Consider the following 55,409-nt stretch of genomic DNA (forward strand, 5'->3'; position numbering starts at 1 on the left):
GTTTTTCAGCGCGAGCATTTTGGTGGTCGGCTGTTCAGCTTTTGCGATGTAAAACAGCAGGCTGGTGAGCACGTCGTCGGGAGCAGGCTGATTAACGCCGTCGATGCCTTGCTCCAGCAGGCGCTTGAGTTCTTTGTCCGACTCACCCAGCAGGCTGCGCAAGGCCGGACTATTGGCTACGCGCCCCCGCAGCATGCCGTCGACCAGCGCTGAGGCGACTTTCCACAAGGCATTGAGCGGTGCGCCCTGACACAGGTTTTCAAGCTGGCCAAACACTTCAGCCAACCGCTCCAGGTTGGCACGCATGTCTTCTTCGCGCAGCAAGCCCTGGAGAGCGTCATGCAAGGCGTGACGCAAAGCCAGTATCTGGTGCGGCCACTCGCTCGGGCGCAAGTGAGCCAGTGCGGCCTGATCCAGCTCAGGCAGCGTGTGCAAGTCGGGGCTGAACAAGCTGGTTTCAGAGAGCAGGGCCTCGCCACGGGCGGTGCGCAGATCGTTGAGCAATGGCAACACCACCAACGGCCAATCGCGTCGGGCGCTGTGCACACGATCAAGGTACAGCGGCAATTGGCTGAACGCTTGCTGCAACAACCGCAGGGCCTCGTCGAGCTGGTTGACCCGACCCTGTTGCAGGGCGACCACCAATTGTTCCATCTCTTCGGCCAGCAAGGCAGCCCCGTAAAACTCCACCATCAGCAAACTGCCATGCACCTGATGAATGCATTCCAGGCACTGCGCCAGCGCTTGAGCGGCGGGTTGTCGAGCGTAGCCTTCCAGCGCCACGCGAGCCTGTTTCAAGGTGTCGGCAATCTCGTCTTTAACCCACTCAAGGGCTACATAGTCGTGCCGGTCAACCATAACGACTCCAGTCTGAATTGCGCCGCACTACTGTGGCTCATGGGGTTTGGGCGAAGCTGGCAACGTGAAACCGGACACCGAGCGCCGCAGCTGCCTGGCCATTTTTGCCAGGTTGCCAATGCTGTCAGCGGTCGCGGTCGAGCCGGACGAGGTCTGGTTGGTGATTTGCTGAATCACGTTCATGGTCAGGGAAATTTGTGACGCGGAGGTGGCTTGTTCTTGCGCAGCATTGGAAATGCTCTGGATCAAGTCAGCAAGGTTTTGCGACACACCTTCGATTTCCTCCAGTGCCACGCCGGCATCGTGCGCCAAACGCGCTCCGCGCACCACTTCGGTGGTGGTTTGTTCCATGGAGATCACGGCTTCGTTGGTGTCGGCCTGAATCGCCCGCACCAGGGTCTCGATTTGCCGCGTCGCCGCTGACGAACGCTCGGCCAGGCGCTGCACCTCGTCTGCCACCACGGCAAAGCCGCGCCCGGCGTCCCCTGCCATCGAAGCCTGAATGGCTGCGTTCAGAGCCAAAATGTTAGTTTGATCAGCAATGTCGTCAATCAGGCTGACAATGTCGCCGATTTCCTGAGAAGACTCACCCAAACGCTTGATCCGCTTGGCGGTGTCCTGAATCTGGTCACGAATGTTGTCCATGCCGTGGATGGTGTTGTGCACCACTTCATTGCCTTTGTTGGCAATCGCCACTGAACGCTCCGCCACCGCCGACGACTCGGAAGCATTGGCCGAGACCTGATCAATCGACTGGGCCATTTGCCGAACCGCCCCCGACGCCTCGGCGATCTGCTGGGCCTGATGCTCTGATGCATCGGCCAGTTGCATGGCAGTGGCCTGGGTTTCCTGCACGGCGGCTGCCACCTGGCCCGCTGTCAGGTTGATGGTGGCCACCAATTCGCGCAGCTGGTCGATGGAGTAGTTAATGGAGTCGGCAATCGCTCCAGTGAAGTCTTCGGTGACCGACGCGGTCACGGTCAGATCACCGTCTGCCAAGTCTTCGATTTCGTCCAGCAAGCGCATGATCGCGTTTTGATTTCGTTCGTTCTTTTCAGCGGTTTCGCGCAGTTGACGATTGGTCTCGCGCACCATCACCAGCCCGATGAGGATGATCGACATCAGCGCCAGCAGACCCAGAACATAGCCGCCAATAATGTCCAGCGAACGCCCGCTGGCCAGATTTTCGAACCCGTTGGCCAGCGTTGACGCTTCGTCGAGCATGGTTTGCGACAGGCTGAAAATGGTATTGGCAGCCTTTCGCACGTGAAACAACTGAGGCGAAGTTTCGAGGATTTCGTCCACCGAGCCCGACACAAACTGGAACAGCTCCGAGATTTCCAGCAACCGGGCGCGGGCGTCCTTGTCTTCAACCCGGGTAATTCTGAGCCCGTCATTGCCTTCGAGCATGCCGTTGAGCACTTGCCCAAAACGGTTGGCATCACGGCCAAAGGCATCAGCCGCCTGGGCAGCGCTCTCGTCACCGGTCAGCACCGTGTTGACTGCGCCTAAAATGCGCTCAGCGAGCAAGGACTGACGCTGGGCCAGGGCGACCTGGCCGGCCGGGGCTGCGCGCTGCAACAGAATTTCGACGACCTTTTCGTACTCGACCTGCAACTGCGGCACGGTCTCGGCCAGAGTGGCTGCCACCTGATGCAACGACAATACCGTCTGCTCACTGGCCAGAATCGCGTTGGTGCTTTGCAGCAACGGCTCCCAGTCGCGCTGGACGGCCTGCATTTCCTTGTGCACTGTCGGTGGCGCAGGCGGCAGGCCGGTGGACGGATCACCCTTTTGCAAGTAATCCCAACGTTGGCTGAAGTCATTGCGCGCATCGCTGAGCAACTTGAACGCGGCGGCTTTACCGGCGGCGGCTTCAGTGGCGTTTTTGGCGATACGCTGCGACAACACGCGCAACTCACCAGCGTGGCTGATGTATTGCTTGTCGTAGTTGGACTGAGTGTTGAGATAAGCAAAGTTGGCGAACAACAGCATGATGAACACGATCAGGGCAATAAAAAGCGCGATGATCTGCGAACGACTGCGCGACCCTTCCATTGGTTTAGCGGTATTGGCTGTGCTCATCGATCAGGCCCTGGCATCCCGTGTTAAAGCTGAAGGTAAAACGCGCGCCCTACTCACACCGCCACAGCCCAAAACTGCGGTGCCTTGGCCAGCGCGAACGGGCTGAAAATCCACCATGCGGGCTGGCCGGCGAAATGTCCCTGAATATAGGGGGCAAACGAAAGGCCGGGTAAGGCCTGTACATCGGTGTCTAGCTCAGCCTGGGAAAAGTGCTGCATGCCCAGCACTTCATCCACTTGCAAGCCGACAAATACGTCTTTGTATGCCAGCACCAGCACTCGGCGCTGTTTGCGCAGGGGCGACAACTCAATCGCGAAAAAGCCGCACAGGTCCATAATCGGCAACAGTTGCCCCCGCAGATTAGCCACCCCTTTAACCCAAGGTTTTACACCAGGCAGCAAGGTAAAACGCGGCTCGTGGAGGATCTCGGCGATTTCACCCAGGGGCGCCACAAAGCGGTGCTCCCCCATGCGAAAGCCAATGCCACTCCAGCCCTGGGCCTCGGCCTGCGCTTGCACAGGCACCACACCCGCTGCCAGCGAGCGACAGCGCTGGTCTATCTCAAGCAGCAGTTCGAAGGCTGTCAGAGAGTCAGGCATCAGAAGGCCGTCACTTGTTCTGGTTTCCGCCCAACACCGAGTTCACCGTCTTGATCAGCATCTCCTCATCGAGCGGCTTGGTGATGTAGTCTCTGGCCCCTTGGCGCGTCCCCCAAACCTTATCGGTTTCCTGATCTTTGGTGGTGACGATAATCACCGGGATATGGGTGGTTTCAGCGTCTTTGGTCAACTGGCGCGTGGCCTGAAAACCATTGAGGCCCGGCATCACGATGTCCATCATGACCAGGTCGGGCTTTTCCTGCCGCGCCAGCGCCACGCCATCTGCGCCGTTTTCAGCCTTGAGCACTTCATGACCGTGCTTTTCGAGCATGCTGGTCAGTTTGTACATTTCAGTCGGCGAGTCATCGACGATCAGAATGCGAGCCATGGTGTTCCCCATTTATAAGGTAATCGGCCGACTGGCCGGCGTCATTGAGCGTTCGGGACGACGTTGAAACCCGGCACATGGGCTTTGATTGCACTCAGCAGTTCATCTCGACTGAAAGGCTTGGTCAAAAATTGATCAGATCCGACAATCCGCCCTTTGGCCTTGTCAAACAACCCATCCTTGGACGACAACATAATCACCGGCGTGTTTTTAAACGCCCGGTTGTTCTTGATCAGTGCGCACGTCTGATAGCCATCCAGGCGCGGCATCATGATATCGACAAAGATGATATGCGGATGATGGTCGACAATCTTGGCCAGGGCATCAAAACCGTCGATCGCCGTAATGACCTCACAGCCCACGTTTTTCAGCAACGTTTCAGCGGTGCGGCGAATGGTCTTTGAATCGTCGATCACCATCACCTTTAAGGCGCTGGAATGCTTATCCATATGTGCTCTACCATCGCCACGGCGACCCGTTTTGTTACAACTGTGCGGCTAATAGCCTTTACTCCTTGAGGGGCAAGGGCTGCAAGCGCTGTGCGAGTCTTTTTAGCACAGACACGACCTGCAATACACACCTCTGCGTGTTGGCTTAAAACCAACATGGGAGCTGCCGCAAGCGGCAATCTTTTGATTTACCAACGTCAAAAGATCGCAGCCTGCGGCAGCTCCCACGGGGTTGCTGGCCTGTTATCAACGCTATGTCACTTGACCAAGACCACACTCAGCGCCACTCTGGCGCCACTTTTATACGCCTTTTGCCCACCATTTTATTTAAGGAATTTGCCATGAGCGTTCGAGTCGGGATTGTCATGGACCCCATTGCGGGCATCTCCTATAAAAAGGACAGCTCGCTGGCCATGCTGCTGGCCGCACAAGACCGCGGTTGGACGCTGTTCTATATGGAGCAGCAAGACCTTTACCTGAGCGAAGGCAAGGCCCGTGCACGGATGAAGCCGCTCAAAGTGTTCGCCAACCCCGAGAAGTGGTTTGAGCTGGACGCCGAGACCGACACCGCCCTGAGCGATCTGGATGTGATCCTGATGCGCAAGGATCCGCCCTTCGACATGGAGTTTGTGTACTCCACCTATTTGCTGGAGCAAGCCGAGCGCGACGGCGTTCTGATTGTCAACAAACCGCAGAGCCTGCGTGACTGCAACGAAAAACTGTTCGCGACCCAATTCACCCAGTGCACGCCGCCGACCGTGGTCAGCCGCCGCGCCGACGTACTGCGTGAGTTCGCCGCCCTGCACGGCGACGTGATCCTCAAGCCGCTGGACGGCATGGGAGGCACGTCGATTTTCCGCCATCGGGTGGGCGATCCAAACCTGTCGGTGATCCTCGAGACCCTGACCGCCAACGGCACTCAGCAAATCATGGCCCAAGGCTACCTGCCAGCGATCAAGGACGGCGACAAACGCATCCTGATGATCGACGGCGAGCCGGTGCCTTACTGCCTGGCGCGTATTCCGGCCCACGGCGAAACCCGTGGCAACCTGGCCGCCGGTGGCCGTGGCGAAGCCCGCCCGCTGAGCGAAAAGGATCGTTGGATTGCAGCCCAAGTAGGCCCAACCCTGCGTGAAAAAGGCCTGTTGTTCGTAGGCTTGGACGTAATCGGCGAGCACCTGACTGAAATCAACGTCACCAGCCCGACCTGCATCCGCGAAATAGACAACGCCTTCGGCACCCACATCGGTGCCCTTTTGATGGACGCGATTGAACGCAAGCTAAAGGACAGCAGCCGCAAGCTTTAAGCCACACCCGGCAAGCGGACCGCCTTTAACTTGCCCCCTTGCAGTTAAAAACCAACATTGCGGTATCATGCCGAACCGTAAAACCTGCGATGTTGGTTTTTTATGCCCCTCCCCAGCGACCTGCCCCCCGAACTCAGCCACACAGGCGCGCGTGCGGCTGATCGCCTGGGGTTTACCCTGTTTGTTGCAGCGCTGATCCACATTGCGGTGATTTTGGGCGTGGGTTTCAGCGTCAGCGAGCCCAAGCAAATCAGCAAAACCCTGGAAATCACGCTTTCCACCTTCAAGAGCGAGAAAGCGCCGGAGAAAGCCGACTTTCTCGCCCAAGACAACCAGCAGGGGAGCGGCACCCTGGATAAAAAAGCCGTGCCCAAGACCACCGAAATTGCCCCGTTTCAGGACAACACCGTTAATAAAGTCACGCCTCCTCCGGCGGCCAAGCCAGAGCAGCCTCAAGCGGCGCCCAAAGCGGCGGTGACTACGGTGGCGCCCAAGCCCAAAAAAGCGCCGCGCGAACCGCAAAAAGTCAAAACCGAAGCGGCGCCCAAAGCCAGCGTGCCGACATTCGACAGCTCGCAGCTGTCCGGCGAGATTTCCAGCCTCGAAGCCGAACTGGCCAACGAACAACAACTGTATGCCAAGCGCCCAAAGATCTACCGCATGAGTGCGGCGTCAACCATGCGCGATAAAGGGGCTTGGTATAAAGAAGACTGGCGCAAGAAAATCGAACGGGTGGGCAACCTGAACTACCCCGAGCAAGCGCGCCGAGAAAAGATCTACGGCAAGCTGCGGCTGCTGGTGTCTATCAACCGCGATGGCTCATTGCATGAAGTGCTGGTGCTGGAATCGTCCGGGCAACCGTTGCTGGATCAAGCCGCGCAGCGCATCGTGCGTCTTGCAGCGCCTTTTGCACCGTTTACCGGCGACCTGGCCGATATCGACCGTCTAGAGATCATCCGCACCTGGCGCTTCGGCCCGGGCGACCAATTGTCGAGTAATTAGTGGGAGCTGGCGCAGGCTACAAAGGCTTTTATCATTCGCCAACTTGTCAGTTCCCCTTGTCAGCGCCACACTTAGGCTCATGAAAAAGCACACGCCAACGTACCTCAAGCATCAATTTCTGATCGCCATGCCGCACATGGCTGACCCTAACTTTGCCCACACCTTGACCTACATCGTCGAGCACACGGCCAATGGGGCCATGGGGTTGGTGATCAATCGGCCGATGGAACTGAGCCTGACGGATATTCTTGAGCAGTTGCGCCCCGACGTTCTGTCCTCACCCTTGTGCCAACACATTCCCATTTACGGCGGCGGCCCGGTGATGGTGGACCGCGGTTTTGTCCTGCACCCCGCCACCATGAACTTTGACGCCACAGTCGAGCTGCAGGAAGGGCTGGCACTGACCACCTCAGTCGACATCCTGTCCAGCATTGCTGACGGACATGGCCCACAACGCAGCCTTATTTGCCTGGGTTACGCCGGGTGGGACGCTGGCCAGTTGGAGGCCGAACTGGCCGACAACGCCTGGTTGACCTGTGTGTACTCAAACGAAATCCTGTTTGAAACTTCCAGCGAGCTGCGCCTCGAAGCGGCCGCCAAACACCTCGGAGTGAACCTTAATTTGCTACCCCGTCAAGCAGGACACTCCTGATGCCCGGCCTTCGCTTACTGCTGGGTTTCGACTACGGCACCCGTTCCATCGGGGTGGCGGTCGGCCAGATGATCACCGGGCAAGCCCGTGAGTTGTGCAACCTGAAAGCCGTAAACGGTATTCCCAATTGGGATGAAATCCAAAAGCTGATCAAGGAATGGCAACCGGACGCCCTGGTGGTGGGCATGCCCCTGAACATGGACGGCACCCCGAGTGAGTTCTGTGCTCGCGCGCAAAAATTTGCCAATCGCCTGAATGGTCGCTTCAATCTGCCCGTGTTTACTCACGATGAGCGCCTGACCACCTTCGAAGCCAAGGGCGAACGCCGCGCCCAAGGTGGCCAGCGAGGCAGTTATCGCGACAACCCCGTTGATGCCATCGCCGCCAAACTGGTGCTTCAAGGCTGGCTCGACGAACACCCGCAACCCTCTCTAGCCTGACGCTGCGTTTGCACCACTGACGCGCCCCATTGTTTGCGCCCGCCGCCGCACGCTTTGCCACGCGGGCCTTTTAAGGAGCCACCATGATCTTGCCTGTTCCCGCCGAACTGATCTCTCAGATGGCCATTGATCTCAAGGCCCATCTGGCCCGTCGCGGCATCACCGAACCCCGTTTCATCGGCATTCGCACCGGCGGCATCTGGGTTGCTCAGGCGCTGCTGCGTGCACTGGACAGCGACTCCCCGCTGGGCACGCTGGATGTGTCCTTCTACCGCGATGACTTCAGCCAAAACGGCCTGCACCCGCAAGTACGCCCCTCCGACCTGCCGTTCGAGATTGAAGGCCAGCACTTGGTGCTGATTGACGACGTGCTGATGAGCGGCCGTACCATCCGCGCCGCCCTGAACGAATTGTTCGACTATGGTCGTCCTGCCAGCGTGACGCTGGTCAGCCTGTTGGACCTGGACGCTGCCGAGCTGCCAATCCGTCCAAACGTGGTGGGCGCAACCTTGTCACTCAAGCCAACCGAGCGAGTGAAACTGTCTGGCCCTGCGCCGCTGACCCTCGAGATTCAAAATTCATCTCTAGACCCAGCCCTTTAAGAGACCATTGCGATGACGCCTATAGACGCCAAGCGCCCGCTACAGCTCAATGATCAGGGCCAGTTGCGCCACTTCCTGTCGCTCGACGGGTTGAGCCGTGAGCTGCTGACCGAAATCCTCGACACCGCTGACTCCTTCCTTGAAGTCGGCGCCCGGGCGGTAAAGAAAGTCCCGTTGCTGCGCGGCAAGACCGTGTGCAACGTGTTCTTCGAGAACTCCACACGCACTCGCACCACCTTTGAAATGGCGGCTCAACGCCTGTCTGCCGACGTGATCACACTGAACGTGTCGACCTCGTCCGCGAGCAAGGGCGAAACCCTGCTCGACACGCTGCGCAACCTTGAAGCCATGGCCGCCGACATGTTCGTGGTGCGTCACGGCGATTCCGGCGCCGCGCACTTTATTGCCGAGCACGTGTGCCCGCAGGTGGCGATCATCAACGGCGGCGACGGCCGTCACGCACACCCTACCCAGGGCATGCTCGACATGCTGACCATCCGTCGACACAAAGGGAGCTTTGAAAACCTCTCGGTGGCCATCGTCGGCGACATCCTGCACTCGCGGGTCGCACGGTCGAACATGATCGCGCTGAAAACCCTGGGCTGTAAGGACATCCGCGTCATCGCACCGAAGACCCTGCTGCCGATCGGTATCGAGCAATACGGGGTGAAGGTGTACACCGACATGAACGAAGGCCTTAAAGACGTCGACGTGGTGATCATGTTGCGCCTGCAGCGCGAGCGCATGTCCGGTGGCCTGTTGCCGAGCGAGGGCGAGTTCTACCGCCTGTTCGGCCTGACCACCGCCCGCCTGGCAGGTGCCAAGCCGGACGCGATCGTGATGCACCCTGGCCCGATCAACCGCGGCGTGGAAATTGAGTCGGCAGTGGCTGACGGCCCACACTCGGTGATCCTCAACCAGGTGACTTATGGCATCGCCGTGCGCATGGCCGTGCTGTCCATGACCATGAGCGGGCAAACGGCCCAGCGCCAATTCGAACAGGAGAAGGCCCAGTGAAGCTCAGCATTCTCGGCGCACGCGTAATCGACCCAGCGAGCCAGCTGGATCAAGTGACAGACCTGCACATTGAAGCCTGCAAAATCATCGCCATTGGCGCAGCGCCTGCCGGCTTTACCCCAAACCAGACCCTCGATGCCAATGGCCTGGTGGCCGCGCCGGGGCTGGTTGACCTTAACGTGGCCCTGCGTGAGCCGGGTTACAGCCGCAAAGGCACCATCGCCAGCGAAACCCGCGCTGCGGCGGCCGGTGGCGTGACCAGCCTGTGCTGCCCGCCGCACACCAGGCCGGTACTCGACACCTCGGCGGTGGCCGAGTTGATCCTGGACCGTGCCCGCGAAGCGGGTAACTGCAAAGTGTTCCCGATTGGCGCACTGAGCAAAGGCCTTGAAGGTGAGCAACTGGCCGAACTGATTGCCCTGCGTGACGCCGGTTGCGTAGCGTTCGGCAACGGCCTCAGCAGCTTCACCAACACCCGAACCCTGTGCCGGGCGCTGGAATACGCGGCGACATTCGACCTGACGGTGATTTTTAACTCGCAAGACCGCGACCTGGCCGAAGGTGGCATCGCCCACGACGGCCCGATGGCGGCTTTCCGGGGTTTGCCGGGCATTCCGGAAACCGCAGAAACCGTGGCCCTGGCGCGCGACCTGCTGCTGGTTGAGCAAAGTGGCGTGCGCGCGCACTTCAGCCAACTGACCAGTGCGCGCGGCGTGGCCCTGATTGCTCAGGCACAGGCACGCGGCCTGAAGGTAACCGCCGATGTGGCGCTGTATCAGCTAATTTTGACCGATGAAGCGCTGGTGGACTTCTCCAGCGTGTACCACGTGCAACCCCCACTGCGCACCCGCGCTGACCGCGACGGTCTGCGTGCTGCTGTGAAGTCGGGTGTGGTGCAGGCTATTTCCAGCCATCACCAGCCTCACGAGCGCGACGCCAAGCTGGCACCGTTCGGCGCGACCGAACCGGGCATGAGCAGTGTTGAACTGCTGTTGCCATTGGCGATGACGCTGGTAGAAGACGGCCTGTTGGACTTGCCGACCTTGCTCGCCCGCCTAAGCGCAGGCCCGGCCCAGGCGTTACGCCTGCCGGCAGGTAGCTTGGCGGTGGGTGCGCCTGCCGACCTGGTGCTGTTCGACCCGGCGGCCTCGACGGTTGCCGGTGAGAAATGGCTCTCCAAAGGTGACAACTGCGCGTTCCTCGGCCATTGCCTGCCGAGTGCCGTGCGTTACACGCTGGTGGATGGCCGGATTAGTTACGAAGGCTGAGAACCGCCCTCACCCCTAACCCTCTCCCTGTATGGAGAAGGTTAGGGGCTTTTGATCTTTAACGGCGCTCAGCGTTCTTGATCGAGATCTGATCGTTCAAGGTCCAGAAGTCATACAACACGCCGATCAGGAAAAAACCGCCGGTAAAGAGGTAGATGATCCCGGTGATCCATTTGCCCATATACATGCGGTGTACGCCAAACACGCCCAGAAACGTCAGCAGAATCCAGGACACGTTGTAGTCGGTATCACCTGCCGTAAAACGCAGGTCCGCCTCACGGTCCATGCTCGGGATCAGGAACAAGTCGACCAGCCAACCCAAGCCCAACAATCCAAAGGTGAAAAACCAGATCGTCCCGGTCACCGGCTTGCCGTAATAGAAGCGGTGAGCCCCCAGAAAACCAAAAATCCAGAGCAAATAACCCAGCACTTTGCTGTGGGTATCGCGCTGTACATCGTCTCGATAGCCGCTCATAAATGCCCTCTTTGCTGCTGATAGAAAAATATTGTGGTTTTTTTGTGACTTTTTTACTGTCACGTAAACGGTAAAAGTGTCTTACAAAAAATGGCGCAAAGCCTTGTACTACCTGACTTGCGCACTCCTCATGTGACATTTTGTCACCGTGTTTAGCCTTTTTGACCCCCGAGCCCAATCGACAAACGGCCTGAGAAAGGACAAAAAAGCTGTTATAAAGTTTCGCGCTAACCACCCATCGAGCCCTGCCGAATGCGTCCTATATTCAAGACATGGCTAACTATTTGCCTATTAATGCCACTGGCCGCCCACGCCACCAATCGTGAGCAACATCTTCCGTCCGGCTTCACTGGCTACACCGCAAAGTCATCTGCGAGTACTGTTCAGGTCGCCACTAACAGCAAAACCACGACCAAAACCGTGGTGCGCCCGACGTCCAGTAAAGCCCACCGCAAGGCCCCCGGCAAAATTGCCACCGCCTCACTGGCCGCTGCCAACAAGCAAAGCAGCGCAGTATTGAGCCGTGCAGTTAACGTGCTGGGCACCCCTTATCGTTGGGGCGGCAGTAGCCCAAGTAAAGGGTTCGACTGCAGCGGATTGGTCAAATACGCCTTTAATGACGTAAAAGCTGTGAACCTGCCCCGCAGTTCCAGCGAAATGGCCAGCGGCCATGGCCAAAAGATCGAACGCAAGGATTTGAAACCAGGTGATTTGCTGTTTTTTAACATCAAGAGCCGCAAGGTTAACCACGTTGCCATTTACCTGGGCAATGACCGGTTCATCCACGCGCCACGTCGCGGCAAGTCGGTGACCATCGACACCCTGAAAAAGCCTTACTGGCAGAGCCACTACGTGGTCGCCAAGCGTGTACTGCCTAAAGAGCAAACCAATTTGCAGGTTGTTCAGCGCTAAAAAACACCACACTCCTGTGGGAGCGGGCTTGCTCGCGATCGGATCAACGCGGTTTATCAGACAAATCGCGCTGCCTGAATCGCGAGCAAGCTCACTCCTACACGGCGTCTATCAAGCCTCTGTCTTTCAGCCGTTTCAGGCTCATCTCCAACGTCTGCATGCCCACCGCCCCGCCGGTCTGGATAGCAGAAACCATCTGCGCCACCTTGTTTTCCCGGATCAAATGACGAATCGCCGGCGTCGCCCGCATGATTTCGTGGGCCGCTATCCGACCGCCTCCCACGCGCTTGACCAGTGTTTGAGCAATCACCGCCTGCAGTGACTCAGACAGCATGGTCCGCACCATCGCTTTTTCCTCGGCTGGAAATACATCCACAATCCGGTCGACGGTTTTGGCAGCCGAAGCGGTGTGCAGCGTTGCCAGCACCAAATGCCCTGTTTCTGCGGCTGTCAGCGCCAGGCGTATGGTGTCCAGGTCGCGCATTTCGCCCAGCATGATCACGTCCGGGTCTTCGCGCAGTGCCGCATGCAAGGCTGCCGCCACGCTGTGGGTATCGCGCGACACCTCACGCTGGTTGATCAGGCAGTGGCGCGGCGCGTGGATAAACTCAATCGGGTCTTCAATGGTCAGGATGTGCTGCTGACGGGTGGTGTTGATGTGGTCAATCATTGCCGCCAGGGTGGTGGTCTTGCCCGAGCCGGTCGCGCCCGTCACCAGTACCAGCCCTTGCGAGAGGCTACAAAGCTCGGCAAACACCTCTCCCAGGCCGAGGGACTCCATGCTTGGGACTTGCGCAGCAATGCTGCGAAACACCGCCCCAGCGCCACGGTGCTGCTCGAAGGCGTTGACCCGAAACCGCCCCAAGCCCGGCACCGTGTACGAAAAATCAGCTTCGTGGTCTGTTTCAAACGCGCTGCGCTGCGCGTCACTCATCACGCTGTGGATAAGTTCGCGCACCTGATCCGGCACCAGCACCGGCAATTGGCAACGCTGCATCTGCCCATCCACTCGCAGCATAGGCTCCACGCCTGCTGACACGTGCATGTCTGAAGCCCCATGTTTGACGCTAAACGCCAACAGGTCGGCGATGTCCATACCCCCTCCCAATTCCAGTAGAATGCCGCAGACTTTCACAACGGCGGGCTTAAATGAATGTCCACGATAGCAGGCAACATTGCTCAGGTTGAGGCTCGGATCCGTGCAGCGGCAGAGGCTGTGCAACGTGATGTAACGAGCATTCACTTACTCGCGGTCAGCAAGACCAAACCCGCAGCCGCCTTGCGCGAAGCGTACGCCGCCGGGATTCGCGACTTTGGCGAAAATTATCTGCAAGAGGCCCGAGCCAAGCAGGTTGAATTAGCTGATCTACCCTTGTGTTGGCACTTCATCGGCCCCATTCAATCGAACAAGACCCGTGATATTGCCGAGCATTTCGCGTGGGTGCACTCCGTAGACCGCCTGAAAATTGCCCAGCGCTTGTCAGAACAGCGCCCGGCCGACTTGCCGCCGTTGAACATCTGCATTCAGGTCAACGTCAGCGGTGAGGCCAGCAAATCGGGCTGCACACCACAAGATCTGCCCGCTCTGGCGGTTGCAATCAATGCGCTTCCACGCTTGAAGCTGCGCGGCTTGATGGCCATTCCCGAGCCCACCGAGGTTCGCGCCGAGCAAGACGCCGCATTTGCAGCGGTACGCACACTGCAAGAAAGCCTGAACCTGGGGCTCGATACACTTTCCATGGGCATGAGCCACGACCTGGAGTCGGCCATTTCCAAAGGCGCCACGTGGGTGCGTATTGGCACCGCGTTGTTTGGTGCGCGCAATTACGGCCAGGCTTGAGAAACTCGCCTCACTTTTCAGAAGGATCGGTTATGAGCAAAACGCATATTGCCTTTATCGGGGCTGGCAACATGGCTTCCAGCCTGATCGGCGGCCTGCTGGCCAAAGGTCTGGACGCTGCACAGATTCGCGCCAGCGATCCCGGCGCAGAGACGCGGGCCAAGGTAGCGGCAGCGCATGGCATTGAAGTGTTCGCCGACAACGCACAGGCCGTGCAAGACGCTGACGTGATTGTGATCGCGGTCAAGCCACAGGCCATGAAGGCTGTGTGCCAGGACCTGCGCCCGCACCTCAAGCCGCATCAACTGCTGGTTTCGATTGCCGCCGGTATCACCTGCGCCAGCCTGCTGAACTGGCTGGGCAGCCAGCCGCTGGTGCGCTGCATGCCTAACACCCCGGCGCTGCTGGGCAAAGGCGTAAGCGGTCTGTTTGCCACCGCCGATGTCACCGCCGAACAGCGTCAGCAAGCTGAAGAACTGCTGTCGGCCGTGGGTATCGTGTTGTGGGTAGACACCGAAGCGCAGATCGACGCCGTGACCGCTGTTTCTGGCAGCGGCCCGGCGTATTTCTTCTTGCTGATCGAGGCCATGACCGCCGCAGGCGTCAAACTCGGCCTGGCGCAAGAAGTGGCTGAGCAACTGGCTCAACACACCGCGCTGGGCGCCGCCCACATGGCCGTGACCAGCGATGTCGACGCCGCAGAACTGCGCCGTCGCGTTACCTCGCCCGCGGGCACCACAGAAGCTGCAATCAAGTCATTCCAGGCGGATGGCTTTGAAGCCATCGTCGAAAAAGCATTGCGTGCCGCCGCGCACCGCTCGGCCGAAATGGCCGAACAACTGGGTCAATAAAGGAGCACATGATGTCTGGACTTAATGGCGCGGCCATTTTCGTGATTCAAACCCTGGGTAGCCTCTACCTGCTGATCGTGCTGCTGCGTTTCATCCTGCAATTGGTACGGGCCAACTTCTACAACCCGTTGTGCCAATTCACAGTCAAAGCCACCCAACCGCTGCTCAAGCCTCTGCGCCGGGTGATCCCGAGCCTGTTCGGGCTGGACATGTCTTCGCTGGTATTGGCCATCATCGTGCAGATGGTGATCTTCGCCGTGGTGCTGACCCTCAGCTACATGTCGTTCAACGTGCTGGGCCTGCTGCTCTGGGCAATCATTGGCGTGACCGCGCTGTTCTTGAAGGTGTTCTTCTTCGCCATGATCATCAGCGTGATCCTGTCGTGGGTGGCACCCGGCAGCACCAGCCCTGGCGCTGAACTGGTCAATCAGATCACTGAGCCCGCACTGGCACCGTTCCGCCGCTTCCTGCCAAGCATGGGCGGCCTGGATATTTCGCCGATCCTGGCGTTTATGGTGATCCAGTTGATCCAAAGCTACGTGATCCCGCCTTTGGCGATGTACGTCGGCATGCCGGTCGTGCTGTTCGGCCTGATCTAACGAAAAACCCCGTGGGAGCAAGCCTGCTCGCGATCTTTTGATCTTTTAAAAGCTCGTGAGCACGCTCGCTCCTGTCTAGGTTGCATTTCACAGACCATTGCTTGCTGCCCTGCCCCCCGCTCATTAGACTTACGCCTCATTTAAATGAGAGCAGGGTCGATGCCAGCTGCCTTTCCCCCCGATTCCGTTGGTCTGGTTGTGCCGCAAATGGCGCACTTCAGCGAACCGCTGGCTTTAGCCTGCGGCCGCTCACTGCCTGCCTATGATCTGATTTACGAAACCTACGGCCAGCTCAATGCCACAGCCAGCAACGCTGTGCTGATCTGTCATGCGCTTTCCGGACACCATCATGCTGCCGGTTTCCACAGTGCCGACGAGCGCAAGCCCGGCTGGTGGGACAGTTGCATTGGCCCCGGCAAGCCGATTGATACCAACAAGTTCTTCGTGGTCAGCCTCAACAACCTCGGTGGCTGCAACGGCTCTACGGGCCCGAGCAGTCTCAACCCCGAGACCGGCCGTCCGTTTGGCGCCGATTTCCCGGTGCTGACGGTCGAAGACTGGGTACACAGTCAGGCCCGCCTGGCTGACCGTCTGGGGATCAACCAATGGGCTGCCGTCATCGGTGGCAGCCTGGGCGGCATGCAAGCGTTGCAGTGGAGCATCAGCTATCCGGATCGCCTGCGCCATTGCCTGGCCATTGCCTCGGCGCCCAAGTTGTCAGCGCAAAACATCGCGTTCAACGAAGTCGCGCGTCAGGCCATCCTCACTGACCCGGAGTTCCACGGCGGCTCGTTCCAGGAAAAGGGCGTCATCCCCAAGCGCGGCCTGATGCTGGCGCGTATGGTCGGGCACATCACCTACCTGTCCGATGACTCCATGGGCGAAAAATTCGGCCGCGGCCTGAAGAACGAAAACCTCAACTACGACTTCCACAGCGTGGAGTTCCAGGTTGAAAGCTACCTGCGTTATCAGGGTGAAGAGTTCTCCGGGCGTTTCGACGCCAATACCTACCTGCTGATGACCAAGGCGCTCGACTACTTCGACCCGGCAGCCAACTTCGACGATGACCTGGCCAAAACCTTTGCCGGGGCCAAGGCGCGCTTTTGCGTGATGTCGTTTACCACCGACTGGCGCTTCTCGCCAGCGCGCTCGCGTGAACTGGTGGACGCGTTGATGGCCGCCAAAAAAGACGTCTGCTACCTGGAGATCGACGCTGCGCAAGGCCATGACGCCTTCCTGATCCCGATCCCGCGCTACCTGCAAGCCTTCAGCAACTACATGAACCGCATAGAACTGTGAGAACGCCATGAGAGCCGACCTGGAAATCATCCAAGACTGGATCCCCGCCGGCAGCCGCGTGCTCGACCTCGGTTGTGGTGATGGCGAACTGCTGAGCTGGCTGCGCGACAACAAGCAAGTCACCGGCTACGGCCTGGAAAACGACCCGGACAACATCGCCGAGTGCGTCGCCAAAGGCATCAACGTTATCGAGCAAGACCTGGACAAGGGGCTGGGCAACTTCGCCAGCAACAGTTTCGACATCGTGGTCATGACTCAGGCACTGCAAGCTGTGCACTACCCCGACCGGATTCTCGACGAAATGCTGCGCGTCGGTCGCCAGTGCATCATCACCTTCCCGAACTTCGGTCACTGGCGTTGCCGCTGGTATTTGGCCAGCAAGGGCCGGATGCCAGTGTCCGAGTTTCTGCCATACACCTGGTACAACACGCCAAACATTCACTTCTGCACGTTCGAAGACTTCGAGGCGCTGTGCAGAGAGCGCGAAGCCCGCGTGATCAATCGCCTTGCCGTGGATCAACAACACCGGCACGGGTGGGCGAGTAAGTTATGGCCTAACCTGTTAGGCGAGATAGGCATTTACCGTGTCAGCAGTCCTGGCCTGCAGGATCACCAAATCGCGGTTTAAATCAGTGTGCTCAAGGAGAAAGATCATGGGACGGATTGGATTACTGTTGCTCTCGATGGGCTTTGCCGTTCAGGCCATGGCCGCAGGGGCAACCCAGGTGGGCGGCATCGTCGTCAACTACAACGCCTTTATGACCAACTTCCTGAGCCCTGAGATCACGGCGAAGTACGGCCTGCAGCGCAGCGACCAACTGGGCGCCTTGAACGTCAACCTGGCCAAGGCTGATCAAAAGATCGCCAGCACCATCCAGGGCACATACCATCAAACCGGCGAACAGAAAGCCAAACCGCTCACCTTCAAGCAGGTGATCAATGACCAGGGCTCGATTGATTACTTCGCCCAGTTCCCGGTCAAACCCGCTCAAGTCTATGTGTTTGATGTTGAACTCAAGGTCAACGGCGAAACCAAAGACATCGAATTTTCCCAAGAGGTCGCTCCGCTCTAATGATTAACCTTACGCAACTGGTCCTGGCTAGCCACAACGCCGGCAAACTCAAAGAACTTCAGGCCATGCTCGGCGAGTCGGTGCAGTTGCGCTCGATTGGAGAATTCAGCAGCGTTGAGCCGGAAGAAACCGGTCTGTCGTTTGTTGAAAACGCGATTCTCAAAGCCCGCAATGCGGCGCGCATCTCGGGCTTGCCCGCACTGGCCGACGATTCCGGACTGGCGGTGGACTTTCTTGGCGGCGCGCCCGGCATTTACTCGGCCCGCTACGCCGACGGCCAGGGCGATGCGGCTAACAACGCCAAGCTGCTCGACGCCCTGAAAGATGTGCCCGAAGCCGAACGCGGGGCGCAGTTTGTGTGCGTCCTGGCGCTGGTGCGTCACGCCGACGACCCGCTGCCGATCATCTGCGAAGGCCTGTGGCACGGGCGCATCCTGCCTGCGGCCAGCGGCGAGTATGGCTTTGGTTACGACCCGTTGTTTTGGGTGCCAGAGCGTCACTGCTCCAGCGCCGACCTCAGCCCGACCGAAAAAAACCAGTTGAGCCACCGCGCCCGCGCCATGGCCTTGCTGCGTCAGCGTTTGGGCCTGAAATGACCCATGACACACCTCCACAGCCGCTCTATCTGGGCGCGGCTGGCTTTACTCAGCAGGCGCCGCGCGCGCCGCTGACGCAACTGCCGCCTCTGTCGCTGTACATCCATATACCGTGGTGCGTACGCAAATGCCCGTATTGCGACTTCAACTCCCATACCGCGAGCCCGGTGCTGCCCGAAGACGAGTACGTCGACGCGTTGCTGGCCGACCTTGATCAAGACCTGCACGCCGTCTATGGCCGTGAACTGAGCTCGATCTTCTTCGGCGGCGGCACCCCAAGCCTGTTCAGCGCCGAGGCGCTGGGCCGTCTACTCAAAGGCGTTGAAGCCCGCATCCCGTTTGCCAGCGACATCGAAATCACCCTGGAGGCCAACCCCGGCACCTTCGAGCAAGAAAAGTTTGTGGCCTACCGCAAGCTGGGGATCAATCGCCTGTCGATTGGCATCCAGAGCTTTCAGCAAGAAAAACTCCAGGCGCTGGGCCGTATCCATAACGGCGACGAAGCAGTGCGGGCCGCCGGTATGGCGCGCTTGGCGGGCTTTGACAACTTCAACCTGGACTTGATGCACGGCTTGCCCGACCAGTCGCTAGACGACGCCCTGAGCGATCTGCGCCAGGCCATAGCCCTCAAACCGACACACTTGTCGTGGTATCAACTGACACTCGAACCCAACACTGTGTTCTGGAACCAGCCACCCGAGCTGCCCGAAGACGACACGTTGTGGGACATCCAGGAAGCCGGTCAGGCATTGCTCGCCGAGCACGGTTACGCCCAGTACGAAGTGTCGGCCTACGCCCAACCCGGTCGCCCGGCGCGGCATAATCTCAACTACTGGAGCTTTGGCGACTTTATCGGCATCGGCGCTGGCGCTCACGGCAAATTGAGCCATCCTGATGGCCGAATAGTACGCACCTGGAAGACTCGCTTACCAAAAGACTACTTGAACCCAGCCAAAAACTTTCAAGCCGGCGAGAAAATACTGACAGCAGAAGAGCTACCGTTTGAGTTTCTAATGAACGCCTTGCGCCTGACTGACGGCGTCGACTCGGCGCTCTACCCACAGCGCACCGGCTTGCCCCTCGACAGCTTGAACATTGGACGCCAGGCCGCCGAACAAAGCGGCTTATTGCAGGTCGAACCGACACGGTTGGCCGCAACGGCCCGAGGGCAATTGTTTCTCAACGACTTGTTGCAGCACTTTCTGATCTAAGGAACTCGAATGGACTTGGTACTTGACCTGCTCGCCACCGTATCGCGCTGGAGCCGCAGCCACCTCTCGGAGATCGCACTGGCCTTGATCGGCTGCTTGCTGGTGCTGTTTGGGGCGGACTTCAAAGGCTGGGTCGAACAGCGACTGGGTAACATCGCCGGGGCCTTGCGCGTTCCATTGATGGCCTTGCTGTGTCTGGTCGGCAGCGGTGCCGCCCTGATCTACGCCACGCCATGGGTTGAGCGCGGCCTGAGCCAATTCAACAACTACAGCCTGGCGCCGGTGTTGTTGGTAGTGCTGGTCTTGATAGGGGTAGTCGCAGATCGCCGGGGCTAGACGTGCCTGACGGTAGTCGCTGCCCAGGCACAAGGCTGCGATCGGCAGCGACTACGGTTTTTTAACCGACCTCCAGGCAAGGAGAGGTCGGTGACTGAATAACCGTTTAGGCCAATTTCTCGAACTTCAAATCCCACACGCCATGCCCAAGACGTTCGCCGCGGCGTTCGAACTTGGTCACCGGGCGCTCAGGCGGACGCGGCACGCAAAGGCCATCCTCGGCCAGGTTACGGTAGCCCGGCGCCACGTTCATCACTTCCAGCATGTACTCGGCATACGGTTCCCAGTCGGTCGCCATGTGCAGCACACCGCCAACCTTAAGCTTGGAGCGCACCAGCTCGGCAAACGACGCTTGTACGATGCGGCGTTTGTGGTGGCGGCTCTTGTGCCATGGATCCGGGAAGAACAGCAGCAAGCGGTCGAGGCTGTTGTCGGCCACGCATCGGGTCAGGACTTCGATCGCGTCGCAGTCATAAACCCGCAGGTTCGTCAGGCCTTGTGTCAGAACGCCATTGAGCAGCGCGCCCACACCCGGACGGTGAACCTCGACCCCGATGAAGTCTTGCTCTGGCGAGGCAGCCGCCATTTCCAGCAGGGAGTGGCCCATGCCAAAACCGATTTCCAGCGTGCGCGGTGCCGAACGACCGAACACCTGGTCGTAATCGACCGGCGCATCAGCCAGAGGCAGAACGTACAGCGGTGTGCCTTGGTCCAGTCCACGTTGCTGACCTTCGGTCATGCGTCCGGCGCGCATCACGAAACTCTTGATGCGGCGGTGCTGGCGGTCGTCGCCTTCTTCCGCGATTGGGGTGTCGAGTGATTCAGTCATCAGTGGCTCTTACTTGATCAGACCATCCAGCGGCGAAGAGGCGCTGGCATAGAGTTTTTTCGGCATGCGTCCGGCCAGATACGCCAGACGGCCCGCCACAATGGCGTGTTTCATGGCTTGCGCCATGATGATCGGATGCTGGGCATTGGCGATGGCTGAGTTCATCAGCACCGCTTCGCAGCCCATTTCCATGGCGATGGTGGCGTCGGAGGCAGTGCCTACGCCCGCGTCCACCAGTACCGGAATTTTTGCTTCTTCAAGAATGATCCGCAGGTTGTACGGATTGCAAATGCCAAGCCCCGTGCCAATCAGGCCAGCCAGCGGCATCACAGCGATGCAACCCATGGCTTCCAGCTCGCGAGCGATGATCGGATCATCGCTGGTGTACACCATCACGTCGAAACCGTCTTTGACCAGAATTTCAGCGGCCTTGAGGGTTTCGATCACGTTCGGGAACAGGGTTTTCTGGTCCGCCAGCACTTCGAGTTTGACCAGGTTGTGACCATCCAGCAGCTCACGGGCCAAACGGCAGGTACGCACGGCTTCAATGGCGTCGTAGCAACCGGCGGTGTTCGGCAGAATGGTGTAACGGTCTGGCGGCAGCACGTCGAGCAGGTTCGGCTCGCCAGGGTTCTGGCCGATGTTGGTGCGACGCACAGCGACAGTGACGATTTCAGCGCCCGAGGCTTCGATAGCCAAACGGGTTTCTTCCAAGTCACGGTACTTGCCGGTGCCTACCAGCAGACGCGACTGATAAGTACGGCCGGCCAACACAAAAGGCTTGTCGCTGCGAACATTGCTCATCGGGAATCCTCTCTCATTGTGTGCACTGGGAACAGATGTGAAGCATGAAGCCTGGCGACTAGCCGCCGCCGATGGCATGCACCACTTCAACCTGATCGCCGTCTTTGAGCACCGTATCGGCGTGCTGACTGCGCGGCACGATGTCCAGATTAAGCTCAACTGCGACCCGACGACCCGTCAGGTCCTGAAGAGCCAACAAGCCAGCGACGGTCTCACCGTCTGGCAGTTCAAAGGATTCACCGTTCAACTGAATGCGCATGCGCGACGCTGCCATCATTTTTAGGGGCAGGCATTCTAGCCCGATCAGTCAGGGCGACCCAAGCCATTCGTCCTACAGTCTTAACTTACGCGCCAGGCGGCCAGCCCCAGACACAACCAGCCGGCCAGAAATCCCAGCCCGCCGATAGGGGTAATCATCCCCAGCTTGCTGATGCCGGTCAGGGTCAGTAAGTAAAGGCTGCCAGAAAACAGCACAATACCCAGCGCGAAACACACACCCGCCCACGAGATCAAACGGCTTTGCAATTGGCTCGCCAGCAGTGCCACGCCGAACAAGGCCAGCGCATGGACCAGTTGATAGGTCACCCCTGTATGAAAAATAGCCAGGTATTGCTCACTCAACCGGTCTTTCAGGCCATGGGCCGCAAAGGCGCCTAAAGCAACACCGGTAAAGCCGAAGAACGCGGCCAACATCAAAAAAGCGCGCAACATGGTTAACTCCCGTCAGGATCATCGAATGGCGCAGGGTCTGTATAATGGCGCGCTCAACGGGTTCGGCCAAGCCATCTATGCTGCGTAATCTTTTACATCGCTTTCTTAAGGTCCTGCTCTGGTTCGCAGCGGGCAGCGTGTTGCTGGTGCTGATTTTTCGCTGGGTGCCACCACCCGGCACCGCGCTGATGGTCGAGCGCAAGGTCGAGTCATGGTTCGACGGCCAGCCCATTGACCTGCAACGCAGCTGGCGACCCTGGGATGAAATTTCCAATGAGCTGAAAGTCGCCGTGATCGCCGGTGAAGATCAAAAAATTGCCGAGCACTGGGGCTTTGACTTCAGTGCCATCAGGGCGGCCTTCGTGCACAACGAGCAGGGCGGCACGTTGCGTGGCGCCAGTACGCTGAGCCAGCAAGTGTCGAAGAACCTGTTTTTATGGTCGGGCCGCAGTTGGCTGCGCAAAGGCCTGGAAGCCTGGTTTACCGGCCTGATTGAGGTGCTGTGGCCTAAACAGCGGATTCTCGAGGTGTACCTCAACAGTGCGGAATGGGATGACGGCGTATTTGGCGCGCAAGCCGCGGCTCAGCATCACTTTGGTGTGGACGCCAAAAGCCTTACACGCCAGCAGGCCAGTCAGTTGGCCGCTGTGCTGCCTAACCCGCGTAACTGGAGCGCTAGCCGTCCTAGTCCTTATGTGGCAAGCCGCGCAGCGTGGATTCGCCAGCAAATGCGTCAGCTGGGTGGGGATAGCTATCTCGATACGCTGAATAACTCGCGCAAAGCGCCTTGGGCTGAGTAAACCTGAGGGGGTAAACGTCCTTTTGCTCGACCACAAATCACCGCCGGAGCAAGCTCGTTCCTACAGGGGATTTGTACAAACACACGAAGGCCACAAACAAAAACGCCCCGATCAGAGATCAGGGCGTTTTTCTGTCGGACCGGGTTAAGCGGCGATCGACAGTTTGAGCTTGTTCATCGCGCTTTTTTCCAGCTGACGAATCCGCTCGGCTGACACGTTGTACTTCTGGGCCAGGTCGTGCAGCGTGGCTTTCTCTTCAGCCAACCAGCGCTGATACAGAATGTCACGGCTACGGTCGTCCAACACTTCCAGTGCTTCGTGGAGGTTGGTGTTGGAGTTGTCAGTCCAGTCAGCGTCTTCCAGTTGGCGCGCCGGGTCGTACCGGTGGTCTTCCAGATAATTGGCTGGCGACTGGAATGCACTGTCGTCGTCAGCTTCTGCTGCCGGATCAAACGCCATGTCATGACCGGTCAGGCGGCTTTCCATCTCGCGAACTTCACGAGGCTCTACGCCGAGGCTTTCAGCCACACGATGAACTTCTTCATTGTTCAGCCAGGCCAAACGTTTTTTCTGGCTGCGCAGGTTGAAGAACAATTTGCGCTGAGCCTTGGTGGTCGCGACTTTCACGATCCGCCAGTTACGCAAGATGAACTCGTGAATTTCTGCTTTGATCCAGTGCACAGCGAAAGACACCAGACGCACACCCATTTCAGGGTTAAAGCGTTTGACCGCCTTCATCAGGCCGACGTTGCCTTCCTGGATCAGGTCTGCCTGAGCCAAGCCATAGCCCGAATAACTGCGGGCAATGTGTACAACAAAACGCAGGTGGGCGAGCACCATCTGCCGAGCCGCCCCCAAATCCTGCTCATAGTAGAGACTCTCGGCCAGTTCACGCTCCTGCTCAGGTGTCAGCAATGGAATGCTGTTCACCGTATTTACATAGGCCTCAAGGTTCGCACCAGGGACCAACGCATACGCAGGTTGCAAAGAAGTGGTCATACGAAAAAACCTCCGTCTTACATAACTCGTGCAGTTCAGCACTGCGAAGTTGACCGGAAACCCTGAAAAAAGTTCCCGAAAAATAGCTGAAAAGGTCAACAGGTAAAAGGAAACTACTTGGGCGAAAGCTCACGTAAGTGACGCGCGACTGCAATCCATGCACCGATATACCCTAACAACACCGCGCCAAGCAAGAGCGACAGACCATCGGCTACTGGCACACCGGCCAGCGCAAAATTGCTGCCATACAATCCGGCCAGCCCTACAACTGCATCGTTGAGCCAATTCAGGCCGTACGCCAAAACACCCCAGGACAAAATCCCGGCACCAAATCCGTAAAGCGCGCCCATGTAAAGAAACGGCCTACGTACATAGCTGTCAGTACCACCGACGAGTTTGATCACTTCAATTTCGATACGACGGTTCTCGATGTGCAGGCGAATCGTATTACCGATAACCAACAGTAAAGCCGAGACCAGCAGCACGGTCAGCCCAAATACAAATCGGTCGCCCAATTTCAGGATTGCCGCCAAGCGTTCGACCCAGACTAGATCAAGTTGCGCCTGTTGCACCTTCGGCAACGTAGAAAGTCGCTCGCGCAAGGCCTCAAGGGTGGCTTTATCGACCTCATTCGGGGTCACCAGCACCACGCCCGGCAACGGATTATCCGGCAGCTCTTTCAGCGCTTCGCCCAGCCCTGACTGCTGCTGGAACTCATCCAGGGCTTTTTCACGGCTGATAAATTCAGCCTCGGCGACCCCGGCCATACCTTTTATCTGATTGCTTAATTGCTCGCCCTGTTCACTGCTGGCGTCCATCTGCAAATACAACGAAATCTGCGCCGCACGCTGCCATGATCCGCCCAGTCGCTCGACGTTGTTGAGCAGCAATGACAAGCCCATCGGCAAGCTCAGGGCCACCGCCATGACCAGGCAGGTAAAAAAGCTGCCTATAGGCTGCTTGCCCAAACGCCGCAAGCTGTCGAGCAGGCTGGCGCGGTGCGACTCAATCCAGGCTTGAAACAACATCCCGAAGCTGGGGCCCTCGTCTTCGTCGTGCTTTTTCTTTTTCGGCGGCTGTGGATCGGCGGCCTTCGGCGCTACGCGCTCGGAGACCTTGGGGCTACGTGTTGCACTCATTGTGCGGCCTCCCCGTCACCGATCAGTCGGCCACGCTGCAAGGTGAGCATGCGATGGCGCATACGTGCGATCAGCGCCAGGTCGTGGCTGGCAATCAGTACGCTAGTGCCCAAACGGTTGATGTCTTCAAATACGCCCATGATTTCCGCCGCCAGACGCGGGTCGAGGTTGCCGGTGGGTTCATCGGCCAGCAGCAATGCTGGACGATGCACGATAGCGCGGGCAATGCCGACACGTTGTTGTTGGCCTGTGGACAAGTCGCCGGGGTAAAGATCGGTTTTATCCGACAGCGATACCCGCTCCAGCGCCGAGTCCACACGCTTGGCGATTTCGGCCTTGGACAGGCCAAGAATCTGCAACGGCAACGCAACGTTGTTGAACACCGTACGATCAAACAGCAGTTGGTGGTTCTGGAATACCACGCCGATCTGGCGGCGCAAGAATGGAATCTGCGCGTTGCTGATCTGACTCAGGTCCTGGCCAGCCAGCAGCAATTTGCCGCTGGTTGGGCGCTCCATGGCCAGTAATAGCCGCAACAGCGTACTTTTACCTGCGCCGGAGTGGCCGGTGACAAACAGAAATTCGCCGCGACGAACCCGAAAGCTCAGCTCGTGCAGGCCCACGTGTCCATTTGGATAGCGTTTACCGACCTGCTCGAAACGAATCATGGACGCTCCCGCTCCGCAAACAGAGCCTGGACAAAGGGTTCGGACTCAAAGGTACGCAAATCGTCGATGCCTTCACCCACACCGATAAAACGAATCGGGATATTGAATTGCTTGGCTAGGGCGAAAATCACGCCGCCTTTGGCTGTGCCGTCAAGTTTGGTCAGCGCCAGGCCGGTCAAGGCAACAGTCTGGTTGAACTGCTTGGTCTGGCTGATCGCGTTTTGACCGGTGCCGGCGTCGAGCACCAGCAGCACTTCGTGCGGCGCGTCTTCGTCGAGCTTGCCGATCACCCGGCGGACTTTTTTCAGCTCTTCCATCAGGTTGTCTTTGGTGTGCAGACGACCCGCGGTATCAGCGATCAACACGTCGATGCCACGGGCCTTGGCCGCTTGCACCGCGTCGAAAATCACCGAGGCCGAGTCTGCACCGGTGTGCTGGGCGATGACCGGGATGTTGTTGCGCTCACCCCACACCTGTAACTGCTCGACCGCCGCCGCACGGAAGGTATCGCCCGCCGCGAGCATGACTTTTTTGCCTTCCAGCTGCAGTTTTTTGGCCAGCTTGCCGATGGTGGTGGTTTTGCCAGCACCGTTCACGCCGACCACCAGAATCACAAACGGCTTGTTCTTCGCTTCGATTTTCAGCGGCTGCTCGACCGGCTTGAGCATGGCGGCCAACTCGTCTTGCAACGATTTGTACAACGCATCGGCGTCGGTCAGTTGCTTGCGCGCCACTTTCTGCGTCAGGTTCTTGATGATCACCGAAGTCGCTTCAACGCCGACGTCTGCGGTCAGCAAACGGGTTTCGATCTCATCCAGCAGGTCGTCATCAATGGTCTTCTTGCCCAGGAACAGGCTGGCCATGCCTTCGCCAATGCTGGCGCTGGTTTTCGACAAACCTTGTTTGAGACGGGCAAAGAAGCCGACCTTGGTTTCAGGCGCAGGGGCCGGAACAGGGGTCGGGGCTGGCGTTTCAATAACCGGCGCAGGGGGCGCAACGACTGGCGCCGGGGTTGGCACTGGAACAGGCTCTGGCTCTGGCTCTGGCTCGACGAAGGTTTCAAGCACTTCAACCACCGGCTCAGCGGCGATGACCGGCGCAGTCACGGCGACTTCGAAAGCCGCTTCAGGAATCGGCGGCACGACATGCGGTTCTTCCAGGTCGTCAACCAGCGCTACCGGCTCTTCGGGAACGGGCAGCGGCGGCCACGGCTCGGCTTTGGCCGTCTCTGTCAATTGCGCGACAGGCGCGGACTCATCAGCAACCACAAGCACTTCAGGCGTCGGCTCAACCGCCACCGCAGTGGCTTCGATCAACGGTTCAGGGGTGCTTTCAGGCGCTGGCACGGGCTGTTCAACGACGGTTTCCTGCGGCTTTCTGCGCAGCCATCCGAACAGGCCTTTCTTCTCGCCAGCCGCAGCTGGGTTCTTCTTGTCGTCGTTGGAACCAAACATGGAGGACGGCTATCTCATCGTAGCGAAGCGCCACTGTGGCGCCCCGGCAAATAATATTCGGTGTGAAAAAGACTGCTTTTGTACCAGCTCGTTCGCACACAATTTATTAAGAGTGTAAAGAAACACCTCTATAACTTCGTCTTAACTCAGATCTGAAGCGTGAAAATCGGCAAAAAAACGAATTTTACCGAGTTACATCCACACTTTCAGCTCGGCTCCTATACTGCCCGATCAAACGTGGTCTGATCGTCATTGGCTTGATAGACGTGGCCGCCAGTAAAACGGATCAGTATCCTAGCACCTCATCACCCGCAGACGCTAAGGCCAAGCGGGCAGCCCAACAGGTTTAAAAACGAATGAATGCTCTAGCCCGCCACGCTGCTGGCCTGTTCTTCAGCACAGTATTAGTCCCGCTCTCGGCCTTTGCAGCCGATGCACAGCCCACCCACGAGTTTCGTCTGGACAATGGCCTGAAAGTCATCGTGCGTGAAGATCACCGCGCCCCAGTCGTGGTATCGCAGGTTTGGTACAAAGTGGGCTCCAGTTACGAGACGCCCGGCAAGACCGGTCTGTCCCACGCCCTTGAGCACATGATGTTCAAAGGCAGCAATAAAGTAGGCCCCGGCGAGGCTTCGTTGATTCTGCGCGACCTCGGTGCCGAGGAAAACGCCTTCACCAGCGACGACTATACGGCCTACTACCAAGTGCTGGCCCGGGACCGCTTGGGCGTTGCCTTTGAGCTGGAAGCCGACCGCATGGCCAGCCTCCGCTTGCCACCGGAAGAGTTCAAGCGCGAAATTGAGGTGATTAAAGAAGAACGTCGCCTGCGCACTGACGACAATCCGATGAGCAAGGCTTACGAGCTGTTCAGCGCCATGGCCTACCCGTCCAGTGGCTACCACACGCCCACTATCGGCTGGATGGTTGACCTGGAACGCATGAATGTTGCCGAGCTGCGCGCCTGGTACGAAGAGTGGTACGCCCCCAACAACGCCACGCTGGTGGTGGTGGGTGATGTGACCCCGGATGAAGTCAAAGCCCTGGCCCAGCGCTACTTTGGCCCGGTGCCCAAGCGTGATCTGCCGATTGCCAAAATACCTCTCGAACTGGCCACTCCCGGCGAGCGTCTGCTCAAGATCCACGTTCAAACGCAACTGCCAAGCCTGATGCTGGGCTTTAACGTGCCGAGCATCGCCACGGCCAAAGACCCTGTGACCGCCAACGCCCTGCGCCTGATCTCGGCATTGTTGGACGGTGGCTACAGCGCTCGCATGCCGACTCAGTTGGAGCGCGGCGAAGAGCTGGTGTCCAGCGCCTCGTCCAGCTACAACCCTTTCACCCGCGGCGACAGCCTGTTCTTGCTTTCGGCAATGCCCAACAGCCAGAAAAAAGTCACGCTGGCCCAGACCGAAGCCGGGCTGTGGCGCTTGCTGGATGACTTGAAAAAGACCCCTCCTTCCGCTGAAGAGCTTGAGCGTGTGCGCGCCCAGGTGATTGCCGGCCTGGTGTACGAGCGCGACTCGATCACCAGCCAGGCCTCCTCGATTGGCCAGCTGGAAACCGTGGGCCTGTCATGGAAGTTGATGGACAGCGAATTGGCTGACCTGCAAAAAGTCACCCCGGCCGACATTCAACAGGCGGCTCGTACCTATTTCACTCGCGACCGTCTCAGCGTTGCGCATGTACTGCCCGAGGAAAAGACCCATGAGTGAGCGTAAAGCCCCCCGCTACGCCCTGCTCGCCCTGACCACTGCGGTTCTGGTCGGCGCACTCGGCTACTATTTCGCCAGCCCCGCTGAATCGGTGGCCGGCCAGGCCCTGGATCAAGCCAAGTCCGAGCGCAAGCTAGAGTCTTTGGCTGAACTCGACGGCAAGGCCCCTACTAATCGCAAACTGAATGTACAAACCTGGCAAACCGCCGAAGGCTCCAAGGTGCTGTTCGTCGAGGCCCGCGAACTGCCGATGTTCGACCTGAGCGTGACCTTCGCCGCCGGTAGCAGCCAGGACGAAAACACCCCTGGCTTGGCGGTACTGACCAACGCCATGCTCAACGAAGGCGTGACAGGTAAAGACGTTGGCGCCATTGCTCAAGGCTTTGAAGGCTTGGGCGCAGCATTTGGCAATGGCGCTTATCGCGACATGGCCATTGCATCGCTGCGCAGCCTGAGCGATGTCGACAAGCGCACCCCGGCGCTCAACCTGTTTGCCGAAGTCGTGGGCAAACCCACCTTCCCGGCCGACTCGCTGGCGCGCATCAAAAACCAGCTTCTCGCAGGCTTTGAAGTTCAAAAACAGAACCCTGGCAAGCTGGCGAGCAATGAACTGTTCAGCCGTCTGTACGGCAGCCATCCTTACGGCCACCCCACTGACGGATCAGCCCAAAGCATCGGTTCGATCACCCTCGACCAGATCAAGGCTTTCCATAACAAAGCCTATACCGCTGGCAACGCGGTGATTGCGATAGTCGGTGATCTGTCTCGCGCCGAAGCCGAAGCCATCGCCGCTCAAGTGTCAGCTGCGCTGCCTAAAGGCCCTGCGGTGGCCAAGATTGCACAACCGGTGGAGCCTAAAGCGGGCGAAACCCACATTGAGTTTCCATCCAAACAGACCCAACTGCTGCTGGCCCAACTGGGTGTCGGCCGCGATGACCCTGATTACCCCGCCTTGCTGCTGGGCAATAAAGTCTTGGGCGGCGGTGGCTTTGGTACCCGCCTGATGACCGAGGTGCGTGAAAAACGTGGCCTGACCTACGGCGTGTACTCAAACTTTAGCCCCATGCAGGCGCGTGGCCCGTTCATGATCAACCTGCAAACCCGTGCCGAATTGAGCGAAGGCACGCTCAAACTGGTGCAAGACATTTTGGCTGACTACCTGAAAAACGGTCCGACGCAAAAAGAACTCGACGATGCCAAGCGTGAATTCGCCGGCAGCTTCCCGCTGTCAACCGCCAGTAACGCGGCAATCGTCGGCCAACTGGGCGCGATAGGCTTCTATGATCTGCCTTTGGACTATCTGGAAACCCTGAGGCAGCAGTCCCAAAACCTGACGATCGAACAGGTCAAGGACGCCATGAACAAGCACTTGAGCGCCGACAAAATGGTCGTAGTGACCGCCGGCCCAACCGTGCCGCAAAAACCACTGCCACCTCCTACCGATAAACCTTCAGAGCAACCTCTTGGGGTTCCGGAGCATTAATGGCAAAGCCAAAAAACACATCGCACTCAGGTGCCGGTCAATTACGCATCATTGGCGGGGAATGGCGCAGCCGCAAGCTCGACTTCCCCCATGTAGAAGGTCTGCGCCCCACGCCGGACCGTGTCCGTGAAACCCTGTTCAACTGGTTGGCCCCGGACATCGTCGGCGCCAAGGTGCTGGACGTGTTCGCCGGCAGCGGCGCGCTGTTCCTTGAAGCCTTGTCACGCGGGGCGGCCAAAGGCCTGGCCTTGGACAGCAACCGTGAAGCCATCTCCAACATCCGCGAAAACATGGGCCTGCTGCGCTGCACCGTCGGTGACGTGCAACAGACCGATGCCCTGCGCTTCCTGGACGCGACCCCGAGCGACACCTTCAATGTGGTGTTCCTTGACCCGCCCTTCCACAAAGACCTGCTCAAGCCTGCGTGCGACCTGCTGGAGCAACGCGGCTGGCTGGCTGACGACGCATGGGTTTACACCGAAAGCGAACAACGCCCCTCCGAACTCGGCTTGCCCGCCAACTGGCGCCTGCACCGGGAACAAAAAGCCGGCGGCGTGAATTACGCCCTGTGGGAGCGCCAAGCGCCTCAGGCGGCCGCAGCCCTGTAACAACCGCTGAATGCTGAGCAATAGTTGCCGCGCCTTGCGGCAACAATTGCACACAGCCTCTGCCGTACGTCCTATCTATCTACCGCACCCATCGCCCTTCGCTATCGCATTCTGCGGGTTCCCACTGATCAATCGCCTCGCGTGCACTCCGCACCGAGCGGCGCGTTCAAGAACAACGGAATGTAAGCGATGACCTTTTCGACTGAAAAACCCACTCACGAATTCACCCTGGAGAACGGGCTGCGCGTGATCGTGCGCCAGGACCACCGTACGCCAGACATTTGCACCTCACTGTTTCACAAAGTCGGCACCGACCACGAACGCCCGAACCAGCGCGGGCTGGCGTATCTGGCGGGTGGCGCAACCTTCAAGGACAAACACCTCGAGAGAACAATCGGCGCCGTGGCCACTGGCTGGCTTGATTACCATGTCAGCACCTACAGCCTGGAGGCTCCCGCGGCCCAACTGTCGACCGTGCTGAAGTTGCTCGCAGCCAGAATGACACCCCAGGAACTGACCCAAGAACGACTCAACAAAGGCATCAAGCGCGCTCAAGAACTCGAAGAAAGCGACCCGTACTTCACCTCCGATTACTGGATTACGCCGCCATTTGAGCAACTGATCTTTCCTCAAGCGGGCCAGCCGTACAAATTCGGCAACATCGACGACCTTGCACGCATCACGATGCACGACGTACTGCGCTGGCATGAAGAAGGTTACGCATCCAACAATTCGATTCTGGTCATCGTTGGCGACACAACACCTGATGAGGTAAAGCCTTTGGTTCAGCACCTGTTTGGTGATCTCGCCCCGTTCAACGGTTTTACGCCGATAGAACAAGCCGCCAGCCCGTTTGAGGCCGATGAGCGCAGACTGACTCAACACCTCGATACGGCCCTGCCACGGCTGCAGATGGCCTTTAATACGCCAAGCCTTGCTACCCCTGGCGCTACGGCCGACATCCGCGCCCTGCAAGTGATCAGCGCCCTACTGACCAAAGGCCCACAGGCCTGGCTGCCGGCACGCTTGTCTGAGGGCAATGCCACGCTGTACAGCGTGACCAGCCGTCTTCCGGCCTTTCGCCTAAAAGATGACCTCTTCCTGATTGCTGCCACACTGGGCGTAGACACCTCGTTGTCGGTGCAACAGGTAGAGCTGGAAATCAAACAGCTCCTGGAATCATTGAAAAACCACACGCTGGATCGCGAAACATTGCAGTACGGCCAGCATCAGGCTCTGCAAAGCCTGGAAGCACTCGACACCCTGGAAATGCAGACCTCGATCATGGGCAACCTGGCAGTTATCGACCAGCCATGGGCGCTGATCGATAGCGAAGCCGAGCAGATTCAAAACGTGACAGCCGATGACATCCAGCGGGTGGCCAACAAGTACTTCACCCCCGGGCGCTTGAGCGTGGCGCATATCCTGCCGCGAGAGGCCTGATGACCCATTAGACAGGCACCGAACTGCACACACCGCTTGGGCACCGGGCCGTGTTGTGGCAACTTAGGCACTTTCCAACAGCTGTCACCGACTGAGAAATCAAGTGCGCGCCCTCGCTACCCCTGCGTTACCCTTGGAACTGTTCACTCCAGCTTCAGGCCTCGGCAACCCTCATTTGCAAACGCTGTGGGGGCCGCTGTGGCGCACCAAACCTGTTGTTGAACATCAACGCGAGCGCCTGTGGCTCGAAGATGGCGACTTTCTGGATCTGGACTGGCACGGCACGCCATCGGCCCATGAACCCCTGGTGCTGGTGTTGCATGGCCTGACCGGGTCTTCGGGTTCGCACTACATCGCGGGTCAGCAAAGCGCACTGGCGAGACAAGGCTGGGCCAGTGTGGCCTTGAACTGGCGCGGCTGCTCAGGGGAGCCCAACCTGCTGGCGCGCAGCTACCACTCCGGGGCCAGTGAAGACCTGGCGGCGACCGTTGCGCACCTGCGCACGCGCTACCCGCTGGCACCGATCTATGCTGTGGGCTACTCGCTGGGGGGTAATGTGTTGCTCAAGTACCTGGGCGAATCAGGCAGCGCCAGCGGCCTGCAAGGCGCCGTTGCGGTATCGGTGCCGTTTCGCCTCGACCAATGCGCCGACCGTATCGGCATCGGGTTTTCGAAGGTGTATCAAGCGCACTTCATGCGCGAGATGGTCGCGTACGTCAAAACCAAGCAACGCCAGTTTCAACACGACGCCAAGCACGAAGCGCTGGCGGCATTGGCCAAACTGGGCACACTTAAATCCTTGAGCAAACTGCGCACCTTCTGGGAATTCGACGACCGGGTTACCGCTCCGCTCAATGGCTATCAAGGCGTGGACGATTATTACCGCCGCGCGTCCAGTCGTTACTTCCTGGGAGCCATTGAAACGCCAACGCTGATTATCCAGTCCGAAGACGATCCGTTTGTGTTCAAGCACAGCATTCCCGAAGCCTGCGAACTCTCGGCCAGCACCGAACTGGAACTGCACAGCCGGGGTGGCCATGTGGGCTTCGTGGAAGGTTCGCTGAGAACGCCCCGGTATTATCTTGAACGACGCATTCCACGGTGGCTGGCAAGCCTCAAGCCTGAGTCTGCGTAATGAATGTTGAGCAAGGTGAGTCAATCCACTTTTGGCAAGCGGCACCGCTGCCAGGCGTCGAGTTGCTCACCGCGCGTTACATCGAGCACCGTTTCGTGCCCCACGTGCACGATGGTTTTGTGATTGGCATGATCATGGCCGGCGCCCAGCGATACCGCTATCGTGGGGCCGAACACCTGGCACCCACTGGCACGCTGGTGCTGATCAACCCCGACGAAGTTCACAACGGTCACAAAGGCCATGACGCGGGCTGGCACTATCGGGCGTTTTATCCCGACAACGCGCAGTTACGCGGGCTGCTGGAAGAACTGGGGCTGCCCGCCACCCACTTGCCGACTTTCAATGAAACGCTGCTGCAAGACCCGGACCTGTTCAATGGCTTGCGCCAATTGCATCAACTGCTCGAAGGTCCGGAGTCTGCGCTGCACCAGCAAACGGTCTGGCGCCAAATGATGCTCGCCCTGCTCAATCGCCATGCCCGCCTGCCGATGCCGGGAAAGCCTGGGGTTGAGCATCGCGCAGTCAGCCAGGCCAAGGAGTTGCTGCAGGCGCGACTGGCCGAACCGCTTTCGCTGGAAGAACTGGCGGCGGCGGTCAACGTGTCACCGTTTCATTTGGCCCGGGTGTTTCAACGAGCGACCGGCATGCCGCCGCACACCTGGCTGATGCAGCAACGCATCGCCCATGCACGGGCATTGTTGCAGCAAGGATGGTTACCGTTACAGGTGGCCACACAACTGGGCTTTGCAGACCAAAGCCACCTGAGCCGGCAGTTTAAAAAGGTCTATGGCGTAGGCCCCGGTGCGTACAGGGCAGCCAGTGCCCATGCCTGACTCGCGTGGGAGCTGGCGCAATGTAATGGCCTCAATCACCCGTCGCTACGCCACGCGCGGGGTCATTGATCCACTCACTCCACGAGCCTGCATACAGCTTGCCCAACGGGTATCCGGCCAATCCCAGTGCAAACAGATTGTGGCACGCCGTCACGCCCGAGCCGCAATACGCCACCAGTTCTTCGGGTGAGCGGCCTGCCAATTGTTCGGCAAAGCGCTGTTTCAGCTGTTCAGCGGGCAAGAAGCGCCCCGTACTGTCGAGATTTTCAGCAAACGCTGCACACTGCGCGCCCGGAATGTGTCCGGCCACGGGGTCGATGGGCTCGACCTCGCCACGAAAACGCGGCCTGGCGCGAGCGTCGATCAAGGTCAGACCCGGCTCGCCAAGGCGTTTTTGCAGTTGCTTGGCGCTCAGCAACAAGTGGTTATCCGGCTGGCCGTTGAAGGTTCCGCCCCCCTTGACCGGCGCGTCCAGGCTCAACGGCAAGCCCGCCGCATGCCAGGCCTTTAGCCCGCCATCGAGAATAAACACGCCGTCGCGCTTGCCCAGCCAGGCCAGCAACCACCAGGCACGGGCCGCAAAAGCACCCGGACCATCGTCATACAGCACCACATCGCTATCGTCGTTGATGCCCCACGCACGCAAACGCTCAAGCAGCGCCTGCGCATCAGGCAGCGGATGGCGGCCCGTCACGCCTTTGATCACCGGCCCGCTCAGGTCCCGCTCAAGATCAGCGAACTGGGCCTCGGCAATATGCCCTTCGGCATAGCTGCTGCGGCCATAGTCCGGGTCTTCCAACGCAAAACGACAATCCAGAATGACCAGTCCGGGCTGAGCCTGACGCTCATCCAAGGCTTGAGGGCTGATCAGTTGCGCAACGGGCATAGTGAACTCCTGTGAGGGGGTGAAAGGCCGTTAATGTACGTCCATTACCTGTTCCAATGGGACGTAAAACTCCTTGATCAGCTCATCGACCGCGTCACGGTACTGATCGGTGACGAAGCCCGACTCTAGCACCAGCAGTTGATAGATTCCGCGCCTGATAGCCTGTTCGCAAAGCTGCTCACGGTTCTCGCTACTGGTGCACAAAAAACCGATCCACGACGTAAGAATGATCCAGGCATTGAGGGTCAATGCTTCGATCTGCTGTGGCGTCATGTCCAGAATCCCCGCTTTCACAAACCCCGTATAGATCGCCTGCCCCTGCCGCAGACATTGCTCGTAAAAGCGGCGATAGCGAACCGCCAGCTCTGCGTCGCTCTGCAGCAGGTGCTCAATGTCGCGGTAGAAAAACCGGTAGCGCCACATGGCATTCAGCAGGTGCTTCAAGTAATCGCGCTTGTCGCTGATAGCAGGAACACGCCCTTCTGGCGGGTGCAAAAAGCCCAACACCAGCGTCTCGTACTCCTCAAACAAGACCCAGATAATCGCCTGCTTGTTCGCAAAGTGGTAATACAAATTACCCGGCGAAATTTCCATGTGGGCGGCAATGTGATTGGTGCTGACACTGCGCTCACCCAACTGGTTAAACAGTTCAAGACTGGTATTAACGATGCGCTGGCTGGTTTTTAATCGTGCGGCCATAGCTTGGACTTAAGTGAACATTTAAAAACATCTTAAGGCTTGAGCACAGATCGTTAAACAACCTGAATGGTAGCCCCCCCCAATTGACAACATAGAGCGCAAGCTCTAAAAACAACGTAGCTCTCACAAGAACAATCAATAAGAAACCTGCAGGAGCGAACCATGTCTGCCGACAGTGCCCACCATCACGCATCCTCTCTCCTGCCGAGTGACCTCCAGTCCCTTTTCGCCACACAGCGCAAAGCCTACGCAGAACATCCATTCCCACCAATAGCACAACGCTATCAATGGCTGAAAAGTCTACGCCGAATTCTCAGTGATGAGCGCGATGTATTAATCGACGCCATCAGCCAGGACTTCAGCCATCGCAGCCCTGATGAAACCTTGTTTGCCGAGGTGATGCCCAGTCTGCACAGCATTGACTACACCCTCAAACATTTGAGCCGCTGGATGAGGCCCTCATCGCGCAGCGTGGGCGTGATGTTCCAACCCGCCAGTGCCAAGGTGGTCTACCAGCCACTGGGCGTGGTCGGGATTATCGTGCCGTGGAACTACCCGTTGTACCTGGCAATGGGGCCTTTGATTGGCGCATTGGCGGCAGGCAATCGGGTCATGCTCAAACTCAGTGAATTCACCCCGGCCACTGGCCGCTTGCTCAAGGATTTGCTGGGGAGGATCTTTCCCGAAGACATGGTCACGGTGGTTCTGGGTGATGCGCAGGTGGCCGTGGCGTTTTCGAGTCTGGCGTTCGATCACCTGCTGTTCACCGGCTCGACCCATGTCGGCAAGCTGGTAATGCGCGCTGCGGCTGAAAACCTCACCCCGGTAACCCTGGAACTGGGCGGTAAATCGCCTTCCATCGTATCGGCCGATGTACCGCTCAAAGACGCAGCCCAGCGCATTGCCTGGGGTAAAACCATGAATGCCGGGCAAACCTGCATCGCGCCGGACTACGTACTGGTGCCGCAAGACCGGGTCGAAGGCTTTATCGAGGCTTACCGCCAGGCCGTTCATGGGTTTTATCCGACCCTGACCGATAACCCGGACTACACCGCGATCATCAGCGAACGCCAAGTGGCACGCCTTGAGCACTTGCAAACAGACGCCACGCTCAAGGGCGCCCGGCTGATCCCGCTGTATGCACAAGGCCAGGGGCAGCGCATGCCCCACGCCCTGTTGCTGGATGTAAACGACGAGATGCAGGTCATGCAGGACGAAATCTTCGGCCCGCTGCTCCCAGTGGTGGCCTACACCACCCTGGAGCAGGCGCTGGCCTACATCAACGCCAGGCCTCGCCCGCTCGCGCTGTATTACTTTGGCTACGACAAGGCCGAGCAGCAGAGCGTGATCCAGAACACACACTCCGGCGGCGTCTGCATCAACGAAACCCTGTTGCATGTGGCTATCGACGATCTGCCTTTTGGGGGTATTGGCCATTCGGGGATGGGGCACTACCACGGTCACGAAGGCTTTTTGACCTTCAGCAACGCCAAAGGCGTTTTGATCAAACAGCGCTGGAACAGTTCGCTGACGATCTATCCGCCTTATGGCCGACACCTGGTGCGCCTGATTCAAAAGCTGTTTATCCGCTAGCCCCTTACGGCGAGACTTGCCCATGCCTGAATCGCATGTTGAAACGGCGCTGCTGTCACGTCGCGGTGCTTTAAAAATCGGCTTGTGCGCAACGGCTTTTCTCGCGGTCGCGGGGTTGGGCGCCAGCCTCAGTGGCTGCTCGACCAGCACCAGCGCCCGTGGCTATGAGGTACTGCGTAGCGCTGATCTGGATTTTCTGCAGGCATTGATTCCGGTCATGCTGGCGGGCAGCATCGACCATGCCGCCCTTCCCGGCGCGACAGACGCCACTTTGCATCAACTGGACGACAACCTGGCTCACCTGTCGCCCGAGCTGCTCAAGCTGACCCTGCAACTGTTCGACGTACTGGCCATGCCGGTGACACGCGGCCCGCTGACCGGCGTGTGGGACAGTTGGGAAAACGCCAGCCCCGAGAGCATTCAGCATTTCTTGCAGCGCTGGCAAAACAGCAGCCTCAAGCTGTTGCGCATGGGCCATGGTTCGTTAGTGCAGTTGGTGATGATGAGCGGCTACGAACAGCCCGAGTTATGGGCCCATTGCGGGTATCCCGGCCCACCGAAAATTTAACTGAACAAGCCAGCTCCCACAGACCTCTTATCCCGATGAGAAACCGCTTATGCCCGTACCCGATCTGTTCCGCGAAGGCCTGGCGCGAGGCTGGAAAACCTATGACGGTTCGCGACTCGACAGCGATCTGACGCTCGAGGCCGACGTCGCCATCATCGGAAGCGGCGCAGGCGGGGGTACCACGGCTGAGATCCTCAGTCACGCCGGATATAAGGTATTGCTGATCGAGGAAGGCCCGCTCAAAACCAGCAGCGATTTCAAGCTGCTCGAAGGCGAGGCCTACTCCAGCCTGTACCAAGAAGGCATCGGGCGCATGAGCAAAGACGGCGCCATCAGTATTCTGCAAGGCCGTGCCGTGGGTGGCACCACGCTGGTCAACTGGACGTCGAGCTTTCGCACCCCGGCGCAAACCCTGGAACATTGGGCCCGCGAGCACGCGGTCAAAGGCCACAGCGAAGAGGCCATGGCGCCCTGGTTTGAGCACATGGAACAACGTCTGGGCGTCGCACCGTGGTTGATCCCGCCCAATGCCAACAACGAGGTGATTCGCAACGGCTGTGAAAAACTTGGCTACAACTGGCACGTAATCCCGCGCAATGTGCGCGGTTGCTGGAACCTGGGCTATTGCGGCATGGGTTGCCCGACCAATGCCAAGCAATCGATGCTGGTCACGACCATCCCTGCCACCTTGGAAAACGGCGGCGAACTGCTCTATCTGGCGCGCGCCCAGCGCTTGCTGATCACCGGCGATCAGATTACCGGCCTGCAATGCCAAGGCATGGACAGCCGCTGCGTGGCGCCCAATGGCCGCACCATCACGGTCAAGGCCCGGCATTACGTACTGGCGGGTGGCGGTATTAACACACCGGGCTTGCTGATGCGCTCTGAAACACCCGACCCTTATAAACGCGTGGGCAAACGGACATTTTTGCACCTGGTCAACTTCTCGGCTGCGCAATTTCCCGATGCCATCAGTCCGTTTTATGGCGCACCACAGTCAATTTACTCAGATCATTTTCAGTGGAAAGACGGCACCACGGGCCCCATGGGCTACAAGCTCGAAGTCCCGCCCCTGCACCCGGCACTGGCCGCCACCTTGTTTGCCAGTTATGGCGAAACCAGCGCCAAACACATGGCCCAGTTGCCGCATACCCACATGATGCTGGCCCTGATGCGCGATGGTTTTCACCCCGACAGCCCTGGCGGCAGTGTCGAACTGCGCAGTGATGGCAGCCCGGTGCTCGATTACAACCTCACGCCTTATGCCTGGGAAGGGCTCAAACGGGCTTTTCACAGCATGGCCGAGATCCAGTTCGCAGCGGGTGCCAGCAGCGTCATGCCGCTGCACAGTGATGCGCAGTACATCAATAGCCTGAGCAAAACCCGTGAGCGGATCGACAGTTTGAGCCTTGAGTTGTATCGCACACGGCTGGCCAGCGCTCATGTGATGGGGGGGTGTGCGATGGGTGAAAATCCGCAAACGGCAGTCACCGACAGCCTTGGGCGCCATCATCAAATACGCAATCTATCGATCCATGATGGCTCTTTGTTCCCCACCAGCATTGGTGCCAACCCACAATTGTCGGTGTACGGGCTCACGGCAAAACTCGCGACACAGCTGGTCGAAAGGCTTAAAAATCCGTGAAAAAGTACTTAATTCACCGCGTCTATAGTCCTTTCTTCTGCGAATGGCGACTTGGCCGACCGAGAAGGCTGCGATACCATCCGACTCCCCAACGGATTCCCGCCAGGACGACGCGATGAACCGAGTGTTGTACCCAGGTACATTTGACCCTATTACCAAGGGCCATGGCGATCTGGTCGAACGCGCCTCGCGCCTGTTCGATCATGTGATCATAGCGGTCGCTGCCAGCACTAAGAAAAACCCGCTCTTCCCTTTGGAACAGCGTGTTGAGCTGGCGCGTGAAGTCACCAAGCACCTGCCCAATGTTGAGGTAGTCGGCTTCTCGACACTGCTTGCGCACTTCGCCAAAGAACAGAACGCCAATGTCTTTCTGCGTGGCCTGCGAGCCGTGTCGGACTTCGAATACGAGTTCCAGCTGGCGAACATGAATCGCCAACTGGCTCCCGATGTCGAAAGCCTGTTTCTGACACCGTCAGAGCGTTATTCGTTTATTTCGTCGACATTGGTTCGTGAAATAGCGGCTTTAGGCGGCGACATCAGTAAGTTTGTGCACCCGGTTGTGGCCGATGCCCTGACCGAGCGGTTTCGCAAGAAGTAACCGCTGAAGCGGCGCCCGCGTGCACTACGGGCGCCAATGCGGCACAATTGCCGCATTCGATTTCAGTTGCCCGGGCAAACTGCCCCGGCCGGAGTACCCATGTCCCTGATCATCACCGACGATTGCATTAACTGCGACGTCTGCGAACCCGAGTGTCCGAACGCTGCTATTTCCCAGGGTGAAGAGATCTACGTGATCGACCCTAACCTGTGCACCCAGTGCGTCGGCCATTACGATGAGCCGCAATGCCAGCAGGTTTGCCCGGTGGACTGCATCCCGCTGGATGAAGCACACCCGGAAACCGAAGAAGAACTGATGGAAAAGTACCGGAAAATCACCGGCAAGGCCTGATGCCTTTCCTGCAGGAGCGAGCTTGCTCGCTCCTGCAGGGTATGCGATTGCTACGTCTGGCAGCGTGGGCAGAAAACGCTGGCACGCTGGCCCAGCTTGACTTCACGCAGTTCGGTGCCGCACACCTTGCACGCTTGGTACGCACGGCCGTACACGAATAATTCTTGCTGGAAGTAACCCGGCTGGCCATCACCCCCGATAAAGTCGCGCAATGTGGTACCGCCACGTTCAATGGCGGCGGCCAATATCCGCTTGATCTCAATCGCCAGCTTTAAATAGCGTGCCCGCGAAATGCTCTTGGCTTCACGACGTGGATCAATCCCGGCGGCGAACAACGCTTCGGTCGCATAAATATTGCCCACACCCACCACCACTGCGTTGTCCATGATGAACGGTTTGACTGCCATTGCACGCTTGCGCGACAGCTGGAACAGTCGATCACCATCAAACAGGTCGGTCAGCGGCTCCGGCCCCAGCTTGAGCAGCAGTTCGTGGTTCAGCGGATCAAGGCTCCAGAGCATCGCACCAAAGCGACGCGGGTCGGTGTAGCGCAAGGCCAGCCCCGACTCCAGTTCAATGTCCACGTGCTCGTGCTTGAGCGCTGGCAACCCGGCTTCCACCAGACGCAAATTACCCGACATGCCCAAATGACTGATCAACGTCCCGACTTCGGCGTTGATCAGCAGGTATTTGGCCCGGCGTTCAACCAACACGATTTTCTGCCCCGACAAGCGTATGTCGAGGTCTTCGGGGATCGGCCAGCGCAGGCGCCGGTCGCGCACAATCACCCGGCTGACCCGCTGCCCTTCAAGGTGCGGGGCAATACCACGGCGGGTTGTTTCGACTTCAGGTAATTCAGGCATCAGAGGCTCTCACTCGTGAGCACCCAGCTCGCGGATGCTTTCTTTCAAGTTCTCAAAGTCATACTCAGACAGACCGACGTAATCCAGTACCAGAGGGCCGACGCTGTTCCACTCATGGTCTTCACGCTGTTTGCCCAACACTTTGTATGAGGCGCAGATGTGCTCGGCCATCTTGAGAATCGCCAGCAGGTTTTTAAGCTGGCTGTTGCGCGACGACTGGTCGCTAAAAATCGCCAGCGCATTGTGGTGGTTGGCAATGGCTTCGGTCAGGTGCGCAGGCAAGCGCCAGGACTTGGCCGTGTAGTAGCCGACCACCGCATGGTTGGTGTTGTAATGCCGATTTTCTGTGTCGACCACCCGGCTGACCGGACCGGCGTTAGCGTAGCCCTGTTCCAGTACAGGCATGTACTCAGGGAAGCGCTTGAGCATCAGCGCAATGCCGCAATCGTGAAACAACCCCAGCGCATAAGCCTCATCAGCGGCCACAATACCGGTGCGCTTGGCCAGCGTCAGGCTGGTCATGGCAACGTCTTGGGCGGTGTCCCAAAAACGGTTGAGGGTCACGATGGTGTCGTCCGTCATTTCACCCTTGATCGACTGCGCGTTGATCAAGTTGATAATGGTGCGACTGCCCAACAGCGTCACCGCGCGGCGGATCGAGGCTATTTTGTGCGTCAGGCCGAAATACGGCGAATTGACGATTTTCATCAGTGCGCCGGACAAACCGGGATCCTGGGAGATCAAGCGGGCGATCACTTCCAGATCCGGATCAGGCATGTATTGCTCCATCTGCAAATCCACCATGATTTGCGGTTGAGGCGGCACACTGATGCCTTGCAGTGCCTGGCTGATCTGCTCGGATGAAAGCTCTGGGGGCATGTCGACTTACTCTGGATTAGGCCGCGATTCTAGCGGAAATTTATCACCGGATGGGCGCGTGATCCGACGCAATACCGCGAATCTACCAAGCTTGAAGGCCACGTCTAAGGCTATAATCGCGCCCTTTTCAATACCCGGAGCGACGTCATGTCCCTGCCAAGCCTGCGCCTTAAAGCCAATGCCGATCGACGCCTGCGCGCCGGCCACCTGTGGATCTACAGCAACGAAATTGATGTAGCCACCACCCCTCTTCACGGTTTTAAAGCGGGCGACCAAGCCGTGCTCGAAACAGCCACCGGCAAACCGCTGGGCATCGTGGCCATGAGCCCGAACAACCTGATCTGCGCGCGCCTGCTGTCGCGCGACATTAAGTTGCCGCTGGACAAGTCGCTGCTGGTACACCGCCTCAACATGGCCCTGTCCCTGCGCGAGCGTCTGTTTGACAAGCCGTACTACCGCTTGGTGTACGGCGATTCTGATCTGCTGCCAGGTTTGGTCGTTGACCGTTTCGGCGACATTCTGGTGGTTCAGCTGGCGTCAGCAACCATGGAACAGCACAAGGACGACGTGATCGCCGCCCTGGTGCAAGTCATCAAGCCAAGCGGCATTCTGTTCAAGAACGACTCGGCCGCCCGCGATGCCGAAGGCCTTGAACGTTACGTTGAAACCGTGTTCGGCCTGGTGCCGGAGTGGGTTGCCCTGGAAGAAAACGGCGTGAAGTTCGAAGCGCCAGTCATGGCGGGCCAGAAAACCGGCTGGTTCTACGACCACCGCATGAACCGCGCCCGTCTGGCGCCGTACGTCAAAGGCAAGAAGGTACTGGACCTGTTCAGCTACATCGGCGGCTGGGGCGTACAAGCGGCTGCGTTTGGCGCCAGCGAAGTGACCTGCGTCGACGCCTCCTCGTTTGCACTCGACGGTGTAGAACGCAACGCCGCGCTGAACGGCTTTGCTGAGCGCGTCACCTGCATGGAAGGCGACGTGTTTGAGGCGCTGAAAGAGCTCAAAGCCAACGAAGAGCGTTTCGACGTGATCGTGGCTGATCCGCCAGCCTTCATCAAACGCAAAAAAGACCTGAAAAACGGCGAAGGTGCTTACCGCCGCCTGAACGAGCAAGCCATGCGCCTGCTCACCAAAGACGGGATTCTGGTCAGCGCTTCGTGCTCGATGCACCTGCCCGAAGACGACCTGCAAAACATCCTGCTGACCAGCGCTCGCCATCTGGATCGCAACATCCAGCTGCTGGAACGCGGCGGCCAGGGCCCGGATCACCCGGTTCACCCGGCTATCGTCGAAACACGCTACATCAAGAGCATCACCTGCCGCTTGCTGCCTAACAGCTAAGTCGCCTGGGGAGCGAGCTTGCTCGCTCCCCAGTATTTGGCATCAAGGCTCTGAAGGTTTATCCGCCCTCGGGCTCAGCTCTACGCCACCTATCTCCAACGATTGGTAACGCGGTTTCACCACCTTCGCTTTCCCTTCCCGAATAAGCTCAATCAGTGCCATCGGGTTGTCATCGATCTCAAACATGCCCGCACGCTGCCATTTACCCTGAGCATCGCGTTTAAAGAAGTACAACGGGCCAGACCAGGACTGCTTGGGCACTTGCAGCACTTCGTTTTGCCCATCCTGATCCAGATCGACTGCCCACATCGCGCACCCAGGATACAGACACAGATGGCCAGGCATGCCCAGCGCCTCGAACTGCTGACTGCCGTCCACGGCAGGCCCGATCCACTCCAGCAACCTGTCGCTCGACGTGCTTACGCCCTGGCTCGTGTCCGCCTCCTTGAGTCGCTTCAACAGCACCTGCCGTGCGGGCTCATCCAGCACCTTGCCGTGCTCGACTTGCGCCAATAAAGCCTCAAATGCCTGCTTGCCCGGCAAGCCCAGTTGATAGCGCAGCGTTTGCGCATCAAACGCATCAGCCGCTGTTTTGCCGCTCAACAAGCGCTGCACCTGATTCTTCGCACTGATCTGCAACGGGTTGAACCAAGGCGTATGAATCGCCAGTAATAACGCCACGCACACCAGGGCAATCCATGGATTGCTGACACGCAACGTGCCCAACCAATGGGAGCGCGACGCAAACACGGCCCAAACCGCCGCCACGCTGTGGGCAAAGACCACCAGCACCAGCAGCATCGCCAACAGACGGCTTGGGGTCAGGCCGTATTGTTCAATTCGCAACCAGCTCGAATAGCCTGCCAACACCACGAGAACCGGCAAGCACAGCAAGCACAGATCAACCATGCGCACCAGCCACAACGGGTAACCACTGCTCTGGTGCCCGTCCTGAAACACGCCGTTGAGAAAGAACAGATTGACCGCCACCAGACACAGCATGATCGGCGTCGAATAGCCCGTATCCCATATCGGCGCCAGCCCGCTAAAGGGCAGCGCACACGTGAACACAATCGCAATCATCGAACTCAGCGGCAGCAGAAAACGGCACAGCGTGAGCAGAATCCCGCGCAACAGGCCAATCACCCGATCATTCTCACGGCCCATGTGCAGGCCCAGCGCGAACACCATCATCGAACCGACACAGAGAAACCCGGTGGTTGTGAAGAGCTTATTCAGCGCGACAATTCCGAGCATCTTGAACAAGCTGCCCCACAAGAACAGAAGCGCCCAAAACACCGCCGCCAGCAGCAAGCCCAGCAACACAATAAACACCGTGTCCCAGGCATGGCGAAACAAGTCTTCGTAGCGCGGCATGCGCCCTTCACCGGTCGGCCAACTGAGGATAAACACCGTCACGATGTATGTAATGACCACCGAAAAGAACAGCCAGCTGCCTTCCAGCCAATTATTGAAGCGCCAAGGCTCTCCAGCGTCGTGGAACACCCAGGCGCTGATCGCCGTCATCAGCAGGGTAAAAGCACCCACCCACCAAATCGTCCCCCGCTGACGCACACTGTCGCCCAGCAATATCAAATTGATACCACCGACCAGTGTGAAGTCGACCAACGCATTGTTGAGACTCGCCCCGCTAATAGTGCTTGCCAGCCACAGTAAAAGTCCTTGGACCAAGCCAATGGCCAGACACCTGTAAACGGAACGGTTGAGGGTAAGCATTCAGTATCCTTGCTGAAAAAAATCAGCCTTCACTCTATCGCCTGAGGGTCGATAACGCCTAGGCCTATGGGGAAACCTCAATACATCCCGTTTAGAGAGCAGCTGGGACGATAAAAGTATTTTCTTACAGGAATACAGGCGCCGACCTACCTAGTAGCGCGTTGAAAAAGTGCGCACCGACAGGCAACACTGCCCGCCTTGATCACAACAGGGCCTCGCCGTGCACCCATCTCCTGAAAACACCTCAAAACAACGCGCGGCGATTGTCCTGCTCATGAGCATGGTGCTGCTGGCGGTCTTCCCGCTGGATGTGGTGCTCCCGTCTTTTCCCGCACTCTCGAATCACTTCAATCGTTCCCAAACCGATATCGCATTCTCTGTCAGCCTGTTCGCCATCGTGATCTCGCTCTCACAATTACTGATTGGTCCGCTATCGGACAGGCTGGGGCGCAAAAAGCTGCTGCTGGCAGGCATGGTCGTCGCGATTATCGGCGCGGTGGGTTGTGTACTGGCGACCCACTTCACGGCATTTGTGTTGTTCAGGTGCGTTCAAGCGCTCGGCTGCGGTGTCTTTGTACTGGCACAAGCACTGGTACAAGACCTGTTTATCGACAAACAACGTGACCAGTTGCGCATCGCGATGATGACTGCCAGCGGGCTGTTTATTTCACTGTCACCGTTGGCCGGCACGCTGCTGCAACAGGTTTTTGATTGGCCCGCCAGCTTCTGGGTATTTGTTGTCCTGGCCTCGGTGGTGTTTGTAAAAGCACTGTTCTTCCTTGATAACCCACGCCCGGTTCAACACGCGTCACACGGCATCGTGCAGTCGTATTGGCGCGTGTGCCGCGACCCGGCTTTTATCGGTTACTGGCTAATCTCCGGCTTCGCTTTTGCCTGCCACTTCTCATTTATCGTGATGTCACCGCTGTTGTTTATGGAGCACTTGCAGCTGTCGCCCTATGCGTTCGCCTTGGTGTTGTTGGTGTATGGCATGGCCTACCTGGGCGCAGGCATCGTTGCCCAGCGAATAAGCAACCGGCTGGCAGCCTCCACTCAAATCACCGCTGGACTGCTGCTGATCCTGACTAGCGGCCTGTCGATGCTGGCACTCTCGATCGCCTTGGGCCTGACGACAGTTAGCGTATTAGTGCCAATGATGATCTGCACAGTGGGCATCACCATTATTCGGCCAATCACAACGTCAAAAGCGATGGACGTGTTCCCCGAACATGCGGGCACGGCCGCCTCAACCGGTGGACTGGTGGTTTTAGCGTGCGGCGGGGTCATCAGCGCGTTGGTCAATCTCAGCGCTCTAGACCTGCAAACCACATTGGCCATTTGCTTCATTGTGCTCGGCACCGTCTCTATGATTGTGCATTTGCTGATCAACCGCCGATCTGCCGCCCTGCTGCCCGAGTAACCCACTTGTGCTTCGGGCCGACGGGTTGCCCCATTCCTTCCCGTCGCCAGCCGTGTAGAATCAACGCATTCATCGCCAATCATCCCCGGCGGGTTTATGAGCTCAAGCCCAAGCGCGCGGCGATCCCGCAGCGTTCACGGCAACTCGCGGATACGTGGTCATTTTCTGTGTGATCCGCCAGTCATTAGAAGCTCACTTCCCTGTTTGTTACCTGATTAGCCGCCCGGAGTTGCTCCATGCCTGACTATCGTTCGAAAACCTCCACCCACGGCCGCAATATGGCCGGTGCCCGCGCTTTGTGGCGCGCCACGGGGATGAAAGATGCCGACTTCAAGAAGCCGATCATCGCAATTGCCAACTCCTTTACCCAGTTCGTACCCGGCCACGTGCACCTAAAGGACATGGGTCAACTGGTGGCCCGCGAGATCGAGCGCGCGGGTGGAGTTGCCAAAGAATTCAACACCATTGCAGTCGATGACGGCATCGCCATGGGTCACGACGGCATGCTGTATTCGCTGCCAAGCCGCGAGATCATCGCTGACTCCGTCGAGTACATGGTCAACGCCCACTGCGCCGACGCCATCGTGTGCATCTCCAACTGCGACAAAATCACCCCTGGCATGCTGATGGCTGCGCTGCGCCTCAACATCCCGGTGATTTTTGTTTCGGGCGGACCGATGGAAGCGGGCAAAACCAAGCTCGCCAGCCACGGTCTCGACCTGGTAGACGCCATGGTCATCGCCGCCGACTCCAGCGCTTCTGACGAGAAGGTTGCCGAGTACGAGCGCAGCGCTTGCCCGACGTGCGGTTCGTGCTCAGGCATGTTCACCGCCAACTCGATGAACTGCCTGACCGAAGCACTGGGCCTGGCCTTGCCGGGCAACGGTTCTACCCTGGCGACTCACAGCGACCGCGAGCAACTGTTCCTGCAAGCCGGTCGCACCATCGTTGATCTGTGCCGCCAGTACTACATCGAGAACGACGACTCGGTTCTGCCGCGCAACATCGCCAACTTCAAGGCGTTCGAAAACGCCATGACGCTGGACATCGCCATGGGCGGTTCGACCAACACCATCCTGCACTTGCTGGCCGCTGCCCAGGAGGCCGAGATCGACTTCGACCTCAAAGACATCGACCGCCTGTCGCGCCACGTGCCGCAGCTGTGCAAAGTGGCGCCGAACATCCAGAAGTACCACATGGAAGACGTGCACCGCGCGGGCGGCATTTTCTCCATCCTCGGCTCGCTGGCCCGTGGCGGCCTGCTGCACACCGAACTGCCGACCGTGCACAGCAAGACCATGGCCGAAGGCATCGCCAAGTGGGACATCACCCAGACTGACGACGAAGCCGTGCACACGTTCTTCCGTGCAGGCCCGGCCGGCATCCCGACGCAGACCGCGTTCAGCCAGTCGACCCGCTGGGACACCCTGGATGACGACCGTGAAAACGGCTGCATCCGCAGTGTTGAACACGCCTACTCGCAAGAAGGCGGCCTGGCTGTGCTGTACGGCAACATCGCGCTGGATGGCTGCGTGGTCAAAACTGCCGGTGTCGATGAGTCGATCCACGTGTTCGAGGGCAACGCCAAGATCTTCGAAAGCCAAGACAGCGCCGTGCGAGGCATTCTGGCTGACGAAGTGCAGGCCGGTGACATTGTGATCATCCGTTACGAAGGCCCGAAAGGCGGCCCGGGCATGCAAGAAATGCTCTACCCGACCTCCTACCTGAAGTCCAAAGGCCTGGGCAAAGCCTGTGCCCTGCTGACCGATGGTCGTTTCTCGGGTGGCACATCGGGTCTGTCCATCGGCCACGCTTCGCCAGAGGCCGCTGCCGGCGGCGCCATTGGCCTGGTGCAAGACGGCGACAAGGTGCTGATCGACATTCCGAACCGCTCGATCAACCTGTTGGTCAGCGACGAAGAGCTGGCCGCACGCCGTGTTGAGCAAGACAAGAAAGGCTGGAAGCCGGTTGAAGTGCGTCCGCGTAAAGTCACCACCGCGCTCAAGGCCTACGCCTTGCTCGCCACCAGCGCCGACAAAGGCGCGGTGCGTGATAAAGCGCTGCTGGATAAGCTGGTGCCATAACCCAACGCGTAACACAAAAATCCCGGCCATGTGCCGGGATTTTTTGTGCCATACCAACCGTGTAGGAGCGAGCTTGCTCGCGATTTTTTGATCTTTTAAAGGCTCGCGAGCAAGCTCGCTCCTACAGATTTGCCTCACTGAATTTCGTCAGGTTTGACGATCACCCAATTTTTATCCGCTGTCACTGGCAAACCTGCTTTGGCCTGCGCTGCTGCGTTTTTGGCCATCATGCCTTGCAGCTGCGTCATGTACTTGTCTTTGCGGTTAATCCACAGGTGAATCCCGCCTTTGTTCACGTCAACGCTGTGGAACAACATGTAGCCGTCACTCGATGGCGTGTCCCCTGCCACCAGCACCGGTTTTTTCCATGGGTCGATGTACGTCAGGATCGCCGCCTGTTTGCCCGCCATCCAAGTGGCCGGGGTCCATAGGTAAGGTGTGAGTTCAAGCCCCATGTTGGCTTGTTCGCTGTAAGTGCCCGCGCTGATCTGCTTGCGGGCCGTGGTCAGTTCACCCGTGTCACGGTTTTTGAGCAGCGTGCTCACCCCAATCACGTTCTGCGGTTTGACGTTGTAGCCGTACTTTGGATCTGCCGCGACCATGCGCACCAGTTCTTCGGAGGCTGCGGTCATCACGTACACGTCGATGCCGTTTTCCATCAGTTTGTTAAACAGCTCAACCTGCCCCGTAAAAATCTTGGGCGGCTGGATCTCGGCCGTCTTGAGCGCATCGCCTTCAAAATACGTCACAGCAATGGGCTGCCCGGATGCCATCAACTCGTCCACATACCCTTTGAGCTGTTGCAGGGTAAAGCCGGAAAATACCTGCGCGACCCATGGGTAACAGACCATGTCGTCGATTTCACACAAACGGTAGTAATAGCTGAACAGGCTCTCCTGGTGGTCTGCCGTGTCTTTAAACGCAATGAGCTTGAGCGACGGATCAAGACTGTCCCGGGTGATCAGGCCCAGGTTTTCCATATACGGCAACAACGCCTCTTCCAGGTCGTTGCGATAGCTGGTGTTGTCCATGTCAAAAACCGCGAAGTTACCTTTGTTCGCGTTGGCCGTAATCATGGCGTTCAATTGCTGGGCCTGATCGGCAGGCCAGTGCTCCAACTCAGTCGCCAATACCTGTCCGGCCAAGCCAAAGCACAGGGTTGCCGCTATCCACTTCGCCGTCAGGCTCATCCGCTATGCTCCTCGTAAAGGCGTCGACGCTAGCAAACCTGTGTGACAGTTTTAGCGTGGATACGACCTTTAGCATCCTGAAAGCGCCACCTCTTTATTCCAAAAACGAAGGCAGTCATTCCACAACGATATATTTCGAGCTATATCAACCTGTTAGCATTTCCGGTTCGAAATTTTTATCGCCAAAAGACGGGTACACGTCGTCCCCTCGGAGCTTTCATGAATGTCCCGCTGATCCTCAATCTGCTGGTGTTCCTCGCGTTGCTGTTCGGCTTGTCGCTGACCCGCAACACCGCGTGGAGCCTGGCAAAAAAAGTCCTCCTGGCGCTGGTTATCGGCGTGCTCTTCGGCTTGGGCTTGCATCTGGTATATGGCACGGACAGCCAAACCCTCAAAACCTCTATCGGCTGGTTCGATCTGGTCGGCAGTGGCTACGTGCAACTGCTGCAAATGATCGTGATCCCGCTGGTGTTTGCTTCGATCCTGAGCGCCGTTGCACGCCTGCACAACGCATCGTCGCTGGGCAAAATCAGCTTCCTGACCATCGGTACGTTGCTGTTCACCACCATGATCGCAGCGCTGGTCGGCATCGGCCTGACTAACCTGTTCGGCCTGACCGCTGACGGCTTGGTCGCAGGCGTGGCAGAAATGAGCCGCCTGCAGGTCATCCAGAGCGATTACGTGGGCAAGGTCGCAGACCTTAACGTACCGCAGTTGCTGCTGTCGTTTATCCCGCAAAACCCGTTTGCCGACCTGGCCCGCGCCAAGCCGACGTCCATCATCAGCGTGGTGATTTTTGCTGCATTCCTGGGGGTTGCGGCACTGCAACTGTTCAAGGACGAGCCGGAAAAAGGCGGCAAAGTGCTGAACGCCATCGACACCCTGCAAGCTTGGGTGATGCGTCTGGTGCGACTGGTCATGAAACTGACCCCATATGGCGTGCTGGCGTTGATGACCAAAGTGGTCGCCATGTCCAACCTGCAAGACATCCTCAAACTCGGCAGTTTTGTGGTGGTGTCCTATATCGGCCTGGCATTGATGTTCGTGATTCACGGGGTGATCTTGTCAGTGTCCGGGGTTAACCCGCTGCGCTTCTTGCGCAAGGTCTGGCCGGTACTGACCTTCGCCTTCACCAGCCGTTCGAGCGCTGCCAGCATCCCGCTGAGCATCGAAGCACAAACCCGCCGCCTGGGCATTCCGTCTTCGATCGCCAGCTTCGCGGCATCGTTTGGCGCAACCATTGGTCAAAACGGCTGTGCGGGTCTGTACCCGGCCATGTTGGCCGTCATGGTTGCCCCAACGGTGGGCATCAACCCGCTGGACCCGATGTGGATCGCCACGCTGGTGGCGATTGTGACCTTGAGTTCGGTGGGCGTTGCGGGCGTGGGGGGCGGTGCAACCTTTGCGGCCCTTATTGTGCTTCCGGCGATGGGCTTGCCGGTGTCATTGGTGGCGTTGTTGATCTCGGTCGAACCCTTGATCGACATGGGCCGTACGGCATTGAACGTCAGTGGTTCAATGGTCGCCGGGACGGTCACCAGCCAGATTCTGCACCAGACCGACAAGGCCATATTGGCTGAAGACGATCATGGGGATTTGGCGCACGCGTAACGCCGATGAATAACCCCGTGGGAGCTGCCGCAGGCTGCGGCAGCTCCCACGGGGGTGCAATGCCTTACACCCTTTCCCACACCTCAAAACTGAACGCGGGCTTGCCCTCAACGGCCGCGTGCGACTCGTTCGACACCAATTTCCACTGCGCCTGATCAAACTCAGGAAACCACGCATCACCTTCCGGGCTCAGACCCACGCGCGTCAGGTACAAGCGGTCGGCATCTACCAGGCCCTGTGTGTACAGCTGCGCGCCGCCAATCAACATCACTTCGCTCACGCCCTGCTCGTTTGCCCATGCTTCGGCGCGCTCGACAGCGGCTTCAAGGGAGGCAAAGACTTCGGCACCTTCGAGCTGCAAATCGGTCTGACGACTGACCACCAGGTTCAAACGCCCTGGCAATGGGCGGCCCAGCGAATCCCAGGTTTTACGACCCATGATGATCGGCTTGCCCAAGGTGGTGGCCTTGAAATATTTGAAATCCGCTGGCAAATGCCACGGCATGCTGTTGTCGACGCCGATCACGCGGTTTTCACCGAGGGCCGCGATCAGGCTGAGGGGGAGTGATTTTTTCATGCCGGCGAGGATACCAGAGCCGCCCGCGCCTTAGTGCAGTACCCCGACTTGCGTCACAGCGGTTATGCTCATGGCTCACTTGAATGGAATGTCGCGTGACTCAACTTTCCCCGCTGCAACGTCTCTGGCTGACCGAAACCGTGCGCCTGCGCGAAGAACACGCCGGCCCGCTGGACGACCTGGAAGCCAACCGCCGTGCCCGCAACGACGGTGGCGATCTGGCCACACGCTTGCAAAACCGGGCCCTGTGGCTGGCCGAACGCGATGGGCTGGTCAGCGCGCTGAAGCATTGGCTGCAAGGCGCACGCCTGGCGTTGTTCGGCCTCGCCGTGCTGGCGATCATCAGCGGCGCAGGACTGGCCTTTGCCGCGCTGGGCGACGGGCAAACCCCGGTCAATGTGTTCTGGGCGCTCGGCAGCCTGCTCGGGCTCAACCTGATTCTGCTGCTCAGTTGGGCGCTGGGCCTGCTGTTTGCCGGTGAACACGGCGCCAGCCTCGGTCGTTTATGGCTGTGGCTGAGCGATAAATTTGCCCGCGACGCCAAAGCCGCGCAATTGGTCCCGGCCTTATTGCTGTTGCTGCAACGCCAAAAGCTCAACCGCTGGGCGCTCGGCACCTTGGTCAATGGTTTGTGGTTGCTGGCCATGCTCAGCGCACTGACAGTGATGCTGTTGCTAATGGCCACCCGCCGTTACGGCTTTATCTGGGAAACCACGATTCTGAGCGCCGATGTGTTTGTCAGTGCCACCCGCGCACTTGGCGTACTGCCCGGTTGGCTGGGGCTTAATGGCCCGACCGAAGACATGGTCCGCGCCAGCACCGATACGGCCTACAGCAGCGAGCTAGTGCGTCAGACCTGGGCCGTGTGGCTGGTCGGCGTGGTTCTGGTTTACGGGGTAATTGCGCGTCTGCTGCTGGCAGCTTTCTGCCTGTGGCGCTGGAAACGCGGGCGCAACGCGTTGCAACTCGACCTCAACCTGCCCGGCTATAGCCAACTGCGTGAGCGATTGATGCCGAGCAGCGAGCGCCTTGGGGTCAATGACATCGCCCCCGAGCACCTGCACACGGTGCACGCCGGGCAGACCGATCTACAAACCGATGGCGCGCTGATCGTGGCCATAGAACTGGACGACCAGCACCCGTGGCCACCCACGCTGCCCGACTCGGTCAAGGATGCTGGCATCCTCGACAGCCGCGAGTCACGGCAAAAACTGCTGGAGCAAATGACCCGTTTCCCGCCTGCCCGCCTGGCCATCGCCTGTGACCCACGGCGTTCGCCGGATCGCGGCAGCCTCGCCTTGATCGGCGAACTGGCGCGCAGCGCCGCCGAGACCCGCATCTGGCTGCTGCAAGCCCCGCCCGGCCAGGCGCTGGACGCCGACCGCCTCAGCGACTGGCACCATGCCCTGGAGCAACTGGGCTTGGCGTTTGCCACCAGCGTGCCGATCAACTGGCTGGAGACAGGCCATGACTAAGCCTCTGACGCTGGCCGTGGTCGGCCACACCAATGTGGGCAAGACCTCACTGCTGCGCACCCTCACCCGCGATGTCGGTTTTGGCGAAGTGTCCCATCGCCCCAGCACGACCCGGCATGTCGAAGGCGCACGGCTGTCGGTGGACGGCGAGCCGCTGCTGGAGCTGTACGACACGCCGGGGCTGGAAGATGCCATCGCCCTGCTCGACTACCTGGAGCGCCTCGACCGCCCAGGCGAACGTCTGGACGGCCCGGCCCGGGTCGCGCGTTTTCTCGACGGCAGCGAAGCGCGCCAGCGTTTTGAGCAGGAAGCCAAAGTGTTGCGCCAACTGCTGGCCTCCGACGCCGGGTTATACGTGATCGACGCTCGCGAGCCGGTGCTGGCCAAGTACCGCGACGAACTCAGCGTGCTGGCCAGTTGCGGCAAACCGCTGCTGCCGGTACTCAACTTTGTCAGCAGCCCGCAACACCGTGAGCCGCAGTGGCGCGAAGCGTTGGCCCGGCTCGGCCTGCATGCGCTGGTGCGGTTTGACAGCGTGGCGCCGCCCGAAGACGGTGAACGCCGCCTGTATGAAAGCCTGGCCTTGCTGCTGGAGCATTCCCGCGGGGCGCTGCAACGTTTGATTACCGATCAACAAGCCCAGCGTGAAGCCCGCCAACACAGCGCATTGCGCTTGATCGCAGAGCTGTTGATCGACTGCGCCGCCTGTCGACGCAGCGTCGCCAGTGAAAAAACCGTCGAGCAACAGGCCGTCAATCAACTGCGCGAAGCGGTTCGTCAACGCGAGCAGCGCTGTGTTGAAGCGCTGCTCAAGCTGTACGGCTTTCGCCCCCATGACGCGGCGGCCAGCGACTTGCCGCTATTGGACGGGCGTTGGGGCGATGACTTGTTCAACCCCGAAACCCTCAAGCAACTGGGCGTGCGCGTGGGCAGCGGCATCGCGGCAGGCGCGGCGGCGGGTGCCGGGGTGGACTTGATGGTCGGCGGGCTGACCCTGGGCGCCGCCGCATTGGCAGGGGCGATTGCGGGCGGCGCGCTGCAAACGGCGCGCAGCTACGGCAGCCGGCTACTGGGCAAGCTCAAGGGTCAGCGGGAATTGACCGTGGATGACAGCGTGCTGCGCTTGCTCGCCTTGCGTCAGCGCCAGTTGCTGCACGCACTGAATGCACGCGGGCATGCGGCGGTGGACAGCATCAAGGTAGCCACCCCTCAAGACAAGACCTGGCGTGAGGGCAAGCTGCCCGAGGCACTGAACAAAGCCCGTGCGCACCCGCAATGGTCATCGCTCAACCCGCATCCCAAGTTGAGCCAGACCGAACGCCAGGAACAGATCGAGTGGCTGGCTCAGCAGATCTAACGCTGCTCCGTAGTCGCTGCCCAGGCACGATGGCTGCGATAAGGCACGAAGGCAT

Annotated in this window: 57 protein-coding genes (1 of these 57 cut by a window edge); 35 read left to right on the top strand and 22 right to left on the bottom strand. The window is 58.9% G+C overall.

All coding sequences use genetic code 11. The features are described 5' to 3' along the window. The 5 genes in view from ACIQYF_RS03195 to pilG are tightly spaced (at most 53 nt apart) and all read right to left on the bottom strand, a layout consistent with a single transcriptional unit that may run on beyond the window. Positions 1 to 858 carry the beginning of an Hpt domain-containing protein gene (locus ACIQYF_RS03195; RefSeq protein ID WP_402856783.1) on the bottom strand. It extends 5,052 nt beyond the left edge of the window, so only the first 858 of its 5,910 coding nucleotides appear in the window; it begins with the start codon at positions 856 to 858; its stop codon lies off the left edge, out of view. Positions 859 to 885: 27 nt separating this feature from the next. After that, the gene (locus tag ACIQYF_RS03200; protein ID WP_402856786.1) at positions 886 to 2,943 is read right to left on the bottom strand and encodes a methyl-accepting chemotaxis protein; all 2,058 of its coding nucleotides are present in this window, start codon (positions 2,941 to 2,943) and stop codon (positions 886 to 888) included. A gap of 53 nt (positions 2,944 to 2,996) precedes the next feature. Further along, positions 2,997 to 3,542, bottom strand: a complete 546-nt coding sequence (locus ACIQYF_RS03205) for a chemotaxis protein CheW (RefSeq protein ID WP_402856789.1) — start codon at positions 3,540 to 3,542, stop codon at positions 2,997 to 2,999. Positions 3,543 to 3,552: 10 nt separating this feature from the next. Further along, positions 3,553 to 3,930: a twitching motility response regulator PilH gene (pilH, locus tag ACIQYF_RS03210; RefSeq protein ID WP_402856792.1), complete on the bottom strand. Its 378-nt coding sequence runs from the start codon at positions 3,928 to 3,930 to the stop codon at positions 3,553 to 3,555. Positions 3,931 to 3,971: 41 nt separating this feature from the next. Continuing rightward, on the bottom strand, positions 3,972 to 4,379 hold the full coding sequence (gene pilG, locus ACIQYF_RS03215) for a twitching motility response regulator PilG (protein WP_402856795.1): 408 nt from the start codon (positions 4,377 to 4,379) through the stop codon (positions 3,972 to 3,974). Between the two features lie 341 nt (positions 4,380 to 4,720). On the opposite strand from pilG, the gene gshB reads away from it, so the two are divergent. From gshB to ACIQYF_RS03250, 7 genes are all read left to right on the top strand, one after another. Beyond that, positions 4,721 to 5,686, top strand: a complete 966-nt coding sequence (gene gshB / locus ACIQYF_RS03220; protein ID WP_402856798.1) for a glutathione synthase — start codon at positions 4,721 to 4,723, stop codon at positions 5,684 to 5,686. A 102-nt stretch (positions 5,687 to 5,788) separates the two neighbouring features. After that, on the top strand, positions 5,789 to 6,688 hold the full coding sequence (locus ACIQYF_RS03225) for a TonB family protein (RefSeq protein ID WP_402856800.1): 900 nt from the start codon (positions 5,789 to 5,791) through the stop codon (positions 6,686 to 6,688). 79 nt (positions 6,689 to 6,767) lie between these two features. Beyond that, a complete protein-coding gene (locus ACIQYF_RS03230) occupies positions 6,768 to 7,340 on the top strand; it encodes a YqgE/AlgH family protein (protein ID WP_402856803.1) in 573 nt (190 codons plus the stop codon). Beyond that, on the top strand, positions 7,340 to 7,780 hold the full coding sequence (gene ruvX, locus ACIQYF_RS03235) for a Holliday junction resolvase RuvX (RefSeq protein WP_402856805.1): 441 nt from the start codon (positions 7,340 to 7,342) through the stop codon (positions 7,778 to 7,780). The genes ACIQYF_RS03230 and ruvX overlap by 1 nt, the downstream gene beginning before the upstream one ends. An 83-nt stretch (positions 7,781 to 7,863) precedes the next feature. Continuing rightward, positions 7,864 to 8,382, top strand: a complete 519-nt coding sequence (pyrR, locus tag ACIQYF_RS03240; protein WP_402856808.1) for a bifunctional pyr operon transcriptional regulator/uracil phosphoribosyltransferase PyrR — start codon at positions 7,864 to 7,866, stop codon at positions 8,380 to 8,382. 12 nt (positions 8,383 to 8,394) lie between these two features. Continuing rightward, positions 8,395 to 9,399, top strand: coding sequence for an aspartate carbamoyltransferase catalytic subunit (locus tag ACIQYF_RS03245; RefSeq protein ID WP_402856811.1), 1,005 nt, complete (start codon positions 8,395 to 8,397; stop codon positions 9,397 to 9,399). Then, the gene (locus ACIQYF_RS03250; protein ID WP_402856813.1) at positions 9,396 to 10,667 is read left to right on the top strand and encodes a dihydroorotase; all 1,272 of its coding nucleotides are present in this window, start codon (positions 9,396 to 9,398) and stop codon (positions 10,665 to 10,667) included. The genes ACIQYF_RS03245 and ACIQYF_RS03250 overlap by 4 nt, the downstream gene beginning before the upstream one ends. Before the next feature lie 58 nt (positions 10,668 to 10,725). On the opposite strand, the gene ACIQYF_RS03255 is transcribed toward ACIQYF_RS03250, so the two are convergent. Continuing rightward, positions 10,726 to 11,142, bottom strand: coding sequence for an NINE protein (locus tag ACIQYF_RS03255; protein WP_402856815.1), 417 nt, complete (start codon positions 11,140 to 11,142; stop codon positions 10,726 to 10,728). 252 nt (positions 11,143 to 11,394) lie between these two features. On the opposite strand from ACIQYF_RS03255, the gene ACIQYF_RS03260 reads away from it, so the two are divergent. Beyond that, the gene (locus ACIQYF_RS03260; protein WP_402856816.1) at positions 11,395 to 12,054 is read left to right on the top strand and encodes a C40 family peptidase; all 660 of its coding nucleotides are present in this window, start codon (positions 11,395 to 11,397) and stop codon (positions 12,052 to 12,054) included. Positions 12,055 to 12,151: 97 nt separating this feature from the next. Here the strand turns inward: ACIQYF_RS03260 and ACIQYF_RS03265 are convergent, their stop codons facing one another. Continuing rightward, positions 12,152 to 13,150: a type IV pilus twitching motility protein PilT gene (locus ACIQYF_RS03265; RefSeq protein ID WP_402856819.1), complete on the bottom strand. Its 999-nt coding sequence runs from the start codon at positions 13,148 to 13,150 to the stop codon at positions 12,152 to 12,154. Between the two features lie 57 nt (positions 13,151 to 13,207). Between ACIQYF_RS03265 and ACIQYF_RS03270 the strand changes: the two genes are divergently transcribed. From ACIQYF_RS03270 to ACIQYF_RS03310, 9 genes are all read left to right on the top strand, one after another. Then, positions 13,208 to 13,894 (top strand): YggS family pyridoxal phosphate-dependent enzyme, encoded by a 687-nt coding sequence (locus ACIQYF_RS03270; protein WP_402856822.1) that lies wholly within the window; start codon positions 13,208 to 13,210, stop codon positions 13,892 to 13,894. A gap of 32 nt (positions 13,895 to 13,926) precedes the next feature. Continuing rightward, complete coding sequence (proC, locus tag ACIQYF_RS03275; protein WP_402856824.1) at positions 13,927 to 14,745, top strand: pyrroline-5-carboxylate reductase; 819 nt, start codon at positions 13,927 to 13,929, stop codon at positions 14,743 to 14,745. Positions 14,746 to 14,756: 11 nt separating this feature from the next. Next, positions 14,757 to 15,344: a YggT family protein gene (locus ACIQYF_RS03280; protein WP_402856826.1), complete on the top strand. Its 588-nt coding sequence runs from the start codon at positions 14,757 to 14,759 to the stop codon at positions 15,342 to 15,344. Between the two features lie 159 nt (positions 15,345 to 15,503). Further along, positions 15,504 to 16,643, top strand: coding sequence for a homoserine O-acetyltransferase (locus tag ACIQYF_RS03285; RefSeq protein WP_402856828.1), 1,140 nt, complete (start codon positions 15,504 to 15,506; stop codon positions 16,641 to 16,643). 7 nt (positions 16,644 to 16,650) lie between these two features. Further along, positions 16,651 to 17,271, top strand: coding sequence for a methionine biosynthesis protein MetW (gene metW / locus ACIQYF_RS03290; RefSeq protein ID WP_402856830.1), 621 nt, complete (start codon positions 16,651 to 16,653; stop codon positions 17,269 to 17,271). A 25-nt stretch (positions 17,272 to 17,296) separates the two neighbouring features. Continuing rightward, complete coding sequence (locus ACIQYF_RS03295; protein ID WP_402856832.1) at positions 17,297 to 17,716, top strand: DUF4426 domain-containing protein; 420 nt, start codon at positions 17,297 to 17,299, stop codon at positions 17,714 to 17,716. Continuing rightward, positions 17,716 to 18,312 (top strand): RdgB/HAM1 family non-canonical purine NTP pyrophosphatase, encoded by a 597-nt coding sequence (gene rdgB, locus ACIQYF_RS03300; protein ID WP_402856834.1) that lies wholly within the window; start codon positions 17,716 to 17,718, stop codon positions 18,310 to 18,312. The genes ACIQYF_RS03295 and rdgB overlap by 1 nt, the downstream gene beginning before the upstream one ends. Next, the gene (gene hemW / locus ACIQYF_RS03305) at positions 18,309 to 19,523 is read left to right on the top strand and encodes a radical SAM family heme chaperone HemW (protein ID WP_402856836.1); all 1,215 of its coding nucleotides are present in this window, start codon (positions 18,309 to 18,311) and stop codon (positions 19,521 to 19,523) included. Before rdgB ends, hemW begins: the two co-directional genes overlap by 4 nt. Before the next feature lie 9 nt (positions 19,524 to 19,532). Further along, positions 19,533 to 19,859, top strand: a complete 327-nt coding sequence (locus ACIQYF_RS03310; RefSeq protein ID WP_402856838.1) for a DUF3392 domain-containing protein — start codon at positions 19,533 to 19,535, stop codon at positions 19,857 to 19,859. Positions 19,860 to 19,965: 106 nt separating this feature from the next. Here the strand turns inward: ACIQYF_RS03310 and trmB are convergent, their stop codons facing one another. The 4 genes from trmB to ACIQYF_RS03330 form a co-directional block, all read right to left on the bottom strand. Beyond that, positions 19,966 to 20,688, bottom strand: a complete 723-nt coding sequence (gene trmB, locus ACIQYF_RS03315) for a tRNA (guanosine(46)-N7)-methyltransferase TrmB (RefSeq protein ID WP_402856840.1) — start codon at positions 20,686 to 20,688, stop codon at positions 19,966 to 19,968. Positions 20,689 to 20,697: 9 nt separating this feature from the next. Further along, positions 20,698 to 21,492: a thiazole synthase gene (locus ACIQYF_RS03320; protein WP_402856842.1), complete on the bottom strand. Its 795-nt coding sequence runs from the start codon at positions 21,490 to 21,492 to the stop codon at positions 20,698 to 20,700. A gap of 58 nt (positions 21,493 to 21,550) precedes the next feature. Next, positions 21,551 to 21,751 (bottom strand): sulfur carrier protein ThiS, encoded by a 201-nt coding sequence (gene thiS, locus ACIQYF_RS03325; protein ID WP_402856844.1) that lies wholly within the window; start codon positions 21,749 to 21,751, stop codon positions 21,551 to 21,553. Positions 21,752 to 21,831: 80 nt separating this feature from the next. Continuing rightward, entirely contained in the window at positions 21,832 to 22,203 is a 372-nt protein-coding gene (locus ACIQYF_RS03330; RefSeq protein WP_402856846.1) for a DUF423 domain-containing protein, read from the bottom strand. A 44-nt stretch (positions 22,204 to 22,247) separates the two neighbouring features. Between ACIQYF_RS03330 and mtgA the strand changes: the two genes are divergently transcribed. After that, complete coding sequence (mtgA, locus tag ACIQYF_RS03335) at positions 22,248 to 23,003, top strand: monofunctional biosynthetic peptidoglycan transglycosylase (protein WP_402856848.1); 756 nt, start codon at positions 22,248 to 22,250, stop codon at positions 23,001 to 23,003. Between the two features lie 144 nt (positions 23,004 to 23,147). Here the strand turns inward: mtgA and rpoH are convergent, their stop codons facing one another. The 4 genes from rpoH to ftsY all read right to left on the bottom strand — a co-directional run bounded on the left by rpoH (position 23,148) and on the right by ftsY (position 27,263). After that, positions 23,148 to 24,002: an RNA polymerase sigma factor RpoH gene (rpoH, locus tag ACIQYF_RS03340; RefSeq protein ID WP_402856850.1), complete on the bottom strand. Its 855-nt coding sequence runs from the start codon at positions 24,000 to 24,002 to the stop codon at positions 23,148 to 23,150. 113 nt (positions 24,003 to 24,115) lie between these two features. Continuing rightward, entirely contained in the window at positions 24,116 to 25,141 is a 1,026-nt protein-coding gene (gene ftsX / locus ACIQYF_RS03345; protein WP_402856852.1) for a permease-like cell division protein FtsX, read from the bottom strand. Continuing rightward, on the bottom strand, positions 25,138 to 25,809 hold the full coding sequence (gene ftsE / locus ACIQYF_RS03350; RefSeq protein ID WP_322236902.1) for a cell division ATP-binding protein FtsE: 672 nt from the start codon (positions 25,807 to 25,809) through the stop codon (positions 25,138 to 25,140). The genes ftsX and ftsE overlap by 4 nt, the downstream gene beginning before the upstream one ends. Further along, complete coding sequence (gene ftsY, locus ACIQYF_RS03355; RefSeq protein WP_402856855.1) at positions 25,806 to 27,263, bottom strand: signal recognition particle-docking protein FtsY; 1,458 nt, start codon at positions 27,261 to 27,263, stop codon at positions 25,806 to 25,808. The genes ftsE and ftsY overlap by 4 nt, the downstream gene beginning before the upstream one ends. 356 nt (positions 27,264 to 27,619) lie before the next feature. Here ftsY and ACIQYF_RS03360 point away from each other — a divergent pair, with 356 nt between their 5' ends. The 6 genes from ACIQYF_RS03360 (at position 27,620) to ACIQYF_RS03385 (ending at position 34,477) form a co-directional block, all read left to right on the top strand. Continuing rightward, on the top strand, positions 27,620 to 28,975 hold the full coding sequence (locus ACIQYF_RS03360) for a M16 family metallopeptidase (protein WP_402856857.1): 1,356 nt from the start codon (positions 27,620 to 27,622) through the stop codon (positions 28,973 to 28,975). Continuing rightward, positions 28,968 to 30,458, top strand: coding sequence for a M16 family metallopeptidase (locus ACIQYF_RS03365; RefSeq protein WP_402856859.1), 1,491 nt, complete (start codon positions 28,968 to 28,970; stop codon positions 30,456 to 30,458). The genes ACIQYF_RS03360 and ACIQYF_RS03365 overlap by 8 nt, the downstream gene beginning before the upstream one ends. Next, positions 30,458 to 31,066 (top strand): 16S rRNA (guanine(966)-N(2))-methyltransferase RsmD, encoded by a 609-nt coding sequence (gene rsmD, locus ACIQYF_RS03370; RefSeq protein WP_402856861.1) that lies wholly within the window; start codon positions 30,458 to 30,460, stop codon positions 31,064 to 31,066. Before ACIQYF_RS03365 ends, rsmD begins: the two co-directional genes overlap by 1 nt. Positions 31,067 to 31,255: 189 nt before the next feature. Then, the gene (locus ACIQYF_RS03375; protein WP_402856863.1) at positions 31,256 to 32,509 is read left to right on the top strand and encodes a M16 family metallopeptidase; all 1,254 of its coding nucleotides are present in this window, start codon (positions 31,256 to 31,258) and stop codon (positions 32,507 to 32,509) included. 103 nt (positions 32,510 to 32,612) lie between these two features. Continuing rightward, positions 32,613 to 33,644, top strand: coding sequence for a hydrolase (locus tag ACIQYF_RS03380; RefSeq protein ID WP_402856865.1), 1,032 nt, complete (start codon positions 32,613 to 32,615; stop codon positions 33,642 to 33,644). Further along, positions 33,644 to 34,477: an AraC family ligand binding domain-containing protein gene (locus ACIQYF_RS03385; protein WP_402856867.1), complete on the top strand. Its 834-nt coding sequence runs from the start codon at positions 33,644 to 33,646 to the stop codon at positions 34,475 to 34,477. The genes ACIQYF_RS03380 and ACIQYF_RS03385 overlap by 1 nt, the downstream gene beginning before the upstream one ends. A gap of 31 nt (positions 34,478 to 34,508) precedes the next feature. Here ACIQYF_RS03385 and ACIQYF_RS03390 read toward each other — a convergent pair whose 3' ends face one another. Beyond that, positions 34,509 to 35,363 (bottom strand): sulfurtransferase, encoded by an 855-nt coding sequence (locus tag ACIQYF_RS03390; RefSeq protein ID WP_402856869.1) that lies wholly within the window; start codon positions 35,361 to 35,363, stop codon positions 34,509 to 34,511. 30 nt (positions 35,364 to 35,393) lie between these two features. Next, entirely contained in the window at positions 35,394 to 36,062 is a 669-nt protein-coding gene (locus ACIQYF_RS03395; protein ID WP_402856871.1) for a TetR/AcrR family transcriptional regulator, read from the bottom strand. Between the two features lie 162 nt (positions 36,063 to 36,224). Between ACIQYF_RS03395 and ACIQYF_RS03400 the strand changes: the two genes are divergently transcribed. From ACIQYF_RS03400 to ACIQYF_RS03420, 5 genes are all read left to right on the top strand, one after another. Beyond that, positions 36,225 to 37,655 (top strand): coniferyl aldehyde dehydrogenase, encoded by a 1,431-nt coding sequence (locus tag ACIQYF_RS03400; protein WP_402856873.1) that lies wholly within the window; start codon positions 36,225 to 36,227, stop codon positions 37,653 to 37,655. Positions 37,656 to 37,677: 22 nt separating this feature from the next. Beyond that, a complete protein-coding gene (locus tag ACIQYF_RS03405; RefSeq protein ID WP_402856874.1) occupies positions 37,678 to 38,223 on the top strand; it encodes a twin-arginine translocation pathway signal protein in 546 nt (181 codons plus the stop codon). A gap of 49 nt (positions 38,224 to 38,272) precedes the next feature. Further along, a complete protein-coding gene (locus tag ACIQYF_RS03410) occupies positions 38,273 to 39,868 on the top strand; it encodes a GMC family oxidoreductase N-terminal domain-containing protein (RefSeq protein WP_402856876.1) in 1,596 nt (531 codons plus the stop codon). A 115-nt stretch (positions 39,869 to 39,983) separates the two neighbouring features. Continuing rightward, positions 39,984 to 40,466 (top strand): pantetheine-phosphate adenylyltransferase, encoded by a 483-nt coding sequence (coaD, locus tag ACIQYF_RS03415; RefSeq protein ID WP_019409197.1) that lies wholly within the window; start codon positions 39,984 to 39,986, stop codon positions 40,464 to 40,466. 99 nt (positions 40,467 to 40,565) lie between these two features. Beyond that, positions 40,566 to 40,817, top strand: coding sequence for a YfhL family 4Fe-4S dicluster ferredoxin (locus ACIQYF_RS03420; protein WP_261735591.1), 252 nt, complete (start codon positions 40,566 to 40,568; stop codon positions 40,815 to 40,817). Between the two features lie 50 nt (positions 40,818 to 40,867). On the opposite strand, the gene mutM is transcribed toward ACIQYF_RS03420, so the two are convergent. Further along, a complete protein-coding gene (gene mutM, locus ACIQYF_RS03425; RefSeq protein WP_402856879.1) occupies positions 40,868 to 41,680 on the bottom strand; it encodes a bifunctional DNA-formamidopyrimidine glycosylase/DNA-(apurinic or apyrimidinic site) lyase in 813 nt (270 codons plus the stop codon). A gap of 9 nt (positions 41,681 to 41,689) precedes the next feature. After that, a complete protein-coding gene (locus tag ACIQYF_RS03430) occupies positions 41,690 to 42,505 on the bottom strand; it encodes an HDOD domain-containing protein (protein WP_402857177.1) in 816 nt (271 codons plus the stop codon). Between the two features lie 201 nt (positions 42,506 to 42,706). Between ACIQYF_RS03430 and ACIQYF_RS03435 the strand changes: the two genes are divergently transcribed. Beyond that, a complete protein-coding gene (locus ACIQYF_RS03435) occupies positions 42,707 to 43,903 on the top strand; it encodes a class I SAM-dependent rRNA methyltransferase (RefSeq protein ID WP_322236876.1) in 1,197 nt (398 codons plus the stop codon). 42 nt (positions 43,904 to 43,945) lie between these two features. Here ACIQYF_RS03435 and ACIQYF_RS03440 read toward each other — a convergent pair whose 3' ends face one another. After that, a complete protein-coding gene (locus tag ACIQYF_RS03440) occupies positions 43,946 to 45,640 on the bottom strand; it encodes a DUF4153 domain-containing protein (protein ID WP_402856882.1) in 1,695 nt (564 codons plus the stop codon). A 274-nt stretch (positions 45,641 to 45,914) separates the two neighbouring features. Here ACIQYF_RS03440 and ACIQYF_RS03445 point away from each other — a divergent pair, with 274 nt between their 5' ends. Further along, complete coding sequence (locus ACIQYF_RS03445; protein ID WP_402857179.1) at positions 45,915 to 47,060, top strand: MFS transporter; 1,146 nt, start codon at positions 45,915 to 45,917, stop codon at positions 47,058 to 47,060. Positions 47,061 to 47,296: 236 nt separating this feature from the next. Beyond that, positions 47,297 to 49,144, top strand: a complete 1,848-nt coding sequence (gene ilvD, locus ACIQYF_RS03450; RefSeq protein ID WP_402856884.1) for a dihydroxy-acid dehydratase — start codon at positions 47,297 to 47,299, stop codon at positions 49,142 to 49,144. Positions 49,145 to 49,278: 134 nt separating this feature from the next. Here the strand turns inward: ilvD and ACIQYF_RS03455 are convergent, their stop codons facing one another. Further along, a complete protein-coding gene (locus ACIQYF_RS03455; protein ID WP_402856886.1) occupies positions 49,279 to 50,334 on the bottom strand; it encodes a haloacid dehalogenase-like hydrolase in 1,056 nt (351 codons plus the stop codon). Between the two features lie 219 nt (positions 50,335 to 50,553). On the opposite strand from ACIQYF_RS03455, the gene ACIQYF_RS03460 reads away from it, so the two are divergent. Beyond that, on the top strand, positions 50,554 to 51,945 hold the full coding sequence (locus tag ACIQYF_RS03460; protein ID WP_402856888.1) for an L-cystine transporter: 1,392 nt from the start codon (positions 50,554 to 50,556) through the stop codon (positions 51,943 to 51,945). A 64-nt stretch (positions 51,946 to 52,009) separates the two neighbouring features. Here the strand turns inward: ACIQYF_RS03460 and ACIQYF_RS03465 are convergent, their stop codons facing one another. Next, complete coding sequence (locus ACIQYF_RS03465; protein ID WP_402856890.1) at positions 52,010 to 52,522, bottom strand: dihydrofolate reductase; 513 nt, start codon at positions 52,520 to 52,522, stop codon at positions 52,010 to 52,012. 95 nt (positions 52,523 to 52,617) lie between these two features. Between ACIQYF_RS03465 and ACIQYF_RS03470 the strand changes: the two genes are divergently transcribed. Together ACIQYF_RS03470 and ACIQYF_RS03475 are read left to right on the top strand one after the other, a co-directional pair. Then, complete coding sequence (locus ACIQYF_RS03470) at positions 52,618 to 53,997, top strand: DUF2868 domain-containing protein (protein ID WP_402856892.1); 1,380 nt, start codon at positions 52,618 to 52,620, stop codon at positions 53,995 to 53,997. After that, a complete protein-coding gene (locus tag ACIQYF_RS03475) occupies positions 53,990 to 55,354 on the top strand; it encodes a GTPase/DUF3482 domain-containing protein (RefSeq protein ID WP_402856894.1) in 1,365 nt (454 codons plus the stop codon). The genes ACIQYF_RS03470 and ACIQYF_RS03475 overlap by 8 nt, the downstream gene beginning before the upstream one ends. Positions 55,355 to 55,409 lie beyond the last annotated feature (55 nt).

Origin of the sequence: Pseudomonas sp. NPDC096917 (genome assembly GCF_044762555.1) — a bacterium.
GTDB lineage: Bacteria > Pseudomonadota > Gammaproteobacteria > Pseudomonadales > Pseudomonadaceae > Aquipseudomonas.

Bases quoted from the DNA above. Each gene is read 5' to 3' on its own strand.
- ACIQYF_RS03200 (WP_402856786.1), bottom strand. From the start codon at position 2,943: ATGAGCACAGCCAATACCGCTAAACCAATGGAAGGGTCGCGCAGTCGT.
- ACIQYF_RS03205 (WP_402856789.1), bottom strand. From the start codon at position 3,542: ATGCCTGACTCTCTGACAGCCTTCGAACTGCTGCTTGAGATAGACCAG.
- pilH (WP_402856792.1), bottom strand. From the start codon at position 3,930: ATGGCTCGCATTCTGATCGTCGATGACTCGCCGACTGAAATGTACAAA.
- pilG (WP_402856795.1), bottom strand. From the start codon at position 4,379: ATGGATAAGCATTCCAGCGCCTTAAAGGTGATGGTGATCGACGATTCA.
- gshB (WP_402856798.1), top strand. From the start codon at position 4,721: ATGAGCGTTCGAGTCGGGATTGTCATGGACCCCATTGCGGGCATCTCC.
- ACIQYF_RS03225 (WP_402856800.1), top strand. From the start codon at position 5,789: ATGCCCCTCCCCAGCGACCTGCCCCCCGAACTCAGCCACACAGGCGCG.
- ACIQYF_RS03230 (WP_402856803.1), top strand. From the start codon at position 6,768: ATGAAAAAGCACACGCCAACGTACCTCAAGCATCAATTTCTGATCGCC.
- ruvX (WP_402856805.1), top strand. From the start codon at position 7,340: ATGCCCGGCCTTCGCTTACTGCTGGGTTTCGACTACGGCACCCGTTCC.
- pyrR (WP_402856808.1), top strand. From the start codon at position 7,864: ATGATCTTGCCTGTTCCCGCCGAACTGATCTCTCAGATGGCCATTGAT.
- ACIQYF_RS03245 (WP_402856811.1), top strand. From the start codon at position 8,395: ATGACGCCTATAGACGCCAAGCGCCCGCTACAGCTCAATGATCAGGGC.
- ACIQYF_RS03255 (WP_402856815.1), bottom strand. From the start codon at position 11,142: ATGAGCGGCTATCGAGACGATGTACAGCGCGATACCCACAGCAAAGTG.
- ACIQYF_RS03260 (WP_402856816.1), top strand. From the start codon at position 11,395: ATGCGTCCTATATTCAAGACATGGCTAACTATTTGCCTATTAATGCCA.
- ACIQYF_RS03265 (WP_402856819.1), bottom strand. From the start codon at position 13,150: ATGGACATCGCCGACCTGTTGGCGTTTAGCGTCAAACATGGGGCTTCA.
- ACIQYF_RS03270 (WP_402856822.1), top strand. From the start codon at position 13,208: ATGTCCACGATAGCAGGCAACATTGCTCAGGTTGAGGCTCGGATCCGT.
- proC (WP_402856824.1), top strand. From the start codon at position 13,927: ATGAGCAAAACGCATATTGCCTTTATCGGGGCTGGCAACATGGCTTCC.
- ACIQYF_RS03280 (WP_402856826.1), top strand. From the start codon at position 14,757: ATGTCTGGACTTAATGGCGCGGCCATTTTCGTGATTCAAACCCTGGGT.
- ACIQYF_RS03285 (WP_402856828.1), top strand. From the start codon at position 15,504: ATGCCAGCTGCCTTTCCCCCCGATTCCGTTGGTCTGGTTGTGCCGCAA.
- metW (WP_402856830.1), top strand. From the start codon at position 16,651: ATGAGAGCCGACCTGGAAATCATCCAAGACTGGATCCCCGCCGGCAGC.
- ACIQYF_RS03295 (WP_402856832.1), top strand. From the start codon at position 17,297: ATGGGACGGATTGGATTACTGTTGCTCTCGATGGGCTTTGCCGTTCAG.
- rdgB (WP_402856834.1), top strand. From the start codon at position 17,716: ATGATTAACCTTACGCAACTGGTCCTGGCTAGCCACAACGCCGGCAAA.
- hemW (WP_402856836.1), top strand. From the start codon at position 18,309: ATGACCCATGACACACCTCCACAGCCGCTCTATCTGGGCGCGGCTGGC.
- ACIQYF_RS03310 (WP_402856838.1), top strand. From the start codon at position 19,533: ATGGACTTGGTACTTGACCTGCTCGCCACCGTATCGCGCTGGAGCCGC.
- trmB (WP_402856840.1), bottom strand. From the start codon at position 20,688: ATGACTGAATCACTCGACACCCCAATCGCGGAAGAAGGCGACGACCGC.
- ACIQYF_RS03320 (WP_402856842.1), bottom strand. From the start codon at position 21,492: ATGAGCAATGTTCGCAGCGACAAGCCTTTTGTGTTGGCCGGCCGTACT.
- thiS (WP_402856844.1), bottom strand. From the start codon at position 21,751: ATGCGCATTCAGTTGAACGGTGAATCCTTTGAACTGCCAGACGGTGAG.
- ACIQYF_RS03330 (WP_402856846.1), bottom strand. From the start codon at position 22,203: ATGTTGCGCGCTTTTTTGATGTTGGCCGCGTTCTTCGGCTTTACCGGT.
- mtgA (WP_402856848.1), top strand. From the start codon at position 22,248: ATGGCGCGCTCAACGGGTTCGGCCAAGCCATCTATGCTGCGTAATCTT.
- rpoH (WP_402856850.1), bottom strand. From the start codon at position 24,002: ATGACCACTTCTTTGCAACCTGCGTATGCGTTGGTCCCTGGTGCGAAC.
- ftsX (WP_402856852.1), bottom strand. From the start codon at position 25,141: ATGAGTGCAACACGTAGCCCCAAGGTCTCCGAGCGCGTAGCGCCGAAG.
- ftsE (WP_322236902.1), bottom strand. From the start codon at position 25,809: ATGATTCGTTTCGAGCAGGTCGGTAAACGCTATCCAAATGGACACGTG.
- ftsY (WP_402856855.1), bottom strand. From the start codon at position 27,263: ATGTTTGGTTCCAACGACGACAAGAAGAACCCAGCTGCGGCTGGCGAG.
- ACIQYF_RS03360 (WP_402856857.1), top strand. From the start codon at position 27,620: ATGAATGCTCTAGCCCGCCACGCTGCTGGCCTGTTCTTCAGCACAGTA.
- ACIQYF_RS03365 (WP_402856859.1), top strand. From the start codon at position 28,968: ATGAGTGAGCGTAAAGCCCCCCGCTACGCCCTGCTCGCCCTGACCACT.
- rsmD (WP_402856861.1), top strand. From the start codon at position 30,458: ATGGCAAAGCCAAAAAACACATCGCACTCAGGTGCCGGTCAATTACGC.
- ACIQYF_RS03375 (WP_402856863.1), top strand. From the start codon at position 31,256: ATGACCTTTTCGACTGAAAAACCCACTCACGAATTCACCCTGGAGAAC.
- ACIQYF_RS03385 (WP_402856867.1), top strand. From the start codon at position 33,644: ATGAATGTTGAGCAAGGTGAGTCAATCCACTTTTGGCAAGCGGCACCG.
- ACIQYF_RS03390 (WP_402856869.1), bottom strand. From the start codon at position 35,363: ATGCCCGTTGCGCAACTGATCAGCCCTCAAGCCTTGGATGAGCGTCAG.
- ACIQYF_RS03395 (WP_402856871.1), bottom strand. From the start codon at position 36,062: ATGGCCGCACGATTAAAAACCAGCCAGCGCATCGTTAATACCAGTCTT.
- ACIQYF_RS03400 (WP_402856873.1), top strand. From the start codon at position 36,225: ATGTCTGCCGACAGTGCCCACCATCACGCATCCTCTCTCCTGCCGAGT.
- ACIQYF_RS03405 (WP_402856874.1), top strand. From the start codon at position 37,678: ATGCCTGAATCGCATGTTGAAACGGCGCTGCTGTCACGTCGCGGTGCT.
- ACIQYF_RS03410 (WP_402856876.1), top strand. From the start codon at position 38,273: ATGCCCGTACCCGATCTGTTCCGCGAAGGCCTGGCGCGAGGCTGGAAA.
- coaD (WP_019409197.1), top strand. From the start codon at position 39,984: ATGAACCGAGTGTTGTACCCAGGTACATTTGACCCTATTACCAAGGGC.
- ACIQYF_RS03420 (WP_261735591.1), top strand. From the start codon at position 40,566: ATGTCCCTGATCATCACCGACGATTGCATTAACTGCGACGTCTGCGAA.
- mutM (WP_402856879.1), bottom strand. From the start codon at position 41,680: ATGCCTGAATTACCTGAAGTCGAAACAACCCGCCGTGGTATTGCCCCG.
- ACIQYF_RS03435 (WP_322236876.1), top strand. From the start codon at position 42,707: ATGTCCCTGCCAAGCCTGCGCCTTAAAGCCAATGCCGATCGACGCCTG.
- ACIQYF_RS03440 (WP_402856882.1), bottom strand. From the start codon at position 45,640: ATGCTTACCCTCAACCGTTCCGTTTACAGGTGTCTGGCCATTGGCTTG.
- ACIQYF_RS03445 (WP_402857179.1), top strand. From the start codon at position 45,915: ATGAGCATGGTGCTGCTGGCGGTCTTCCCGCTGGATGTGGTGCTCCCG.
- ilvD (WP_402856884.1), top strand. From the start codon at position 47,297: ATGCCTGACTATCGTTCGAAAACCTCCACCCACGGCCGCAATATGGCC.
- ACIQYF_RS03455 (WP_402856886.1), bottom strand. From the start codon at position 50,334: ATGAGCCTGACGGCGAAGTGGATAGCGGCAACCCTGTGCTTTGGCTTG.
- ACIQYF_RS03460 (WP_402856888.1), top strand. From the start codon at position 50,554: ATGAATGTCCCGCTGATCCTCAATCTGCTGGTGTTCCTCGCGTTGCTG.
- ACIQYF_RS03465 (WP_402856890.1), bottom strand. From the start codon at position 52,522: ATGAAAAAATCACTCCCCCTCAGCCTGATCGCGGCCCTCGGTGAAAAC.
- ACIQYF_RS03475 (WP_402856894.1), top strand. From the start codon at position 53,990: ATGACTAAGCCTCTGACGCTGGCCGTGGTCGGCCACACCAATGTGGGC.